We start from the raw sequence: 53,218 nt of genomic DNA on the forward strand, positions 1-53,218 counted from the left end.
GATGAAGGCCTTCGTGTACCCCGAAGAGGCCGCCAAGGGCGAGATGTACAACGTCGTCGACATCCCGGACAACCTGCAGGAGTCCGCCGCCGAGTGGCGCGGCAAGCTCCTCGAGGCCGTGGCCGAGAACGACGACGCCATGATGGAGCTGTACCTGGAGGGCACCGAGCCCACCCAGGAGCAGCTGCACGACGCGATCCGCCGCATCACCCTGGCGTCGAAGGGTGGCGCCGACTCCGTCACCGTCACCCCCGTGTTCTGCGGCACCGCGTTCAAGAACAAGGGCGTCCAGCCCCTGCTCGACGCGGTCGTGCGCTACCTGCCCTCCCCCCTGGACGTCGAGGCCATCGAGGGCCACGACGTCAAGGACCCGGAGCTGGTCATCAAGCGCAAGCCCTCGGACGACGAGCCGTTCTCCGGCCTGGCGTTCAAGATCGCGAGCGACCCGCACCTCGGCAAGCTCACCTTCGTCCGGATCTACTCCGGTCGCCTGGAGGCCGGCACCGCGGTGCTGAACTCCGTCAAGGGCAAGAAGGAGCGCATCGGCAAGATCTACCGTATGCACGCGAACAAGCGTGAGGAGATCCAGTCGGTGGGCGCGGGCGACATCATCGCCGTCATGGGCCTGAAGCAGACCACCACCGGTGAGACGCTGTCCGACGACAAGAACCCGGTCATCCTGGAGTCCATGGACTTCCCGGCGCCGGTCATCCAGGTCGCCATCGAGCCCAAGTCCAAGGGTGACCAGGAGAAGCTGGGTGTCGCCATCCAGCGGCTCTCGGAGGAGGACCCCTCCTTCCAGGTGCACTCCGACGAGGAGACCGGCCAGACCATCATCGGTGGTATGGGCGAGCTTCACCTCGAGGTGCTCGTCGACCGCATGAAGCGCGAGTTCCGCGTCGAGGCGAACGTCGGCAAGCCCCAGGTCGCGTACCGCGAGACGATCCGCAAGGCCGTCGAGCGGATCGACTTCACGCACAAGAAGCAGACTGGTGGTACCGGCCAGTTCGCGAAGGTGCAGATCGCCCTTGAGCCCATCGAGGGTGGCGACGCCTCCTACGAGTTCGTCAACAAGGTCACCGGTGGCCGCATCCCCCGTGAGTACATTCCCTCGGTGGACGCGGGTGCTCAGGAAGCCATGCAGTTCGGCATCCTGGCCGGTTACGAGATGGTCGGCGTCCGCGTCACCCTTCTCGACGGTGGTTACCACGAGGTCGACTCCTCGGAGCTCGCCTTCAAGATCGCCGGTTCGCAGGCGTTCAAGGAGGGTGCCCGCAAGGCCTCTCCCGTGCTCCTGGAGCCGATGATGGCCGTCGAGGTCACCACGCCCGAGGACTACATGGGCGATGTCATCGGCGACCTCAACTCCCGCCGTGGCCAGATCCAGGCCATGGAGGAGCGCAGCGGCGCTCGCGTCGTGAAGGGCCTCGTGCCCCTCTCGGAGATGTTCGGCTACGTCGGAGACCTCCGCAGCAAGACCTCGGGTCGCGCAAGCTACTCGATGCAGTTCGACTCCTACGCCGAGGTTCCGCGGAACGTCGCCGAGGAGATCATCGCGAAGGCCAAGGGCGAGTAACTCTCCCGAGCTCACGCTTTAGGCTTGTCACCGGAGCCCGGTAGGGCACTCTCCGCGGAGCGTCAGCGACGCGGAGCGTGCCCCCGGCACCGGCACCCCAGCAAAGATCACCTGGCGCCGATGAAGCAAGGCGTACAGAACCACTCAGGAGGACCCCAGTGGCGAAGGCAAAGTTCGAGCGGACTAAGCCCCACGTCAACATCGGCACCATCGGTCACATCGACCACGGTAAGACGACCCTCACGGCCGCCATTACCAAGGTGCTGCACGACGCGTACCCCGACCTGAACGAGGCCTCGGCCTTCGACCAGATCGACAAGGCTCCCGAGGAGCGCCAGCGCGGTATCACCATCTCCATCGCGCACGTCGAGTACCAGACGGAGTCGCGTCACTACGCGCACGTCGACTGCCCGGGTCACGCGGACTACATCAAGAACATGATCACGGGTGCCGCGCAGATGGACGGCGCCATCCTCGTGGTCGCCGCCACCGACGGCCCGATGCCGCAGACCAAGGAGCACGTGCTCCTGGCCCGCCAGGTCGGCGTCCCCTACATCGTCGTCGCCCTGAACAAGGCCGACATGGTGGACGACGAGGAGATCCTGGAGCTCGTCGAGCTCGAGGTCCGTGAGCTCCTCTCCGAGTACGAGTTCCCGGGCGACGACGTTCCGGTCGTCAAGGTCTCGGCGCTCAAGGCGCTCGAGGGTGACAAGGAGTGGGGTGAGTCCGTCCTCAACCTGATGAAGGCCGTCGACGAGTCCATCCCGCAGCCCGAGCGTGACGTCGAGAAGCCGTTCCTCATGCCGATCGAGGACGTCTTCACGATCACCGGTCGCGGTACGGTCGTCACCGGCCGCATCGAGCGTGGTGTCCTGAAGGTCAACGAGACCGTCGACATCGTCGGTATCAAGACCGAGAAGACCACCACCACGGTCACCGGCATCGAGATGTTCCGCAAGCTCCTCGACGAGGGCCAGGCTGGTGAGAACGTCGGTCTGCTCCTCCGTGGCATCAAGCGCGAGGACGTCGAGCGCGGCCAGGTCATCATCAAGCCCGGCTCGGTCACCCCGCACACCGAGTTCCAGGCGCAGTCCTACATCCTGTCGAAGGACGAGGGTGGCCGTCACACCCCCTTCTTCAACAACTACCGCCCGCAGTTCTACTTCCGTACCACGGACGTGACGGGCGTTGTGACCCTTCCCGAGGGCACCGAGATGGTCATGCCGGGTGACAACACCCTCATGGACGTCGCGCTGATCCAGCCGGTCGCCATGGAAGAGGGCCTGAAGTTCGCCATCCGTGAGGGTGGCCGGACCGTGGGCGCCGGCCAGGTCACCAAGATCATCAAGTAGTTCTCTGCTTGGTCCTTGGACCTGGTGGCTCACCGAGCCGCACGAAGGGCCCCGCACCTCGAAAGAGGCGCGGGGCCCTTCGCCATGTCCGGACGGGCGGAAGTGCGGCGGCGGGGCCCGTACATGGATGTAGGGCCCCGGTACCTCATGGGGGTGAGGTACGGGGGCCCTACGGTTGAGGGGGACGGCGGGGCCGTCAGGTGGCGCCGTCCCGGGTGGGGCGTCGGTCAGACGCCCGCGATGGACTGGATCCAGGAGCGGTAGGCGGTGACATTCGTGTACGCCGTCGTGGTCTGGCGGTCGCTGGTGGAGGCCACGCCGACCTGGATGCCGTTGGCCGTCATCGGGCCGCCGGAGTCGCCGCCCGCGGTGATGCCGTTACCGCGGCGGGCGCAGATCGCCGAGCCGCCGAAGTAGTCGGTGCAACCGCCGGTGACCGTCACGTTGGCGACCTTCAGGTAGCGCGACTGGCAGTTGGCCTCCGAGCCGCACTGCGAGGTGGCGCCCCAGCCCCAGACCTGGACGCTCTGGCCGGTGCTCACCGAACCGGGGTTGCCGAGCCGCGAGTAGGTCGTCTGCACGGAGCGGTCCAGGCGGACCAGGGAGAGGTCCGAGCTGTGGTTGTAGGTCTGGACGCCGTTGGCCACCACGCCGCCGCTCTGCTGGTCGAGGCTGCCGATGCGGAACGACAGACCGCCGCCGGAGACGCAGTGCTTGGCGGTGAGGATCCAGGTCGGCGCGATGATCGTGGCCGAACAGGTCTCGCGGCCGTTGGAGAACAGCCGGGCCGCCCACGGGGCGTTCTGGGCGAGGCCGCCGCCGATGATCTGGGTGCTCGGGGGCGGGGAGTCCTGGAGCGGCGGCGCGGGTGCGGCCGTCGCGGACGGTGCGAAGAGCGAGAGGACGCAGGCCGCTGCTGCGGCGACAGCGGGCATGAGCCGGGATATGCGCATGATGCCTCGTTTCGCGCGACACGCCGGGTAAGCGTGTCTGTGGGGGATGGTGGGCAACAGGGTGCCGGAGCGCGCCGAGGGCGGGGTACTAACGTTTGGCCATAACGCCGCGTTATGGACCGGTTGTTGACTGTGCGTCAGACGATAGACCAGGGCCGCCGGACCCAGGGTGCCGCGTCCGGGCCGAGGCCGACGGCGGTCGGGCGGGCGTGCGGCCCGCCCAGGTGGAGGGCGGTGCCGTCCAGGGCGACGGGTCCCCGCGACCGTACGGCGGTGCCCTCGGCGGTACGCAGGAGGACGCGGCCCTCCGCGGACCCGCCGAGCGGCACCGGGTCGCCGGAGGAGGAGGCGGCGGCCACCGGCCCGTAGCCGCCGAACCGGGGGGCGTCCGCCCGGTTCACCGCGGTGAGCGGGGACATCGCGGCCGCCCGGTAGTACAGCTCCACGGACCCGCCCGGCGCGGGGAGGACGGCGGGCGCGTGGGTAGGGGAGGCGGTGAGCGGGGGGTGGGTGGTGACGGGCTCGTCGGGGGCGTTCTGGGGCCGGGGGATCAGGCGGGGGCGGGGGCGGCCGGGTCGCTCCGGAGGCGAGTGGACTTCCGCGCCCGGGAGGGGGGCGGCCTTCGGGGCCGTCCGGGGGGTTCGGGCTCCGCCGGATGCGCGCCCGCGTTTGAACAGCCACTCGCGCGGGGTAGGATCACCGACTCGATTGGCCAGGCCCGCGCCCCGTATGGCACACTGACCAGGTTGCTCGGTTGAGTGTCAATGCTGCGCGCCTCCCGCCGGGAGGACCGGAAGCGAGTCCCACAGTACTCGTCGGCCCTGTACAGGCCGGACGTACGGGAATCTTCCGGGAAGCAAGGCAGGGCGCCGGCCAGGCACCCGGTGGGTGTTCCGCCCCCGGTTCCGCGGTCCTCGGGCCCGCACCCCCTTGGTTGGGACCTCCTTCGGGAGATCTGCGTAGAGGGGATGCGACACGCCCGACCGCGTGGGTCGGAGGGGGGAGTCCAGAGAACCCCCGGGTTCCAGAGCGTTAAACAGAGAGACAGGACTACTAGTAGCCATGGCGGGACAGAAGATCCGCATCCGGCTCAAGGCCTACGACCACGAGGTCATCGACTCCTCGGCGAAGAAGATCGTCGAGACGGTGACCCGCACTGGTGCGTCGGTCGCGGGCCCGGTGCCGCTGCCCACTGAGAAGAACGTGTACTGCGTCATCAAGTCGCCGCACAAGTACAAGGACTCTCGCGAGCACTTCGAGATGCGCACCCACAAGCGCCTCATCGACATCCTCGACCCCACCCCGAAGACGGTTGACTCGCTGATGCGCCTCGACCTCCCGGCGGGCGTCGACATCGAGATCAAGCTCTGAAGGGACGGGCCGAGATGAGCAAGAACATCAAGGGCGTCCTGGGCGAGAAGCTCGGCATGACCCAGGTCTGGGACGAGAACAACCGGGTCGTCCCGGTCACCGTCGTCAAGGCCGGGCCGTGCGTCGTGACGCAGGTTCGCACCAACGACAGCGACGGCTACGAAGCGGTCCAGATCGCCTTCGGCGAGATCGACCCGCGCAAGGTGAACAAGCCCCTCAAGGGTCACTTCGCCAAGGCCGACGTCACCCCGCGCCGCCACCTGGTGGAGCTCCGCACCCCCGGCGCGGCCGAGTACACGCTGGGCCAGGAGATCACCGCCGAGGTGTTCGAGTCCGGCGTCAAGGTCGACGTCACGGGCAAGAGCAAGGGCAAGGGCTTCGCCGGTGTCATGAAGCGTCACAACTTCAAGGGCGGCAAGGCGTCCCACGGTGCCCACCGTGTGCACCGCATGCCGGGCTCCATCGGCGGCTGCGCCACCCCCGGCCGTGTCTTCAAGGGCATGCGCATGGCGGGTCGCATGGGCAACGAGCGCGTCACCACCCAGAACCTGACCATCCACGCGGTTGACGCGGAGAAGGGTCTGCTCCTCATCAAGGGCGCGGTCCCCGGTCCGAACGGCGGCCTCGTCCTGGTCCGTACCGCGGCCAAGGGGGCTTGAGGTAATGAGCACCATTGACATCCTTTCGCCGGCGGGCGACAAGGCCGGTACCGTCGAGCTCCCCGCGGAGATCTTCGACGCGAAGACCAGCGTTCCGCTGATCCACCAGGTCGTCGTCGCCCAGCTCGCGGCTGCCCGTCAGGGTACGCACAAGACCAAGACCCGCGGCGAAGTCCGCGGCGGTGGCAAGAAGCCCTACCGCCAGAAGGGCACCGGCCGCGCCCGTCAGGGCTCGACCCGCGCCCCGCAGTTCGCCGGCGGTGGCGTCGTCCACGGCCCGCAGCCGCGTGACTACTCGCAGCGGACCCCGAAGAAGATGAAGGCCGCCGCCCTGCGCGGTGCCCTCTCCGACCGGGCCCGTCACTCCCGTATCCACGTCGTCTCCGGCGTGGTCGGGAGCGAGATCTCCACCAAGGCCGCCAAGACGCTGTTCGGCAAGATCTCCGAGCGCCCCAACGTGCTCCTGGTCGCCGAGCGCTCCGACGAGGCCGCGTGGCTGTCCGCGCGCAACCTGCCCCAGGTGCACATCCTGGAGCCGGGCCAGCTCAACACGTACGACGTGATCGTCTCTGACGACGTGGTCTTCACCCAGGCCGCCCTCGAGTCCTTCGTGTCTGGCCCCCAGACCGCTGAGACCGAAGGGAGCGACGCCTGATGAGTGAGGCGACCGTTACCAGCAAGACGTACTCGGACCCGCGTGACGTTCTCGTCAGGCCCGTGGTCTCCGAGAAGAGCTACGCGCTGCTCGACGAGAACAAGTACACGTTCATCGTCGCGCCGGGCTCCAACAAGACCCAGATCAAGCAGGCCGTGGAAGCGGTCTTCTCGGTCAAGGTCACCGGGGTCAACACGATCAACCGCCAGGGCAAGCGCAAGCGCACCCGCACCGGTTTCGGCAAGCGTGCCGACACCAAGCGCGCCATCGTGACCCTCGCTGAGGGCGACCGCATCGACATCTTCGGCGGCCCGACCTCCTAGTGAGGCCGAGTCGTCCGGAATCGGACGAGGACTGAGAAATGGGTATCCGCAAGTACAAGCCGACGACCCCGGGCCGTCGTGGCTCCAGCGTCGCCGACTTTGTCGAGATCACGCGGTCCACGCCGGAGAAGTCGCTGGTCCGCCCCCTGCACAACAAGGGCGGCCGTAACAACGCCGGTCGTGTGACCGTTCGCCACCAGGGTGGTGGCCACAAGCGCGCCTACCGCGTGATCGACTTCCGTCGTCACGACAAGGACGGCGTGCCGGCCAAGGTCGCGCACATCGAGTACGACCCGAACCGCACCGCGCGCATCGCGCTGCTGCACTACGCGGACGGCGAGAAGCGTTACATCGTCGCTCCCCGTGGCCTGTCGCAGGGCGACCGTGTCGAGAACGGTCCGGCCGCCGACATCAAGCCCGGCAACAACCTGGCGCTGCGCAACATCCCGGTCGGTACGACCATCCACGCCATCGAGCTGCGGCCCGGCGGCGGCGCGAAGTTCGCCCGTTCCGCGGGTGCCTCCGTGCAGCTGCTGGCGAAGGAGGGCACCATGGCCCACCTTCGTATGCCGTCGGGTGAGATCCGCCTGGTCGACGCGCGCTGCCGCGCGACGATCGGCGAGGTCGGCAACGCCGAGCAGTCGAACATCAACTGGGGCAAGGCCGGCCGCATGCGCTGGAAGGGCGTCCGCCCGACCGTCCGCGGTGTCGCGATGAACCCGGTTGACCACCCGCACGGTGGTGGTGAGGGCAAGACCTCCGGTGGTCGCCACCCGGTCTCGCCGTGGGGTCAGAAGGAGGGTCGTACTCGTTCTCCCAAGAAGGCGAGCAACAAGTACATCGTCCGCCGCCGCAAGACGAACAAGAAGCGCTAGGAGCGGGTTTAGATGCCGCGCAGTCTCAAGAAGGGGCCCTTCGTCGACGGACACCTCATCAAGAAGGTGGACGTACAGAACGAGGCAGGCACCAAGAACGTCATCAAGACCTGGTCCCGTCGCTCGATGATCGTCCCGGCCATGCTGGGTCACACCATCGCGGTGCACAACGGCAAGATCCACGTCCCGGTGTTCGTCACCGAGTCGATGGTCGGCCACAAGCTCGGCGAGTTCTCGCCGACTCGCACCTTCCGCGGCCACGTCAAGGACGACCGGAAGTCGAAGCGCCGCTAAGCGCGGGGTGGAAACGACTATGACTTACACCGAAGGGACAACCATGGAAGCCAGGGCCCAGGCGCGGTACATCCGCGTCACGCCCATGAAGGCCCGCCGCGTGGTGGACCTCATCCGTGGCATGGACGCCACGGAGGCTCAGGCGGTCCTGCGTTTCGCCCCGCAGGCCGCGAGCGTGCCGGTTGGCAAGGTGCTGGACAGCGCCATCGCCAACGCCGCACACAACTACGACCACACCGACGCCTCCTCGCTGGTCATCAGCGAGGCGTACGTGGACGAGGGCCCGACCCTGAAGCGGTTCCGTCCGCGTGCCCAGGGCCGTGCCTACCGGATCCGTAAGCGGACCAGCCACATCACCGTGGTCGTCAGCAGCAAGGAAGGAACCCGGTAATGGGCCAGAAGGTAAACCCGCACGGGTTCCGGCTCGGCATCACCACGGACTTCAAGTCCCGGTGGTACGCCGACAAGCTGTACAAGGACTACGTCAAGGAAGACGTCGCCATTCGTCGCATGATGACGAAGGGCATGGAGCGGGCCGGCATCTCGAAGGTCGAGATCGAGCGCACCCGTGACCGCGTCCGCGTGGACATCCACACCGCTCGTCCGGGCATCGTCATCGGCCGCCGCGGCGCCGAGGCCGACCGCATCCGCGGCGAGCTGGAGAAGCTGACCGGCAAGCAGGTCCAGCTGAACATCCTCGAGGTCAAGAACCCCGAGGTGGACGCTCAGCTGGTGGCCCAGGCCGTCGCCGAGCAGCTCTCCTCCCGCGTCTCCTTCCGTCGGGCCATGCGCAAGAGCATGCAGTCCTCGATGAAGGCCGGCGCCAAGGGCATCAAGATCCAGTGCGGTGGCCGCCTCGGCGGCGCCGAGATGTCCCGCTCGGAGTTCTACCGCGAGGGCCGTGTGCCCCTGCACACGCTCCGCGCGAACGTCGACTACGGCTTCTTCGAGGCCAAGACGACCTTCGGCCGCATCGGCGTGAAGGTCTGGATCTACAAGGGCGACGTCAAGAACATCGCCGAGGTTCGCGCCGAGAACGCCGCGGCCCGCGCCGGCAACCGTCCGGCCCGGGGCGGCGCTGACCGCCCGGCCGGCCGTGGTGGCCGCGGTGGCGAGCGTGGCGGTCGCGGTCGTAAGCCGCAGCAGTCGGCTCCGGCAGCCGAGGCCCCCAAGGCCGACGCCACCGCCGCTGCTCCGGCTGCTGAGAGCACCGGAACGGAGGCCTGACCGAAATGCTGATCCCCCGTAGGGTCAAGCACCGCAAGCAGCACCACCCGAAGCGCAGCGGTATGTCCAAGGGTGGCACGCAGGTTGCGTTCGGCGAGTACGGCATCCAGGCGCTGACCCCGGCGTACGTGACGAACCGTCAGATCGAGTCCGCTCGTATCGCGATGACCCGTCACATCAAGCGTGGCGGCAAGGTCTGGATCAACATCTACCCGGACCGTCCCCTGACGAAGAAGCCCGCCGAGACCCGCATGGGTTCCGGTAAGGGTTCTCCCGAGTGGTGGATCGCGAACGTCAAGCCCGGTCGGGTGATGTTCGAGCTGTCCTACCCGAACGAGAAGATTGCTCGTGAGGCGCTCACCCGCGCTGCTCACAAGCTTCCGATGAAGTGCCGGATCGTGCGGCGCGAGGCAGGTGAGTCGTGATGTCGGCCGGTACCAAGGCGTCCGAGCTGCGCGAGCTGGGTGACGAGGAGCTGCTCAACAAGCTCCGCGAAGCCAAGGAAGAGCTGTTCAACCTCCGCTTCCAGGCGGCGACGGGCCAGCTCGAGAACCACGGCCGGCTCAAGTCCGTCCGTAAGGACATCGCCCGGATCTACACCCTGATGCGCGAGCGCGAGCTGGGCATCGAGACGGTGGAGAGTGCCTGATGAGCGAGAAGACTGTGACTGAGACCAGCAAGACCGACCGCGGCTTCCGCAAGACCCGTGAGGGTCTGGTCGTCAGCGACAAGATGGACAAGACCGTCGTCGTCGCCGTCGAGGACCGCGTCAAGCACGCGCTGTACGGCAAGGTCATCCGCCGTACCAACAAGCTCAAGGCCCACGACGAGCAGAACTCGGCCGGCGTCGGCGACCGCGTCCTCCTGATGGAGACGCGTCCGCTGTCCGCCACCAAGCGCTGGCGCATCGTCGAGATCCTCGAGAAGGCCAAGTAATTCCTGAGGGGTTTCCCTCAGGTCAGTTCCGCCAGGCTCGGTGAGGTGCCTCTCCCCCGGGAGAGGCACCCGCCGGGAACCGGCAGACGATCAGGAGATAGACGTGATCCAGCAGGAGTCGCGACTGCGCGTCGCCGATAACACGGGTGCGAAGGAAATTCTCACCATTCGTGTTCTCGGTGGCTCGGGTCGCCGCTACGCGGGTATCGGTGACGTCATCGTCGCCACCGTCAAGGACGCGATCCCCGGTGGCAACGTGAAGAAGGGTGACGTCGTCAAGGCCGTCATCGTTCGCACCGTCAAGGAGCGTCGTCGTCAGGATGGCTCGTACATCCGCTTCGACGAGAACGCCGCCGTCATTCTGAAGAACGACGGCGACCCCCGCGGCACCCGCATCTTCGGCCCGGTGGGCCGGGAGCTGCGCGAGAAGAAGTTCATGAAGATCATCTCGCTCGCTCCGGAGGTGCTGTAAGCATGAAGATCAAGAAGGGCGACCTGGTCCAGGTCATCACCGGTAAGGACAAGGGCAAGCAGGGCAAGGTCATCGTGGCCTACCCCGCTCAGGACCGCGTCCTCGTCGAGGGTGTCAACCGGGTCAAGAAGCACACCAAGGCCGGTCAGACGGCTCGCGGCTCGCAGACCGGTGGCATCGTGACCACCGAGGCCCCGATCCACGTCAGCAACGTCCAGCTGGTCGTGGAGAAGGACGGCAACAAGGTCGTCACCCGCGTCGGCTACCGCTTTGACGACGAGGGCAAGAAGATCCGCGTTGCCAAGCGGACCGGTGAGGACATCTGATGACTGCCACCACTGCGCCGCGTCTCAAGACGCGCTACCGCGAGGAAATCGCCGGCAAGCTGCGTGAGGAGTTCTCCTACGAGAACGTCATGCAGGTTCCCGGTCTGGTCAAGATCGTGGTCAACATGGGTGTGGGCGACGCCGCCCGCGACTCCAAGCTGATCGACGGGGCCGTTCGCGACCTCACCACGATCACCGGCCAGAAGCCGGCCGTCACCAAGGCCCGCAAGTCCATCGCGCAGTTCAAGCTGCGCGAGGGCCAGCCGATCGGCTGCCACGTCACCCTCCGCGGTGACCGGATGTGGGAGTTCCTGGACCGTACGCTGTCGCTCGCGCTGCCGCGTATCCGTGACTTCCGTGGCCTGTCGCCGAAGCAGTTCGACGGCCGTGGCAACTACACCTTCGGTCTCACGGAGCAGGTCATGTTCCACGAGATCGACCAGGACAAGATCGACCGGGTCCGGGGCATGGACATCACCGTGGTCACCACGGCGACCAACGACGACGAGGGTCGTGCCCTGCTTCGTCACCTCGGCTTCCCGTTCAAGGAGAACTGACCGTGGCGAAGAAGGCTCTGATCGCTAAGGCCGCCCGTAAGCCGAAGTTCGGCGTCCGCGGGTACACCCGCTGCCAGCGCTGCGGCCGGCCCCACTCCGTCTACCGCAAGTTCGGCCTGTGCCGCGTGTGCCTTCGTGAGATGGCTCACCGTGGCGAGCTGCCGGGCGTGACCAAGAGCTCCTGGTAACTCTCCTTCGCCCACTGGGCGTTGGAAGTACCCGGAAGCTCTCGGTAAGCATCTGGTCGGCAGGAGCCCCGCCTTTCATGCCGTAGGCTTGAAGGGTTGGGCGCCTGCCGCCCAAGACCGACTTACTACGCCGTAGGTCCCCGCACCGCACCCGTCCCGCCAGTGAGTGGGGAGAGGGATGGCGCATACAGGAAACCCCGGCGAGAGAGGCCGAAGGCCAATTCATGACCATGACTGATCCCATCGCAGACATGCTCACGCGTCTGCGTAACGCGAACTCGGCGTACCACGACTCCGTCGTGATGCCGCACAGCAAGATCAAGTCGCACATCGCGGAGATCCTCCAGCAGGAGGGCTTCATCACCGGCTGGAAGGTCGAGGACGCCGAGGTCGGCAAGAACCTCGTCCTGGAGCTGAAGTTCGGCCCGAACCGCGAGCGTTCGATCGCCGGCATCAAGCGCATCTCCAAGCCGGGTCTGCGTGTGTACGCAAAGTCCACCAGCCTGCCGAAGGTTCTCGGCGGCCTGGGCGTGGCGATCATCTCCACGTCCCACGGTCTCCTGACCGGCCAGCAGGCAGGCAAGAAGGGCGTAGGTGGGGAAGTCCTCGCCTACGTCTGGTAGTCGGGAAAGGAAGGAAAGCTCATGTCGCGAATCGGCAAGCTCCCCATCCAGGTTCCCGCCGGTGTGGACGTCACCATCGATGGCCGTACGGTCGCGGTGAAGGGCCCCAAGGGTTCCCTCTCCCACACCGTCGCCGCGCCGATCGAGGTCTCCAAGGGTGAGGACGGCGTTCTCAACGTCTCCCGCCCGAACGACGAGCGTCAGAACAAGGCCCTCCACGGCCTGTCCCGCACGCTGGTGGCGAACATGATCACCGGCGTGACCGCGGGTTACTCCAAGGCGCTCGAAATCAGCGGTGTCGGTTACCGCGTCCAGGCGAAGGGCTCCAACCTGGAGTTCGCCCTGGGCTACAGCCACCCGATCCTCATCGAGGCGCCGGAAGGCATCACCTTCAAGGTCGAGTCGCCCACGAAGCTCAGCGTCGAGGGCATCGACAAGCAGAAGGTCGGCGAAGTGGCGGCCAACATCCGCAAGCTGCGGAAGCCCGACCCGTACAAGGCCAAGGGCGTCAAGTACGCGGGCGAGGTCATCCGCCGCAAGGTCGGAAAGGCTGGTAAGTAGCCATGGCATACGGTGTGAAGATCGCCAAGGGCGACGCGTACAAGCGCGCCGCGCGCAAGCGGCGCCACATCCGCGTCCGCAAGCACCTGTCGGGTTCGCCGGAGCGCCCCCGTCTGGTCGTGACGCGGTCCAACCGCCACATCGTGGCCCAGGTCATCGACGACATCGCGGGCCACACGCTCGCCTCGGCGTCGACCCTGGACACCTCGATCCGTGGTGGCGAGGGCGACAAGAGCGCCCAGGCCCAGCAGGTCGGCGCCCTGGTCGCCGAGCGTGCCAAGGCCGCAGGCGTCGAGGCCGTCGTGTTTGACCGCGGTGGTAACCAGTACGCCGGGCGGATTGCCGCTCTGGCTGACGCCGCCCGTGAAGCCGGGCTGAAGTTCTAAGCCCCGGTTCCTACGCACAGCGGACGTAACAGAGAGAGGTAATTCCCATGGCTGGACCCCAGCGCCGCGGAAGCGGTGCCGGTGGCGGCGAGCGGCGGGACCGGAAGGGCCGTGACGGTGGCGCCAGCGCCGCCGAGAAGACCGCGTACGTCGAGCGCGTCGTCGCGATCAACCGCGTCGCCAAGGTTGTGAAGGGTGGTCGTCGCTTCAGCTTTACCGCGCTGGTCGTGGTGGGCGACGGTGACGGCACGGTCGGTGTCGGATACGGCAAGGCCAAGGAAGTTCCCGCGGCCATCGCCAAGGGTGTCGAAGAGGCCAAGAAGAACTTCTTCAAGGTCCCCCGCATCCAGGGCACCATCCCTCACCCGATCCAGGGCGAGAAGGCTGCGGGCGTCGTCCTGCTGAAGCCCGCTTCCCCCGGTACCGGTGTTATCGCCGGTGGCCCGGTGCGCGCCGTTCTGGAGTGCGCCGGCGTTCACGACATCCTGTCGAAGTCGCTCGGCTCCGACAACGCGATCAACATCGTGCACGCGACCGTGGAGGCCCTCAAGGGCCTGCAGCGTCCCGAGGAGATCGCGGCCCGCCGCGGTCTGCCCCTCGAGGACGTCGCCCCCGCGGCCCTGCTGCGTGCACGTGCGGGAGCGGGTGCGTAATGGCTCGCCTCAAGATCACGCAGACGAAGTCGTACATCGGCAGCAAGCAGAACCACCGCGACACCCTGCGTTCGCTCGGGCTCAAGCGCCTGAACGACTCGGTTGTCAAGGAGGACCGTCCCGAGTTCCGCGGCATGGTGCACACCGTCCGCCACCTCGTGACGGTTGAGGAGGTTGACTGACATGGCGGAGAACAGCCCGCTGAAGGCCCACAACCTCCGGCCTGCCCCGGGCGCCAAGACCGCCAAGACCCGTGTGGGTCGTGGTGAGGCGTCCAAGGGTAAGACCGCAGGCCGTGGTACCAAGGGCACGAAGGCCCGTTACCAGGTTCCGGAGCGCTTCGAGGGTGGCCAGATGCCCCTCCACATGCGTCTCCCGAAGCTCAAGGGCTTCAAGAACCCGTTCCGCACGGAGTACCAGGTCGTGAACCTGGACAAGCTCGCGACGCTCTACCCCGAGGGTGGAGAGGTCACGGTGGCCGACCTGGTCGCCAAGGGCGCCGTGCGCGACAACCACCTCGTCAAGGTCCTCGGACAGGGCGAGATCTCCGTGGCGCTGCAGGTTTCGGTTGACGCCGTCTCCGGCTCCGCCAAGGAGAAGATCACCGCCGCCGGCGGTACGGTCACCGAGCTCGTCTGAGCTCGCGGACGGACCTGAGCCCGGTCGGCCGCCTCTTCGGAGGCGGTCGGCCGGGCTTTTCCGTGTCCGGGGCTTTTCGAGGCGATGTACGGGAACCGTAAAGCCTCGGGAAAGGTTGAACGGGTGTGCCTTGTACCGGGGATGGGGAAGCCCGTGGACGGCGACGTCCGGATTGGTGTGGCTTCGCCGTTCTTTCCCGGCGTGGGGCGGGCGACGGGCGCTGCGCCGGGGGGCAGCGTGTGTTTCCTGCTCAGCGCTGGGCCGGGTAGGGTAGCGCCGTTCATCTTTTGTGGCCTCCTTACGATGTAGGGCTGCCTTGTATCCGAACCCATCCAGACCCGTCGCCTCTGACGCATAGCGCGGGGGTCGCAGGAGGCACCGTGTTCACCGCGTTCGCCCGAGCGTTCAAGACGCCCGACCTGCGCAAGAAGCTGCTCTTCACGCTCGGCATCATCGTGATCTACCGGTTCGGGGCGCACATCCCGGCCCCCGGAGTCGACTACGCGAAGGTGCAGCAGTGCATCGACCAGGCCGACTCGGGTGGCCTCCTCGGCCTGATGCAGATGTTCAGCGGTGGCGCCCTGCTGCAGATCACCATCTTCGCGCTCGGCATCATGCCGTACATCACGGCGAGCATCATTCTCCAGCTGCTGACCGTGGTGATCCCGCGCCTTGAGGCCCTGAAGAAGGAGGGGCAGTCCGGCACGGCGAAGATCACGCAGTACACGCGTTATCTGACGGTCGCGCTGGCCGTCCTCCAGGGCACCGGCCTGGTCGCCACCGCGCGCAGCGGTGCGCTCTTCCAGAACTGCTCCGTGAGCGGCCAGATCGTCCCGGACAAGTCGATCTTCACCACGGTCATCATGGTCATCACGATGACGGCCGGTACGGCCGCCGTGATGTGGCTGGGCGAGCTGATCACCGACCGCGGTATCGGCAACGGCATGTCGATCCTCATGTTCATCTCGATCGCCGCCACGTTCCCCGGCGCCCTGTGGGCCATCAAGGAGAGCGGCAAGCTGGCGGACGGCTGGATCGAGTTCGGCACCGTGATCCTCATCGGCTTCGTGATGGTGGGCCTCGTCGTCTTCGTCGAGCAGGCCCAGCGCCGCATCCCGGTGCAGTACGCGAAGCGCATGATCGGGCGCCGTTCCTACGGGGGGACGTCGACGTACATCCCGCTCAAGGTGAATCAGGCGGGTGTGATCCCGGTCATCTTCGCCTCGTCGCTGCTCTACATCCCGGCGCTGATCGTCCAGTTCTCCAACTCCCAGGCGGGCTGGGCGACCTGGATCCAGGACAACTTCGTGACGGGTGACCACCCGTACTACATCGCGACGTACTTCGTACTCATCGTGTTCTTCGCCTTCTTCTACGTGGCCATCTCGTTCAACCCCGACGAGGTCGCCGACAACATGAAGAAGTATGGTGGCTTCATCCCGGGCATCCGGGCAGGTCGACCTACTGCCGAGTACCTGAGCTACGTGCTCAACAGGATCACTTGGCCGGGCTCGCTGTACCTGGGCCTGATCGCTCTTGTGCCGACGATGGCGTTGGCGGGCTTCGGCGGCGCGAACCAGAACTTCCCGTTCGGCGGGACGAGCATCCTCATCATCGTGGGTGTCGGTCTGGAGACCGTGAAGCAGATCGAGAGTCAGCTCCAGCAGCGCAATTACGAAGGGTTCCTCCGCTGATGCGAATCGTCCTCGTCGGGCCTCCGGGTGCCGGCAAGGGAACGCAGGCTGCGTACCTTGCCGAGAACCTGTCGATTCCGCACATCTCCACGGGCGACCTCTTCCGCGCCAACATCAGCCAGGGCACCGACCTTGGCAAGCAGGCCCGCGCCTTCATGGACGCGGGTCAGCTGGTGCCGGACGAGGTGACCATCGGGATGGCCAAGGACCGCATGTCCCAGCCGGACGCCGTGAACGGGTTCCTGCTGGACGGCTTCCCGCGGAACGTCGGCCAGGCCGAGGCCCTTGACGTGATGCTCAAGGACGAGGGCGTGAAGCTGGACGCGGTTCTCGATCTGGAGGTTCCCGAGGACGAGGTCGTGAAGCGGATCGCGGGCCGCCGCATCTGCCGCAACGACAGCGCGCACGTCTTCCACGCGACGTACAACAAGCCGAGGACCGAGGGTGTCTGCGACACCTGTGGCGGCGAGCTGTACCAGCGGGACGACGACACCGAGGAGACGGTCCGCACCCGGCTGGAGGTCTACCACACGCAGACCGAGCCGATCATCGACTACTACCGGGCCCAGGGCCTGGTGGTGACCATCTCCGCACTCGGCAAGGTCACCGAGGTGACCGCCCGCGCGATGGAGGCGCTGAAGAAGCCCGCCCAGGGCTGAGCGTCCCCCGCACCACCCGTTGTGCCAGTCGGCCGCGGCGCCTCAGGGCGCCGCGGCCGACTGCTTGCGCCCGTATCGTTGAGTACGCCGCAGCCGTCCCCGGGCCGCCGGCACATCGTCCCCCGACACACCGATCCACAGAGAGGCGCCGAGCAATGGTGCAGATCAAGACCCCCGAGCAGATCGCGAAGATGCGCGAGGCGGGCCTGGTGGTCGCCGCCGTGCACGCCGCCACGCGGGAGGCGGCCGTCCCCGGCGCCACCACGCACGATCTGGACCAGGTCGCCCGCAAGGTGATCGCCGACCACGGCGCGAAGTCGAACTTCCTCGGGTACGGCGGGTTCCCCGGGACCATCTGCACCTCGGTCAACGAGGTCGTCGTCCACGGCATCCCGGACGAGAAGACGGTCCTCAAGGACGGCGACATCATCTCGGTCGACGCCGGGGCCATCGTGGACGGCTGGCACGGCGACGCCGCGTACACCGCCTTCGTGGGCACCGGTCACGCCCCGGAGCTGGTCGAGCTGTCCCGGGTGACCGAGGAGTCGATGTGGGCCGGGATCGCGGCGATGAAGGCGAACAACCGGCTCGTCGACGTCTCCCGGGCGATCGAGACCTACATCCGCCGCCAGCCGCGTCCGGCGACCGGGAAGTACGGGATCATCGAGGACTTCGGCGGCCACGGCATCGGCTCCGAGATGCACATGGACCCGCACCTGCTGAACTACGTCTCCCGCAAGCGCGGCAAGGGCATCAAGCTGGTGCCGGGCGTCTGCCTGGCGATCGAGCCGATGGTCTCCCTGGGCACCGCCCGCACCGAGACCCTGGCCGACGACTGGACGGTCATCACGACGGACGGCACCTGGTCCTCGCACTGGGAGCACTCCATCGCCCTGACCGAGCAGGGGCCCCTCGTGCTGACCGCCCCGGACTGCGGCCGGGCGAAGCTCGCGGCGTACGGCATCGAGGCGGCGCCGGACCCCCTGGGGTGACGCACACCGCTCCGGGGCCGGTGCAACCCGTTCGGCAGGTCTAAGGATCATCCGCAGTGGGCAAACTTGACGGATTCGTCTTTTGAGTTCCCCTGACGTAGACTGACTCGTCGGCTCTGGTGCATCCGTGTGTCCGCAGGCAGGACAGAGGATCGCGAGAGTCGATCAAGGTAGCCGATTCGAAAGGCGAAGCGTGGCCAAGAAGCAAGGTGCCATCGAGATTGAGGGCACCGTGATCGAGTCCCTCCCGAACGCAATGTTCAAGGTGGAGCTCCAGAACGGTCACAAGGTCCTGGCGCACATCAGCGGCAAGATGCGGATGCACTACATCCGTATTCTCCCGGATGACCGGGTCGTGGTGGAGCTCTCTCCGTACGACCTGACGCGTGGCCGGATCGTCTACCGCTACAAGTAGATCTTGCCTTCACCCCGTTTCGGCGGGTGCTGGCACCTGACCCGGAGAACCTGACATCCCATGAAGGTCAAGCCGAGCGTCAAGAAGATCTGCGACAAGTGCAAGGTGATCCGCCGCCACGGCCGGGTCATGGTCATCTGCGACAACCTGCGCCACAAGCAGCGCCAGGGCTGACGCACGACCGCCTGCATCTCGCAGTTCGCGCGACGCATGTAACACGTACATACGCAGAGCCCGTCCAAGCCACGGCTGACGACACCTCCGGCGGGGGCCGGGGACCCGGACGTACCACCGCTCCTGGTGAGCGGTCGGCGGTCGGGAGCGGCACTGCGGAAGACCCCCGACATAACAACTGGAGCCATTGAATGGCACGCGTTTCAGGTGTTGACATCCCGCGCGAAAAGCGCGTGGAGGTTGCCCTCACCTACGTCTTCGGTATCGGGCGCACCCGGTCCAAGGAGATCCTCGCCTCCACCGGCGTGAACCCGGACTCCCGCGTCCGCGACCTTGCCGAGGAAGACCTCGTCAAGATCCGCGAGTACGTGGACGCCAACCTCCGCACCGAGGGTGACCTCCGCCGTGAGGTCCAGGGCGACATTCGCCGCAAGATCGAGATCGGCTGCTACCAGGGCATCCGCCACCGTCGTGGCCTGCCCGTCCACGGTCAGCGCACCAGCACGAACGCGCGTACCCGCAAGGGCCCGCGTCGCGCCATCGCCGGTAAGAAGAAGCCGGGCAAGAAGTAGTCCTCAGCGGACGCACTGCGCCCTCCGGGGTCTCCGGACCGGCGCAGCAACCAGCGGTCTTCGCTGTAGGACCGACCACCTCCCGTAGGAGTTAGAAGATGCCCCCCAAGGGACGTCAGGGCGCTGTCAAGAAGGTGCGCCGCAAGGAAAAGAAGAACGTCGCTCACGGCCACGCGCACATCAAGAGCACGTTCAACAACACGATCGTCTCGATCACGGACCCCTCGGGCAACGTGATCTCCTGGGCCTCCGCCGGCCACGTCGGCTTCAAGGGCTCGCGCAAGTCCACCCCCTTCGCCGCGCAGATGGCCGCCGAGTCGGCCGCCCGCCGCGCGCAGGAGCACGGCATGCGCAAGGTCGACGTCTTCGTCAAGGGTCCCGGCTCCGGCCGTGAGACCGCGATCCGCTCGCTCCAGGCCACCGGCCTGGAGGTCGGTTCGATCCAGGACGTCACCCCGACGCCGCACAACGGCTGCCGTCCGCCGAAGCGTCGCCGCGTCTGACCCGTCACGGCCGGTGACGGCCGTGCGTCAGGAGCGTTCAGGTCCGGGCGGTACGCCTCATTCGGGGCGTACCGCCCGTACCCTTGTTGTATCTGTCGGGCATCAAATAGTGGGTGCCCACGACTGAAGGATCACCGCATGCTTATCGCTCAGCGTCCGTCGCTGACCGAAGAGGTCGTCGACGAGTTCCGTTCCCGGTTCGTGATCGAGCCGCTGGAGCCGGGCTTCGGCTACACCCTCGGCAACTCCCTCCGCCGTACCCTCCTCTCCTCGATCCCCGGTGCCGCTGTCACCAGCATCCGGATCGACGGGGTCCTGCACGAGTTCACCACCGTGCCGGGCGTCAAGGAGGACGTCACCGACCTCATCCTCAACATCAAGCAGCTGGTCGTCTCCTCGGAGCACGACGAGCCGGTCGTGATGTACCTGCGCAAGCAGGGCCCGGGTCTGGTCACCGCCGCCGACATCGCGCCCCCGGCCGGTGTCGAGGTGCACAACCCCGACCTGGTCCTCGCCACGCTCAACGGCAAGGGCAAGCTGGAGATGGAGCTGACCGTCGAGCGCGGCCGCGGCTACGTCTCCGCCGTCCAGAACAAGCAGGTCGGCCAGGAGATCGGCCGTATCCCGGTCGACTCCATCTACTCGCCGGTGCTCAAGGTCACGTACAAGGTCGAGGCGACCCGTGTCGAGCAGCGCACCGACTTCGACAAGCTGATCGTCGACGTCGAGACCAAGCAGGCCATGCGTCCCCGTGACGCCATGGCGTCGGCCGGAAAGACCCTGGTCGAGCTGTTCGGTCTGGCGCGCGAGCTCAACATCGACGCCGAGGGCATCGACATGGGCCCGTCCCCGACGGACGCCGCTCTCGCCGCCGATCTGGCGCTGCCGATCGAGGAGCTGGAGCTGACGGTCCGCTCCTACAACTGCCTCAAGCGCGAGGGCATCCACTCGGTGGGCGAGCTGGTGGCCCGCTCCGAGGCGGACCTGCTCGACATCCGCAACTTCGGCGCGAAGTCCATCGACGAGGTCAAGGCGAAGCTGGCCGGTATGAGCCTGGCGCTGAAGGACTCGCCTCCCGGCTTCGACCCGACCGCCGCCGCCGACGCCTTCGGCGCCGACGACGACGCGGACGCCGGTTTCGTGGAGACCGAGCAGTACTGAGCACCACCCGTACGACTTCCGTGAGGCGTCCGCTTCACGGGAACTGACACCGGTACCTGACACGGCCGGTGCAGCACACAAGGAGAAACACCATGCCGCGTCCCACCAAGGGAGCCCGTTTCGGCGGTAGCGCCGCTCACGAGAAGCTGCTTCTCGCGAACCTGGCGAAGTCGCTGTTCGAGCACGGCCGCATCACGACGACCGAGGCCAAGGCCCGCCGCCTGCGCCCCGTCGCCGAGCGCCTCGTCACCAAGGCGAAGAAGGGCGACATCCACAACCGTCGCCTGGTGCTCCAGTCGATCACGGACAAGAGCGTCGTCCACACGCTCTTCACCGAGATCGCCCCCCGGTACGAGAACCGCCCCGGCGGTTACACCCGTATCACCAAGATCGGCAACCGTCGTGGCGACAACGCCCCGATGGCCGTCATCGAGCTGGTCGAGGCGCTGACCGTGGCCCAGCAGGCCACCGGTGAGGCCGAGGCCGCGACGAAGCGCGCGGTCAAGGAAGACGCCGCCAAGAAGGACGAGGCCAAGGCCGAGTCCTCCGAGGAGACCGTCGAGGACGCCAAGCCGGCCGAGAAGGCCGATGCGGAGTCCAAGGACGCCTGAGCGTTCTGACACGGATCACGGGACGGGCCCGCATCACCCTTCGGGGCGGTGCGGGCCCGTTTCGCTGAGCAGGGGTGGACGAGGGAGATGTGCGGGTGAGTGACGAGGCGGAGCCCGGTTCCGTACGGGTACGGCTGGACCTGGCCTACGACGGCGGGAACTTCTCCGGCTGGGCGAAGCAGACCGGGCGGCGCACGGTGCAGGGCGAGATCGAGGACGCGCTGCGGACCGTGACCCGGTCGGCGGTGACCTACGCCCTGACGGTGGCGGGCCGCACGGACGCGGGGGTGCACGCGCGCGGTCAGGTGGCCCATGTGGACCTGCCCGAGGCGGTGTGGGCCGAGCACCAGGAGAAGCTGCTGCGACGCCTGGCGGGACGGCTGCCGCAGGACGTACGGATCTGGCGCGCGGCTCCCGCCCCGGCCGGGTTCAACGCCCGTTTCTCCGCGCTGTGGCGGCGCTACGCCTACCGGGTCGGGGACCGGCCGGGCGGGGTGGACCCGCTGACGCGCGGTCATGTGCTGTGGCACGACCGGCCGTTGGACGTGGACGCGATGAACGAGGCGGCCGCGCTCATGGTCGGCGAGCACGACTTCGCCGCGTACTGCAAGAAGCGTGAGGGGGCGACGACCATCCGGACGCTCCAGAAACTGAGCTGGGTGCGGGACGAGGAGTCCGGGGTGCTCACCGCGACCGTGCAGGCGGACGCGTTCTGCCACAACATGGTCCGGGCGCTGATCGGGGCGGCGCTGTTCGTGGGCGACGGGCGGCGGCCGCCGGGCTGGCCCGCCGAGGTGCTCGCGGCGCAGGTGCGCGACCCCGGGGTGCACGTGGTGCGGCCGCACGGGCTGACGCTGGAGGAAGTCGCCTACCCGGCCGACGCGTTGCTGGCCGCGCGGGCCCAGGAGGCCCGTAACGTACGGACGTTGCCGGGGGCGGGCTGCTGCTGAGCGGGCCCGCCGGGCGCCGGACTCCCGGGCAGGGCGGGGGAGTCCGGCGCCCGGCGGTGAGCCGGGTCAGGGGTGTTCCCGCCGGGCGGCGGGAGGCCGGTCAGTGCCCGGCGACGACGCCGGACAGCTCGTTGGTGCCCTCCGGGAGGGTGGCGGAGGCGGTCTTCTCGCCGGTCTCCAGGTCGATGGCGTGCAGGGCCTTCTTCCCGGGCTCGGAGACGTAGGCGGTGTGGTCGCGGACGAAGAGGGTCGGCCGGGGCTGCTGCCAGTCCAGCGGTTCCTGCCAGCTGCCGACCGCGGGGATCTTCTTCTCGACCGTGCCGGTCTTCGGGTCGATGACGTGGATGGCGCCGTCGGTGCCGAGGACGAGGGCCTCGCCGTGCGGGCCGCGGGCCAGGGAGCGGAAGGAGTAGCTGGCGTCCAGCTCCACCAGGCGCAGCTTCTTGGTCTCGGTGTCGATGAGGGAGACGCGCTTCGGCCGCTCCAGCTCGGCGTCCGGGTCGCTCTTGTAGTCGCCCAGGAGGACGGGCGAGGCGTCGGTTCCGGCCTGGTTGCCGATGCGGCCGTAGTCGTCGGGGGAGTCGACCTTGGTGAACGTGCCGTCCTGGTAGATCAGGACGCCGTCCTCGCAGCCGACGGCCACGGCCTCGTCGCGGGCGGCGGCCTCGCCGTGGACGCCGGGGCAGTTCTCGTTGCGGGCGATCTCCTTGTTGTTCTCGTCCAGCACCAGTGCGCCGGTGCGCTTCTCCTCGGTGCCGAGGGTGGAGAGCAGCCGTCCGTCGGCCAGTTCGATGGCGACGCCGTGGTGGGCCTCGGCGGAGGAGTAGGTCCGTCCCTGCGGCTTCGTGCCGCCGCTGAGGTCGGCGGGGTCCAGGACGGCGACCTCTCCGGTGCCGTCGGTGAAGAGCACCGTCTTCCCGGCGTGGCGGACGACATGGCCGGGCTTGGCGCCGGGGTACTCGATGTCCGTGAGCCTCTGGCTGGTGGCGTTCAGGACCCGGAAGCCGGAGTCGGTGGAGACGAAGACGTGGTCCTTGTCGCCCGCCGGGTTGACGCGGTTGAAGCCGGGCATCTTGATGGTCCTGACCGGCTTGAGGGTCTTGCTGTCGAGGATGTACAGGCCGCCGTCGAAGGTGGCGACCAGCGGGTCCTTGAGCTGGGCGGCGGGTGCGGCGGCCCGGGTGGCGTCGGCGTCGGCGGAGTCCGAGGACGAGCCGCCCCCTCCGCAGGCGGTCAGCACGGTGGTCACCGCGAGGGCCAGTGCGGTGCCGGTGAGGAGTCTGCCGCGTATCGAGGTGTTCATGAGGGTGTTCCTTTCGTGCCGCACGGTCGGCGGCGTGAGCGGTGGTACGGCGGCCTGGGGGCGCGGCCGGTCAGGTGCCGGTGAGTCCTTCGGCCATGGCGGTGGTGTTGGCGCGCATCATGCGCAGGTAGGTGTCGGCGCCCTCGCCGTCGGCGGTCAGGGACTCGGAGTAGAGCTCGACGACCCGGACCTGCCCGCCCATCTCGGCGCGCAGGACCTCGGCGAGCCGGGTGGGCTGGGAGGAGTCGGCGAAGACGGTGCGGACACCGGCCTTCTCCATCGCCCGGGTGAGGGAGCGCAGGTCGGAGGAGCTGGGTGAGGCCAGGGTGGTGCCGCTGGGGATGACCGCGCCGATCACCCGGAAGCCGAAGCGGTCGGCGAGGTAGCCGAAGACGTGGTGGTTGGTGACCAGGGAGCGTCCCTCCGGGGGGACGCGGCCGAGGGTTCGGCCCATCCAGGCGGAGAGCCGGGTCAGTTCGGCCGTGTACCGGTCCGCGTTGGCCCGGACCGCTTGCGCGTCCACCCCGTCGACGTGCTCGACGACCTGGTCGGCGATCAGATTGGCGGCCTTGCGCATCCGGTCGGGGTCGGTCCAGAAGTGCGGGTCGGGCGTGCCCGCGCCGCTCCGTGGGCCGCCGTCCCCCGGTGCGTGGAAGGAGAGCGGGTCGGCGGCCTCGCCCGCCGCGAAGGTGGCGGTGCCGGACTCGCGGGCGGCGTCCACATGCCGCTGGACGTTCTCCTCCAGCCCCAGGCCGTTGTGGACGATCAGGTCGGCCTGTTCCAGTTCGGCCGCCTGGACCGCGGAGAGGCCGAAGGAGTGCGGGTCGGCGTTGGGCTTCATCAGGACGGTGACGTCGGCCTCGTCGCCGACGATCTCCCGGGTGACGTCGCCGAGGATGTTGGTGGTGACGACGACGGCGGGCCGCTCGTCCCGCGCGGAGCAGGCGGTGGCGGTCGCGGTCGCGGCCAGGGCGAGCAGGACGGCCGCCAAGGCGCGCGGCCGCCGTGTGCTTCCGCCCGTGCGTCCCGCCGTCCTCGCGCGGCTCATCGGCCGGTCTCCGCCATGAGTACGGGCTTCGCGTCCAGGTCGAAGGTGCGCGCGGTCCGCAGTCCGTCGTTGTAGTCGATCTCGAACACCCGCTTGCCGTCCGGGTCGTTGACATAGGCGCGGCTGCGGTCCACCTCGATCACGGGGGCGCTCCCGCCGTCGGCCGTGCGGCCGCCGCCGGTCAGGAGCGGCCGGGTGCGCCGGGTGGGCTCGCCGGTGGCGATGTCGTAGCCGTGCAGCGCGCCGTCGCTCTCCAGCACGAGCAGCGGGGAGCCCTCGCCCGCGGTGTTGGCGGCGACCACGGGTCCGGTCTCCACCCGCTTCCACGTCTTGTCGGTGACGTCGAGGACCCAGACGGCCCTGTCGCCCGCCGGAGCGGTCAGGGTGTCGCTGCCGGGGCGGTGCCGGAAGGCGGTGGCGCGTTCCTCCTCCGGTACGTCCCGGCCGTACGGGATCTCCTCGGCGGTGAACGAGCCGCCCTCGGCCCGGACGAGGAGGGCCCCGTCCGCGCAGCCGATGACCACGCCGCGCCGGGTGACGGCGTCCCCCCGCGGGGTACGGCACGTGGCCCGCGGTTCGGCGACGCGCTGTCCCTCGCGGTCCAGGACGACGAGCCGGCCGGTCCCGCCCTCGTCCGTGAAGGCCAGCAGGTGCTCCTCGTGGGGGACGGCGACGCCGGTGTAGGCGCCGGGCAGGGTCCGCGGCGAGGGGAGCGCGCCCTTCTCCAGCTTGGCCCGGTCGAGCAGGGAGACGCGGCCGTTCGTACCGGTGGCGGCGCTCACGGCGGCATCGCTGCGCACCTGGGCCGCCGTGTCCGTGGGCAGCCGCCCCACGTCGCGTACGGCCGCGCTGTAGTAGTGGATGTGGTCGCCGTGGTCCACCATCCAGGAGCCGCCGTCCAGGACGTGGGTGGAGTCGGGGGTGGAGAGGAAGCCGAACCTGCCGTCCGTCTCCAGCCGGTCGGCCCCCTTCACCGGGTCCGTCCGGTGGGTCTTCCCGGTGATCAGGTCGAGCACGCGGGTGTCGCCGGTGCCGGGGTCGTTGAGCAGGAGCCGGGACTGCTGCTCGGCCGCCTCCCGCGCGCCCTCGACGTAGCCGTGCGGGGTGGCGGAGGCGTCGCCCGCCGCGGGGCGGGCGTCGGTGTTCCGGTCGGGGGCGCAGCTCACGGCGAGCAGCGCGGTGAGTATCAGCGCGGCCGCGGCCGGTGGTGTGACGTTTCTGCGGACGGTCATGACGAGCGCCTCAGGCTTCTTTCGGTCGCATGGGGGAGTGGGGGTGGGAGGGCCCGGAGGTCCGGGTGCGGCGATGCCGCAGGCCGGAGAGGCCGTGGGAGAGGAAGAACAGGGCGACGGCGAGGGCCGCGACGGTCGCTCCGGCGGCGGTGCTCAGGTGCCAGGACAGCAGGAGGCCGCCGAAGGTGGCCGTGGCGCCGGTCAGGGCCGCCAACGCCATCACTCCGCGTACGCCACGGGCCCAGGGCAGGGCGGCCGCCGGGGGTGCGATGAGCAGCCCGAGCACCAGCAGGGTGCCGACGATGTGGAACGAGGCGACGATCGCGAGCCCGAGCAGGGCGAGCAGCAGGGCGTGGGCCAGGCGTGGTCGCAGGCCCAGGGTCTGGGCCTTGCGCGGGTCGAACGCCAGGGCCAGGAAGGCCCGGTGGCCGAGGACCGACACCCCCAGCGCCACGAGCGCCGCCACCGCGAGGACGAGCAGGTCCTGCTGCCGGACGGCGAGGACGTCGCCGAAGAGGAACCCGGTCAGGTCGACCGCGAAGGACTGGGAGCGCGAGACGATGATCACGCCGAGCGAGAGCATCCCGACGAACAGCAGCCCGATGCCGGTGTCCTGGGAGAGCCGCGCCGTCCGGCCGAGGGCGGTGACCCCGACGGTCATGACGGCGGCGCTGGCCACCGCGCCGAGCATCAGGTTCCCGCCGAGCAGGGCGGAGAGCGCGACGCCCGGCAGCAGTCCGTGGGACATGGCGTCACCGAGGAAGGCCATCCCGCGCAGCACGACCCAGGTGCCCGCCAGGGCGCAGATCGCGGAGACGAGCATCCCGCCCCACAGGGCTCTTTGTACGAAAGCCACCTCGAACGGGGCCGTCAGCCATTCCATGCCGTGGACCGTACAATGAAAATCATGTTCATAAAACCTCGCCTGCTGTCCGGCCGCTCCCCGGGGCAGGGTGGCGGCATCCGTCTGACCGGCCTGTGCGCCGGATACCCCGGGCGTCCGGTGCTCCATGAAGTCAGCGTTCATGTACCGGATTTGGCGATGACCGCGCTGGTCGGGCCGAACGGCAGCGGCAAGTCGACGCTGCTGGGCGTGCTCGCCGGTGTGATTCGCCCGACATCCGGCGCGATCGAACGGCACGGCGACGAACGGCCCGCTTTCGTGCCGCAGCGCGGCGCCGTCGGCGACACCCTGCCGCTCACCGTCCGGCAGACCGTGGAGATGGGGCGCTGGGGCGAGCGCGGCCCGTGGCGGCGGCTCGGCCGCCGGGATCACGCGGTCGTGGACGCGGTGCTCGGCCGGCTCGGCATCGACGGCCTCGCCGCACGGCAGCTCGGGGAGCTCTCCGGCGGGCAGCGGCAGCGCGCGCTCATCGCCCAGGGGCTGGCCCAGGAGTCGGGGTTCCTGCTGCTCGACGAGCCGACCACGGGGCTGGACCCGCGGGCGCGGGAGCGCATCGGCGCGCTGCTGCGGGACCTCGTCGCCGACGGGGTGACCGTCGTCCAGGCCACCCACGACCTGGAGGCCGCCCGTGCGGCGGACGCGTGCCTCCTGCTCCGGGACGGCCGCCTCGCCGCACAGGGCGACCCGGACGAGGTCCTCGACGCCGCGCCGGGCCTCCTGTGGGGAGCGTCCTGAGAGCGCCGGTTCCGTAAACGCCGCGCCCACGGCCGGTGTTCGGGCCCGCGGCCGGTCAGGCCGCCGCGATCCCGGGGCTTATGGCCCGCAAGTCCGGGACGGTCAGCCGCCGTTCGGGTCGGCGGCGGCCTGGGATGCCTGGGTCAGGCCCCGGCGGTGGATCTGGTGGAAGGTGAAGTTCGTCAGGTCGTCGCCGACCGCGAACACGTCCTTGTCCGCGGTGGTGACCCGCCTGCCGTCGAGGAAGCCGCCGACGGTGAAGTAGGCGTAGCGGCCGTAGGAGTTGGTGGTGCGGCGGCAGACCGTGCCGCCCCGGCAGAACGTGGTGACGCCCTCGCCGCTGAGCGAGGCGAGGCCGCCCGAGGCCTGGTCGACGGTCCTCTTCGCGCGGGCCTCGGTGGCGAAGACGGCGACGCCGACCGTGACGGCCACCCCGTCCCTGCGGTAGGTGGCGCGGATGAGCTGTTCGCAGCCGTTGTCCGTGAGGACCGCCCCGAGGGCGCCCTGGGTGCCCGACGCGCAGTCCGTGGTGCGGTTCGTCGCGCCCTTGAGGTGGACGCGGTCACCGGTGGTGAGCTTCCCGCCCGGGAAGAAGCCATCGGCGGTGATCGGCGCCCTGTCCTTGGCGGCGCTGGATATGTAGTCCTTCGGGTCCGGCGGGAGCGGCGGCGCCACCGGGGAGAAGGACGGCTCGGGCTCCGCGGTGTCCTCGGGGAGGTCGGCGGGGGAGGGCAGCCGGCTCGCACCCCGGTCCGCGCCGCTCCCGCCGCCGTCCGTGGTGACCACCGCCGTCGTCACGATCGCGCCGATCGCCACGGTGGCGAGCACGGCGCCGCCGGCCGTCATCAGTCTCCTGCGGCGGGTGCGCGCCTCGGACCGCTCCGCCAGCGCCGCCCAGTCCGGAGTCCCGCCGCCCCCGGGCCCCCCGGAGGGCCCCCCTTGGCCAAAGCTCATGCGCGCAGTTTAGGGCGTCGGTAATCCGGTTGGGCCGGGCGTTCGCCGACCGTGACAATGCTCCGTATGGGACATCTCGAAGCGGGCCACCTGGAGTACTACCTTCCGGACGGGCGGGTGCTGCTCGGCGACGCCTCGTTCCGGGTGGCCGACGGCGCCGTCGTCGCCCTCGTCGGGGCGAACGGGGCGGGTAAGACGACGCTGCTGCGGCTGCTGGCGGGGGAGCTCCAGCCGCACGGCGGCACGGTCTCGGTGAGCGGCGGGCTCGGGGTGATGCCGCAGTTCGTGGGCTCGGTCCGGGACGGGCGGACCGTACGGGACCTGCTGGTGTCCGTGGCCCAGCCGCGGATCCGGGAGGCGGCGCGGGCCGTCGACGCGGCGGAGGAGAAGATTCTCACCGTCGACGACGAGGCCGCGCAGATGGCGTACGCGCAGGCGCTGAGCGACTGGGCCGAGGCGCGCGGCTACGAGGCCGAGACGGTCTGGGACATGTGCACCACGGCCGCGCTGGGCGTCCCGTACGAGAAGGCCCAGTGGCGCGAGGTGCGCACGCTCAGCGGCGGCGAGCAGAAGCGGCTGGTCCTGGAGGCGCTGCTGCGCGGCCCCGACGAGGTGCTGCTGCTGGACGAGCCGGACAACTACCTGGACGTGCCGGGCAAGCGGTGGCTGGAGGAGCGGCTGAAGGAGACCCGTAAGACGGTCCTGTTCGTCTCCCACGACCGGGAGCTGCTGTCCCGGGCGGCGGAGAAGATCGTCAGCGTCGAGCCGAGCGCGGCGGGCAGCGACGTCTGGGTGCACGGCGGCGGTTTCGCCACCTACCACGAGGCGCGCAAGGAGCGGTTCGCGCGGTTCGAGGAGCTGCTGCGGCGCTGGCAGGAGGAGCACGCCCGGCTGAAGGCGCTCGTCCTGCGGATGCGGCAGCAGGCGGCGAACAGCCCCGACATGGCCAACCGCTACCACGCGATGCAGACCCGCTTCAAGAAGTTCGAGGAGGCGGGCCCGCCGCCGGAGCCGCCGCGCGAGCAGGACATCCGGATGCGGCTGCGCGGCGGCCGGACCGGGGTGCGGGCGATCACCTGCGCGGGCCTGGAGCTGACCGGGCTGATGAAACCGTTCGACCTGGAGATCTACTACGGGGAGCGGGTCGCCGTCCTCGGCTCCAACGGGTCCGGCAAGTCGCACTTCCTGCGGCTGCTCGCGGGGGAGCCGGTGGCGCACACGGGGGAGTGGAAGCTGGGGGCGCGGGTGGTGCCCGGCCACTTCGCCCAGACCCACGCGCACCCGGAGCTGCTGGGGAAGACCCTGGTGGAGATCCTCTGGTCCGAGCACGCCAGGGACCGGGGCGGCGCGATGGGCGTCCTGCGCCGCTACGAGCTGGAGCGCCAGGGCGACCAGGCCTTCGAGCGGCTCTCCGGCGGGCAGCAGGCGCGGTTCCAGATCCTGCTGCTGGAGCTGGCCGGCACCACAGCGCTGCTGCTGGACGAGCCGACGGACAACCTGGACCTGGAGTCGGCGGAGGCCTTGCAGGACGGCCTGGAGGTGTACGACGGCACGGTGGTGGCCGTCACGCACGACCGGTGGTTCGCGAAGTCCTTCGACCGCTATCTGGTCTTCGGCTCGGACGGGGTGGTCCGGGAGACGGCCGAGCCGGTGTGGGACGAGCGGCGGGTCGAGCGGGACCGCTGAGGGCTGCCCCGCGGGGTGTCTTGCTGATCGTGCCGGGTCGCGCCGGTGCGGCCCGGAGACGGGGAGAACGGGGGGCGTTTTGACCCGTCCGGGGCACGCCGGGTAACCTCGTCGTTTGTTATGCGCAGGGCTGCGTCCTTCTCACACGAAGAGCCTTGCGTACGTTCTCTGGAGCAGTTACCAGTGGCTCGCATACGGGCGGTGTCCCGGCAGTGCGGGCCCCAGCTGCATGATCGCTTCAGAGGTGTCGTGTGTCTGGACCCATCCACTGAAGAAGCGAAGGCTACGAAGTGCGTACGTACAGCCCCAAGCCCGGCGATGTCACTCGCCAGTGGCACATCATCGACGCTCAGGACATCGTCCTCGGCCGTCTCGCCACCACGGCTGCGAACCTCCTCCGGGGTAAGCACAAGGCGATCTACGCCCCCCACATGGACATGGGCGACTTCGTCATCATCATCAACGCCGACAAGGTGCACCTGTCCGGCAACAAGAAGACCCAGAAGATGGCCTACCGCCACTCGGGCTTCCCGGGCGGTCTCCGTTCGGTGCGCTACGACGAGCTGCTCTCGAAGAACCCCGAGAAGGCCGTCGAGAAGGCCATCAAGGGCATGATCCCCAAGAACAGCCTGGGCCGTCAGATGCTCTCGAAGCTCAAGGTCTACGCGGGCGACCAGCACCCGCACGCTGCCCAGCAGCCGGTCCCGTTCGAGATCACCCAGGTCGCGCAGTAGTTCCGGCCACCCCCTAAGACGTACAGAAAGATCTGAGGAGAATCGTGGCCGAGACCACAGTTGAGACCACCGTCGACGACGCGGCGGGCACCGAGGGCGAGGAGACCTTCGCCGAGGTGACCACCTTCGAGTCGGAGGTTCCCGTCGAGGGCGAGTACACCAGCGAGTCCCTCGCGGGCCGCTTCGGTGACCCGCAGCCCGCGGCCGGCCTGGGCCGCCGCAAGAACGCCATCGCCCGTGTCCGGATCGTTCCGGGCTCCGGCAAGTGGAAGATCAACGGTCGCACCCTTGAGGACTACTTCCCCAACAAGGTGCACCAGCAGGAAGTCAACGAGCCCTTCAAGGTGCTGGAGCTGGACGGTCGCTACGACGTCATCGCCCGCATCTCGGGTGGCGGCGTCTCCGGTCAGGCCGGTGCCCTGCGCCTCGGCGTGGCCCGTGCACTGAACGAGGCGGACGTGGACAACAACCGCGCCACGCTGAAGAAGGCCGGATTCCTCTCCCGCGACGACCGTGCGGTCGAGCGCAAGAAGGCCGGTCTCAAGAAGGCCCGTAAGGCCCCGCAGTACAGCAAGCGCTAAACATCGCGCTCGCAGGACTGTCACGTTCGCCCCGGCGGCACGCTTCGTGCTGCCGGGGCGTTCGTTTATCGGCGTCGGCGGGCGTATAACGGCATGAGACGTTCATCGGTCCGCACGGGACGGCAGGCCGGTGGGCGCCGCCGCGCACTTCTCTCAGCCTTCCCAGGTCGGCCGTGTCATGCCATCCGACCTGTCTTTAGCCTTTTCGCGGCATTTCTTTGCTTTGCTGTGGTTTGTGGTTTCGGAGCACTTCGGAGGACACCAGTGGGACGACTCTTCGGTACGGACGGCGTACGCGGTGTCGCCAACGCCGATCTGACAGCCGAGCTGGCGCTCGGGCTCTCGGTCGCGGCGGCGCACGTACTCGCCGAGGCGGGAACCTTCGCGGGCCATCGCCCGACCGCGGTGGTCGGACGCGACCCGCGGGCCTCCGGAGAGTTCCTGGAGGCCGCCGTCGTGGCGGGCCTGGCCAGCGCCGGGGTCGACGTGCTGCGCGTCGGCGTGCTGCCGACGCCCGCGGTCGCCCACCTCACCGCGGTGCTCGACGCCGACCTCGGCGTGATGCTCTCCGCCAGCCACAACGCGATGCCCGACAACGGCATCAAGTTCTTCGCGCGCGGCGGCCACAAGCTCGCCGACGAGCTGGAGGACCGGATCGAGACGGTCTACGAGCAGCACCGCACCGGTGAGCCGTGGAACCGCCCGACCGGCGCGGGCGTGGGCCGGGTCACCGACTACGCGGAGGGTTTCGACCGGTACGTCGCCCACCTCGTCGGCGTCCTGCCCAACCGGCTCGACGGTCTGAAGGTCGTCCTGGACGAGGCGCACGGCGCCGCCGCCCGGGTCTCGCCCGCCGCGTTCACCCGGGCCGGCGCCCAGGTCGTCACCATCGGGGCCGACCCGGACGGCCTGAACATCAACGACGGGTGCGGCTCGACCCACCTGGACCTGCTGCGCGCCGCGGTCGTCGAGCACGGCGCCGACCTCGGCATCGCCCACGACGGCGACGCCGACCGCTGCCTCGCCGTGGACGCGGCGGGCGAGGAGGTCGACGGCGACCAGATCCTCGCCGTACTGGCCCTCGCCATGCGGGAGGCCGGGCAGCTGCGCAAGGACACCGTCGTCGGCACCGTGATGTCGAACCTCGGCTTCAAGCTCGCCATGGAGCGCGAGGGCATCCAGCTCGTCCAGACGGCGGTCGGCGACCGTTACGTCCTGGAGTCGATGAAGGCCGAGGGCTTCGCGCTGGGCGGCGAGCAGTCCGGGCACGTCATCGTCCTGGACCACGCCACCACCGGCGACGGCACGCTGACCGGCCTGCTGCTGGCGGCCCGCCTCGCCGCGACCGGCCGCGGCCTCGCCGACCTGGCCGGGGTCATGCAGCGCCTGCCGCAGGTCCTCGTCAACGTCCGGGACGTCGACAAGTCCCGGGTGGACAGCTCCGCCGAGCTGGCCGCCGCGGTGACCGACGCGGAGCGCGAGCTGGGCTCGACCGGCCGCGTCCTGCTGCGCCCTTCGGGCACGGAGCCGCTGGTGCGGGTCATGGTCGAGGCCGCCGACATCGAGCAGGCGCGCGCGGTGGCGGGCCGCCTGGCGGACGTGGTGAAGTCGGCGCTGGGCTGAGCGCCGGGACCGCTCCCGCGCGGGTGCGCCGGGCGTGCTCGGCAGCGCGCGGGAGCGTCAGGAACGTACCGAGGCCCCCGGTGTGACCACCGGGGGCTTCCGCGCGCGCCGGGCCCGCCACAGGGCCTTCTCCAGCAGCAGGGTCAGGGTGCCCGCGAGGACGATCCCGCCGAGGTTGGCCAGGAGTTGCTGGCCGGAGCCGACGGTCTGCTGGTAGTCGGAGTAGCTGAAGGCGACGGCCGCGTTGGCGGCGGCCGGGACCGTCGTCACGGAGATCGCCACTCCGATCAGCGCCCCCGACTTGGCCGAGGTCAGCGAGAGCGTTCCGGCGATGCCCGCCAGGAACGCCACGATGAACGACATCCAGTCCGGCTGCCAGATGAACCCGGTGATGGGCCGCTCCGCCTCGATCATCGACTGCCGGAACAGCCCGAGGGCGTCCAGCAGCCAGGCGAATCCCGCCGTGACCATCATCGCCAGCGCGAAGCCCCCGATCAGCGCCCACAGGGAGCGCGCCACCAGGCGCGGGGCGCGCTGCACGATCGCCGTGGAGATCCCGGCCAGCGGCCCGAACTCCGGGCCCACCGCCATCGCGCCCACGATCAGCACCGCGTTGTCGAGCATCACACCGCAGGCGGCGAGCATGGTGGCGAGGGCGAGGAAGGAGACGTAGGTGATGGAGAACGTCGACTCCTCGTGCGTCGCCTCCGTCAGCTCCTCCCACAGCACCGCGTCGGCGCTGTCCCCCGGGGCCTCGTGCTCGGCCTTCTCGGCGCGCGCGGAGAGCGTCAGGTCCAGGTGCTCGATGCTGATCGCCCCGGACTCGTCCAGGCCGAGCCGCCGCAGCTCCGCGATCAGCTCGTCACCGGCCTCCCGCGCCACGTCGCACATGACCACGTCCCCGGCCGGGGAGCGGGCGGCCCCCGGCAGGACCACGAGGTGGGCGGTGCCGACGGTGGCGGCCAGCAGGGTGACGACCTCGTCGGTGGTGTCGGCGGGCACGATCAGACGCAGGTGCAGCACGCGGCGGGCCTTCCCCGAGAGTGTCAGAGTTTGCGCAGGGAAAGCCGCTGGACCTTGTGGTCCGGGCCCTTGCGGAGCACCAGGGTGGCACGGCCGCGCGTCGGGGCGACGTTCTCCAGCAGATTCGGCTTGTTGATGGTCCGCCACATGGTGCGCGCGTAGTCCAGCGCCTCCTCCTCGGAGACCTGGGTGTACTTACGGAAGTACGAGGACGGGTCCTGGAACGCGGTGGCGCGCAGCTTGCGGAAGCGGTTGAGGTACCAGGTCTCGATGTCCTCGGCGCGCGCGTCCACGTACACGCTGAAGTCGAAGTAGTCGGCGAGCCCGACCCTGGTCCGGCCGTCGCTGCCGGGCAGGGCCGGCTGGAGGACGTTGAGCCCCTCGACGATGAGGATGTCGGGGCGGCGCACGGTCAGCCGCTCCCCGGGGACGATGTCGTAGATCAGGTGCGAGTAGACGGGCGCGGTCACCTCGTCCTTGCCCGCCTTGATGTCCGCGACGAACCGGGTCAGGGCGCGCCGGTCGTAGGACTCCGGGAACCCCTTGCGCGAGGTCAGCCCGCGCGCCTGGAGTTCCTTCATCGGCAGCAGGAAGCCGTCCGTCGTCACCAGCTCGACGCGCGGGTGCTCCGGCCAGCGGGCCAGCAGCGCCCGGAGGATACGGGCGGTCGTGGACTTGCCGACGGCGACACTGCCCGCGACCCCTATGACGAACGGGGTGCCGCGCTGGGCCCCGTGCCCGTTGCCCGCGTCCCCGAGGAAGGTGTTCAGCGCGCCGCGCAGCCCGGAGGTGGCCTGGACGTACAGGTTGAGCAGCCGGGACAGCGGCAGGTAGACGTCCCGCACCTCGTCCAGGTCGATGACGTCCCCGAGCCCCCGCAGCCGCTCCACCTCCTCGGCGGTCAGCGGCAGCGGCGTCTTGTCCCGCAGGGCGCTCCACTCGTCGCGCGAGAGGTCGACGTACGGGGACGGCGCGGGCTCGGTGCGGCGCTGCGGGGTCCGTGCGGGCGGGGTGATCACCCGTTCATTGTTACGGGAGTCTTAACGGAGTGGGGGGGGTGGGGTCGGTCACGTGGGCGGCGCGTCCGGTGCGGCGGCGGCTGCCGTGACGTCCGTACGGGCCCCGGGAAAAAACTCCGGGCGGGGTGTCGATCCGGCCCGGTCCCGTTCGTCGTCATGGTGTAAGCAGCCCCGAGGGGCTCGGACCACACCGGCGACAGGAGCCGATCATGAAGTACATGCTGCTGATCCACAGCGGAGCCGTCGACGAGCAGGGCGGTGCGCCCCAGTGCACCGTCGAGGACTGGATGGCCTACGACAAGGACGTCCGCGGCGCGGGCATCCACGTCTCGGGCGAGTCCCTGGCCGATCTCGTGACCGCGACCACCGTGCGGGTCTCGCCCGGCGGGGAGCGGACCGTGACGGACGGGCCGTTCGCCGAGACGCGGGAGCTGCTGGGCGGGTTCCTCGTCATCGACGTGCCCGACCTGGACGCCGCGCTGGACTGGGCGGCCCGCTGCCCCGGCGCCCGGGACGGCGGCTCGGTCGTCGTCCGCCCGGTCGCGGACTTCGGGGGCTGAGCGCGGTGGCGGCGGGCGGTGAGGCGTCGGCGGGGGACGCCCGGGTCGCCGTCGAGGCGGTCTTCCGGGAGGAGCGGGGGCTGCTGCTCGCCACCCTCGTGAGGCGGTTCGGCGATCTCGACCTGGCCGAGGAGGTGACGTCCGAGGCGATCGAGGCGGCCCTGCTGCACTGGCCCGCCGAGGGCGTCCCCGCCCGCCCCGGGGCCTGGCTGCTGACGACCGCGCGGCGCAGGGCGGTGGACCGGCTGCGGCGGGACCGGGCGTACGCCGCCCGGCTCGCCGTCCTCCAGGCCGACGCGGAACGGGCCGAGCCCGGTGCCGGATCGGGCAGCCCCGGTGGACTTCCGGACGACCGGCTCCAGCTGTTCTTCACCTGCGCCCACCCCGCCCTCGCCGCCGAGGACCGTACCGCCCTCACCCTGCGCTGTCTGGCCGGGCTCACCACGCCCGAGGTGGCGCGCGCCTTCCTCGTGCCGACGGCGACGATGGCCCAGCGGATCGTGCGGGCGAAGAAGAAGATCCGCGAGGCCCGCATCCCGTTCCGGGTGCCCGGCCCCGACGAACTGCCGGAGCGGCTGCCCGGGGTGCTCCAGGTCCTCTACTCGGTGTTCACCGAGGGCTACGCGGCCAGCTCGGGCCCCCGCCTCCAGCGGCTCGACCTGGCGGAGGAGGCCCTCCGGCTCGCCCGGATCCTGCACCGCCTGCTGCCCGCCGAGCGGGAGGGCGCCGGGCTCCTCGCGCTGCTGCTCCTGGTCCACGCCCGGCGCGGCGCGCGGACCGGCCCGGAGGGCGAGCCGGTGCTCCTGGAGGACCAGGACCGGGGACGGTGGGACCGGCCGATGATCGAGGAGGGCCGCGCCCTGGTGGTGCGGGCGCTGACCGGCGGACCGGCCGGGCCCTACGGGGTGCAGGCCGCGATCGCCGCCCTGCACGACGAGGCGGCGGACGTGGCGTCCACGGACTGGCCCCAGATCGTGGCCCTGTACGACGTGCTGTCCGCCCTCGCCCCGTCCCCCGTGGTGGCGGTGAACCGCGCCGTGGCGGTGGCGATGCGGGACGGGCCGGGGGCCGGACTGGCGCTGCTCGACGCGCTGGCGGGGGAGCCGAGGCTGCGGGCGTACCCGCCGTACGCCGTGGCCCGGGGGGATCTGCTGAGCCGGCTGGGGCGGGCGGAGGAGGCGGCGGTGGCGTACCGGGAGGCGCTGGAGCTGGCGGGCACGGAGCCGGAGCGGGCCGCGTTGCGGCGGAAGCTGGGGGAGGGGCGGGGGTGAGGGGGCGCGTCGGCCGGGGCGTGCGTGGGAGGGGCTGAGGGCTCGGCGGTCGCGGGAGGAGCGGGGACGAGGGGGTGCCGGTCGGCGGTGCGCGAGGGGCTGGGGCTTCGGGGGTGTCCGGGGCGGTCGGCGCGGCCAGGGCGGGCGGTCGGGGCGGCTCGCGCGTGGCCGGAACGCATGCCTTGACCCGAGCATGACATAGCTCCATTCTGTGCCCGTCGCACAGCTCCACCCCCCACCCCGACGGACTCAGGAGACTGCCGCATGCGACCCGACACCACACGGACGTCCCGGCCGAGAACCCGGTCGCCACGGACCCGGCGCAACGCCGTACTCGCCGTCCTGCTCGCCCTCGGCCTCGCGGCCCCCGCGACCGCCGTGGCCACCGCCGAGCCCTCCGCCCCGAACGCGGCCGTCGCCGCCGACGAGCGGGTGCTCCAGTACGAGATCGCCGGGCGCACCACCCCCGCCGCCCGTACCGAGATCATCCGCGCGGGCGTGACCATCGACGAGGTGCACGACCACGGCATCGTCATCAGCGCCAACGCCGCCCAGGCCGCGAAGCTCCGGGCCGCGGGCCGCGTCCTGGCGGCGCTGCCCGCCCCCGACTCCGCCGCGCGCGGGGCGGACGGCCTCGGGGTCCGGGACTTCCCGCCCGCCGACTCCCGGTACCACAACTACGCCGAGATGACGGCGGCGATCGACGCCCGTATCGCCGCCAACCCCTCGATCATGAGCAAGCGCGTCATCGGGAAGACCTACCAGGGCCGGGACATCGTCGCGATCAAGGTCAGCGACAACGTCGGCACGGACGAGGCCGAGCCCGAGGTGCTGTTCACCGCGCACCAGCACGCCCGTGAGCACCTGACCGTCGAGATGGCGCTCTACCTGCTCCGCGAGTTCGCCGCCGGATACGGCAGCGACTCCCGGATCACCCAGGCGGTCAACGGGCGCGAGCTGTGGATCATCCCGGACATGAACCCGGACGGCGGCGAGTACGACATCGCCACCGGCTCGTACCGCAGCTGGCGCAAGAACCGGCAGCCCAACTCCGGCTCCAGCGCGATCGGCACCGACCTGAACCGCAACTGGGCCTTCAAGTGGGGCTGCTGCGGCGGCTCCTCCTCCAGCCCGTCCTCGGACACCTACCGCGGCCGGGCCGCCGAGTCCGCGCCCGAGACGAAGGTCGTGGCGGACTTCGTGCGCGGCCGGGTGGTCGGCGGCAAGCAGCAGATCAGGGCGGCCATCGACTTCCACACGTACAGCGAGCTGGTGCTGTGGCCCTTCGGCTACACGTACGACGACACCGCTCCCGGCATGACCGCCGACGACCGCAACGCGTTCGCGGCCGTCGGCCGGAAGATGGCGGCGAGCAACGGGTACACCGCCGAGCAGTCCAGCGACCTCTACATCACCGACGGCTCGATCGACGACTGGCTGTGGGGCTCGCAGAAGATCTTCGGCTACACCTTCGAGATGTACCCGCGCTCGGCCTCCGGCGGCGGCTTCTACCCGCCCGACGAGGTCATCGAACGGGAGACCTCCCGCAACCGGGACGCGGTGCTGCAACTGATCGAGAACGCGGACTGCATGTACCGGTCGATCGGCAAGGAGGCGCAGTACTGCGCCTGACGGCCCGTGGGACCGGAACGGCGGGCCGCGCCCGGCGGTGTGACATGCCGTCGGACGCGGCCCGCCCCGCGCGGGAGCGGTCTCCGGCCTTATGGTGCCGCTATGTGCGGAATCGTGGGTTATGTCGGTATGCAGTCGGCGCAGGATGTCGTCGTCGCAGGTCTCAAGCGCCTCGAATACCGGGGCTACGACTCGGCGGGCGTCGCCGTGCTCGCGGACGGCGGGCTCACCGCCGCGAAGAAGGCGGGGAAGCTGGTCAATCTGGAGAAGGAGCTGGGGCGGCGGCCGCTGCCCGCGGGACGGACCGGGATCGGGCACACCCGGTGGGCGACGCACGGCGCGCCCACCGACGTGAACGCCCACCCGCACCTGGACAACGCGGGCCGGGTCGCCGTCGTCCACAACGGGATCATCGAGAACTTCGCGGCCCTGCGCCGCGAGCTGACCGGGCGCGGCCACTCCCTGGACTCCGAGACGGACACCGAGGTCGTCGCCCATCTGCTGGCCGAGGCGTACACGGCGGACGGGGGCCTCGCGGACGCCATGCAGCAGGTGTGCCGCAGGCTGGAAGGGGCGTTCACCCTCGTCGCCGTCCACGCGGACCAGCCCGACGTGGTGGTCGGCGCCCGGCGCAACTCACCGCTCGTGGTGGGCGTGGGGGACGGCGAGTGGTTCCTCGCCTCCGACGTGGCCGCGTTCATCGCCCACACCCGCTCCGCGATCGAGCTGGGCCAGGACCAGGTCGTCGAGCTGACCCGCGAGGGCGTCACCGTCACCGGGTTCGACGGCGCGCCCGCCGCGACGCGCGAGTACCACGTCGACTGGGACGCCTCCGCCGCCGAGAAGGGCGGCTACGCCTCCTTCATGCTCAAGGAGATCGCCGACCAGCCCCAGGCCGTCGCCGACACCCTCCTCGGCCGGGTCGACGGCGAGGGAGCGCTCCACCTGGACGAACTGCGCATCACGGACGCCGAACTCCGCGAGCTGGACAAGGTGGTCATCGTCGCCTGCGGCACCGCCTTCCACGCCGGGATGATCGCCAAGTACGCCATCGAGCACTGGACACGGCTGCCCTGCGAGACCGAGCTGGCCAGTGAGTTCCGCTACCGCGACCCGATCCTCGACCAGCGCACCCTCGTCGTCGCCATCTCCCAGTCCGGCGAGACGATGGACACCCTGATGGCGCTGCGGCACGCCCGGGAGCAGGGCGCCAAGGTGCTCGCCATCTGCAACACCAACGGTTCGACGATCCCGCGCGAGTCCGACGCGGTCCTCTACACCCACGCCGGGCCCGAGGTCGCCGTCGCCTCCACCAAGGCCTTCCTCACCCAGCTCGTCGCCTGCTACCTGGTGGCCCTCTACCTCGGCCAGCTGCACGGCACCAAGTGGGCCGACGAGATCCGCACCGTGGTCCGCCAGCTCTCCGCGATCTCCGGCGAGGTCGACCGCGTCCTCGCGACCATGGAGCCGGTCCGTGCACTGGCGCGCTCCCTGGCCCACCACGACACCGTCCTCTTCCTCGGCCGCCACGTCGGCTACCCGGTGGCCCTCGAAGGCGCGCTCAAGCTCAAGGAACTCGCCTACATGCACGCCGAGGGCTTCGCGGCGGGCGAGCTGAAGCACGGGCCCATCGCGCTGATCGAGGAAGGACTGCCGGTCGTCGTCATCGTCCCCTCCCCGCGCGGGCGTTCCGTCCTCCACGACAAGATCGTCTCCAACATCCAGGAGATCCGGGCCCGGGGCGCGCTCACCGTCGTCGTCGCCGAGGAGGGCGACGAGGCCGTCGTCCCGTACGCCGATCACCTCATCACCGTCCCGGCAACGCCTACGCTGCTTCAGCCGCTGGTCGCCACCGTGCCGCTCCAGGTCTTCGCCTGCGAGCTGGCGACGGCCCGTGGCAACGAAGTGGACCAGCCGCGCAACCTGGCGAAGTCCGTGACCGTGGAGTGAGGCCGGGGCGCGACCCCGGGTGATGGGGATGGCGAGGGCGGGTTCGTGATCATTGGGGTCGGGATCGACGTGGCGGAGATCGAGCGGTTCGGCGCGGCGCTGGAGCGTACGCCCCAGCTGGCCGAACGGCTCTTCACCGGCAGCGAGCTGACACTGCCGAGCGGCGAGCGGCGCGGCACCGCCTCGCTCGCCGCCCGGTTCGCCGCGAAGGAGGCCCTCGCCAAGGCGCTCGGCGCGCCCGGCGGGATGCTCTGGAGCGACGCGGAGGTCTGGGTCGAGGAGAGCGGGCAGCCCCGGCTGCGGGTGAGCGGCACCGTCGCCGCCCGCGCCGCCGCACTGGGCGTACGCGACTGGCACGTCTCGCTCAGCCACGACGCGGGCATCGCCTCGGCGGTGGTCATCGCGGAGGGCTGAGCCCCGCCCGGTGCTCCGGTGCCGGGGGTGCCCGAGGGGCCTCCGGGTGCTTTCGGTGCTCCTCGGCGCTCCTCCGCCCCGCCCCGCCCGGTGCGTTGCGGAGCTGGCTTCCGGCCCCGTGATCACGGAGGCTGGGGCCATGCGACGTGCCTACAGCGTGGAGACCGTACGGGCCGCCGAGGCCGCCCTGGCGCAACGCCTGCCGGAGGGCGCCCTGATGCGCCGCGCCGCCGCCGGGCTCGCCGTGGCCTGCGGCGATCTGCTGCGGCGCAACGGCCGGGTGTACGGGTCCCGGGTCCTGCTCCTCGTCGGCAGCGGCGACAACGGGGGCGACGCGCTCTACGCGGGCGCGCGCCTGGCCCGCCGGGGCGCGGGCGTCCGGGCCCTGCTGCTCGCCCCCGACCGGGCCCACCCGGGCGGCCTCGCCGCGCTGGTCGCCGCCGGGGGGCACGTCGTCGACGGGCCGGACGGACTCGGCGTGCTCGACCTCGTCGTGGACGGCATCACCGGCATCGGCGGGCGCGGCGGGCTGCGCGAGGACGCCACCGAACTGCTGCACACGGTGACCCGGGACCGTACCCCGGTGCTCGCCGTCGACCTGCCGAGCGGGGTGGAGGCCGACACCGGGGAGGTGCACGGCGAGGCCGTCCGGGCGGACGCCACGGTCGCCTTCGGCACCTACAAGCCGGGCCTCCTGATCGACCCGGCCGCCGAACACGCGGGCGCCCTGCGGCTGGTGGACATCGGGCTCGGCCCGGAGCTGCCCGAGCCGCCGGACCTGGAGGCGCTCCAGTACGCGGACGTCGCGGCGCTGCTGCCGGTGCCGGGCGGCGAGAGCGACAAGTACCGGCGCGGGGTCGTCGGCGTCGTCGCCGGGTCCGAGCGCTACCCGGGCGCCGCCGTCCTCGCCGTCGCGGGCGCGCTGCGCGGCGGGGCCGGGGCCGTGCGGTACGTCGGGCCGGGCGCGGACGCGGTGATCGCCCGCCACCCGGAGGCGCTGGTGCACGCGGGGCCCCCGTCGCGGGCCGGCCGGGTGCAGGCCTGGGTGGTCGGGCCGGGGCTGGGGGACGGGCGGGACGCGGAGGGGGCCGTGGCCGACGTGCTGGCCGCCGACGTGCCGGTGCTCGTCGACGCGGACGGGCTGCGGCTGCTGGACGCCGAGACCGTACGGACCCGGTCCGCCCCGACCGTGCTGACCCCGCATGCCGGGGAGGCCGCCGCGCTGCTGGGCACGGCCCGCGAGGACGTCGAGGCCGGGCGGCTCGCCGCCGTGCGCGAGCTGGCCGCCCGCTATCGCGCCACCGTGCTCCTCAAGGGCTCCACCACCCTCGTCGCGGAGGCCCGGGACACCCCCGTCCGGGTCAACCCGACCGGCACGGCCTACCTGGCCACGGCGGGCAGCGGCGATGTGCTGTCCGGGCTCACCGGGTCCCTCCTCGCCGCCGGACTCGCCCCGCGCGACGCCGCGTCCGTCGGCGCGTACCTGCACGGGCTCGCCGCCCGGCACGGCTCCGACGGGGCGCCGCTCTCCGCCCAGGACGTCGCCGACGCCATCCCCGCCGCCTGGCGCGACGTGCGGGCGGGGTGAGGCGGGCCGGACCGGACCGGGCGGGGCAGGGTCGGACGAGCCCGACGCCCCCGGCCCGCGTGTGATGAAACGTACATAGGTCCGGGTTGCGGGGTGCGCTGCCGGGGCGGTGGCAAGCGCCTCTGAGACACTGGGCGCGATGAACGAGACAGCGTCCCTGAGAGCCCGTGCCGAGATCGACCTCGCCGCGCTGCGCGCCAACGTGCGCGCTCTGCGCGAGCGGGCGGCCGGTGCGCAGCTCATGGCCGTGGTCAAGTCCGACGCCTACGGGCACGGGGCCGTGCCGTGCGCGCGGGCCGCCCGAGAGGCCGGGGCGACCTGGCTGGGCACCGCGACCCCGCAGGAGGCCCTGGCGCTGCGGGCGGCCGGGATCGACGGCCGGATCATGTGCTGGCTCTGGACACCCGGCGGCCCCTGGCGCGAGGCGGTCGAAGCCGGCATCGACGTCTCCGTCAGCGACCTGTGGGCGCTGCGCGAGGCGGCCGGAGCGGCCGCCGCCACGGGCCGGACCGCCCGGGTCCAGCTCAAGGCCGACACCGGGCTCGGCCGCAGCGGCTGCCAGCCCGCCGACTGGCCCCACCTGGTGGCCGAGGCCCGGGAGGCCGAGCGGAGCGGACTCGTCCGGATCACCGGCCTGTGGTCGCACTTCGCCTGCGCCGACGAGCCGGGCCACCCCTCGATCGCCGCCCAGCTCGGCGTCTTCCGGGACCTGGTCGCCCACGCCGAGAAGGAGGGCGTGGAGCCGGAGGTGCGCCACCTGGCCAACTCCCCGGCCACCCTCACGCTCCCCGAGTCCCACTTCGACCTGGTGCGCACCGGCATCGCCATGTACGGGGTCTCGCCCAGCCCCGAGGTGGGCACGCCCGCCGACTTCGGGCTGCGCCCGGTGATGACGCTCGCCGCGTCCCTGGCCCTGGTCAAGGACGCCCCGGCCGGACACGGCGTCAGCTACGGCCACCATTACGTGACCCCCGCCGAGACGACCCTCGGCCTGGTCCCCCTCGGCTACGCGGACGGCGTCCCGCGCCACGCGTCGGGCCGGGGCCCCGTCCTGATCGGCGGGAAGGTCCGCACGGCGGCGGGCCGGATCGCCATGGACCAGTTCGTCGTCGACCTCGGCGGCGACCGCCCCGAGGCGGGCGCGGACGCGGTGCTGTTCGGCCCGGGAGACCGGGGCGAGCCGAGCGTGCAGGACTGGGCGGAGGCCGCCGGAACCATCGGGTACGAGATCGTCACCCGGATCGGCGTCCGGGTGCCCCGGGTCTACGTGAACGGCGCGGACGGGACGGGCGGGGGAGCGGAACGGGGCGCCGGCGCACGGCCGGCCCGCACACAGGACCACGAGACGGCCGGGGGCGTGAAGCGGTGAGCGAGAGCAGCGCGGGGGACGCGGTGGCGGCGGCGGCGACCGCCGTCACGGCGGGGGGATGGCGCCGGGCGGGGATCGCCGGGGCCGCGATAGGCGTGCTCGCCGCGGGAGCGGCGGCCGGGGTCGCGGTCGAACGGCTCACCGTGGGGCGCGGGATGCGCAAGAAGGCCCGCCTGGCGCTGGACGCGACGGGCCCCTACGGCTCGCTGCGCGGCACCCCGGGCCGGGCCGTCGCCGAGGACGGCACCGAGCTGTACTACGAGACCGACGAGGTGGAGGCGGGTCCCGGCGCCGCGGACCCGGCGGGCGGCGATTCCTCCGGCACCCGGCGCCGCCGCCTCTTCGGGCGTAAGGACCCCGCCCCCGTCACCGTCGTCTTCAGCCACGGCTACTGCCTGGGCCAGGACTCCTGGCACTTCCAGCGGGCGGCGCTGCGCGGCCTGGTGCGCGCCGTCTACTGGGACCAGCGCAGCCACGGCCGCTCCGAGCGCGGCCGGGACCAGGCGGCCGGGCTGCCGGGCGGTATCGACCAGCTGGGCCGCGACCTGAAGGCGGTCATCGACGCGGCGGCCCCCGAGGGCCCGCTGGTGCTGGTCGGGCACTCGATGGGCGGCATGACGGTGATGGCGCTGGCCGACCAGTACCCGGAGCTGATCCGGGACCGGGTCGCCGCCGTCGCACTGATCGGCACCTCCAGCGGCAGGCTCGCCGAGGTGAACTTCGGGCTGCCGGTGGCGGGCGTCAACGCGGTCCGCCGGGTGCTGCCGGGGGTGCTGAAGGCGCTCGGTTCGCAGGCGGAGCTGGTGGAGAAGGGGCGGCGGGCCACGGCCGACCTGTTCGCCGGGCTGATCAAGCGGTACTCCTTCGGCTCCAAGGACGTGGACCCGGCGGTCGCCCGGTTCGCGGAGCGGCTGATCGAGTCCACCCCGATCGACGTGGTCGCCGAGTTCTACCCGGCCTTCACCGAGCACGACAAGAGCGCGGCGCTCCCCGCGTTCAGCGATGTGCCGGTGTTGATCCTGGCCGGGGACAAGGACCTGATCACCCCCAGTTCGCACAGCGAGGCGATCGGGGACGTGCTGCCCGCCGCCGAGCTGGTCATCGTGCCGGACGCCGGTCACCTGGTGATGCTGGAGCACCCCGGGACGGTCACCGACCGCCTGGCCGACCTGCTCGTCCGCAGCGGCACCGTGGCTGCCGCTAACGTTGACGAGCATGGAAGCTCCGCACAACAGCCCCGCCGCTGAGACCGTCCCGGACGCGGGCGCCGGACCCCTCGCCGGCACCGTCCCCGAGGCCGTGACCGTGACGCTCACCGTGACCTCCCCCGAGGAGATGCGGGACCTCGGCCGCCGTCTCGCCGGGGTGCTCGCCCCCGGCGACCTGCTCATGCTCACCGGGGAGCTGGGCGCGGGGAAGACCACCCTGACCCGGGGCCTCGGCGAGGGTCTCGGGGTGCGGGGCGCGGTCACCTCGCCCACCTTCGTGATCGCCCGCGTCCACCCTCCGCTCGGCGCCGGACCGGCCCTCGTCCACGTGGACGCCTACCGCCTGGGCGGCGGGCTCGACGAGATGGAGGACCTGGACCTGGACGTGTCGCTGCCGGATTCGGTGGTGGTCGTGGAGTGGGGCGACGGCAAGGTCGAGGAGCTGTCCGAGGACCGGCTGCGGGTGCTCATCGACCGCGCCACCGGCGACACGGACGACGAGCGGCGTGAGGTCACCCTGGTCGGCATCGGCCCGCGCTGGACGGGTCTGCGCGAGGAGCTGGCGTAACCGACCGCGACGGGACCGGTCGGGACGTGCGTCGGGGCCTGGGCCGGTCGTCGAACCACCGCCTGGCACGCACGCCTGCCCCGGTGGCTTTCCGGCCGTGCGCGGGCGCGGCCCGCGGTGGACCTTTCCGACAGGGCGTCGGTAAATTGTTGCGTGAGAGGCCGTGGTCGTGGTCACATGGGGACGAGACCTGGTTAGGTCTACCTAACCACGACCTCCACCGGAGCCCCAGGAGGCATCCATGCCGACGCCCCAGCGAGCGGAGCAGCCGCGGCAGCAGCCGCCGACGCCCGTCCCTTCCGCCCTGTCGATGAAGGACCTGCTGGCCTCGTGCGCGGCGGCCTCGGCGGTCTCCACCCCGCCCCCGAGCGATCCGGACGCGGCGCACGAGGAATACCCGCCGGACACCCCCGTACGCGGGCACGCCGCGTAACGACGCCCCGCAGCCGCGCCTCAGCGGCTACGGGACGGCGGGGCGGCGGCCGGTGGACGGCCTCCGGCGGCTACGGGACGACGACGACCTTGGCGCCGACCGTCGCGAACGTCCACATCGCGTCGCCGTCCGGACGCTTCATCCGCACGCCGCCGGTCTTCGACCCCGGGTCCGGGGCGACCATCGAGCCGTCCTGCGCGGCGCTGAAGCCGATCGCCACCTCGTCGACGTTCGCGAACCGCACCACGTGCTCGATCGGCACGCCGTCCGAGCCCTGGACCGTGCCCGAGCGCGAGGAGACCCGATAGCTGCCCGGCGGCGGGCTGATGGGGCTCGGCATCACCCGGAACGTGCGGCTCGCCTTGTCGTCCTCGCCGACCAGCCACACCCGGCGGTCCTTCAGGGCGTAGACCACCCGCTCGCCCTGGCCGGACGCGGCCGGGACCGCGAGCGGCTCGGCCGGGGGCCTCGGCTTCGCGGAGGGCTGGGCCGACGCCGACGCGGAGCTCTTCGGACCCGGTGAGGAGGCCACCGAGTCGGGGGCGTTCGCCGAGGCCTGGTAAGCGAGGAAGGCGACCGCGGCGACGGCCGCGGCGGTGAGCCCGGCCACGATTCCCGAGCTGCTCCTTGCCACCGTGAACTCCCCTTTCGGCGGCCGTCCGCCGCATGTCGTACAAGCGTTTACGTCGTACCCCGGATACCCGGTGACGGTAGCAGCCGGGGGGCCGCCGCCCGGGACGCCGTACGGGCGCGGTAACGCCGTCGGCGGAGCCGTAGGCTGTTCGCGTGCTCTTGCTCGCCATGGATACCGCCACACCCGCCGTCACCGTCGCCCTCCACGACGGCACGTCCGTCCTCGCCGCCTCCGGTCAGGTCGACGCCCGGCGCCACGGGGAGCTGCTGCTGCCCGCCGTCGACCGCGTCCTCGCCGAGGCCGGGGCGGAGCTGGGCGCCGTGACGGACATCGTCGTCGGCACCGGCCCCGGCCCGTACACCGGACTGCGGGTCGGCCTGGTCACGGCCGCCACCTTCGGCTCCGCCCTCTCCGTACCGGTCCACGGGCTGTGCACCCTGGACGGCCTCGCCTACGCCGCCGGACAGGAGGGCCTGGAGGGGCCCTTCGCCGTGGCGACGGACGCCCGCCGCAAAGAGGTCTACTGGGCGCGGTACGAGAACCCCCGCACCCGTACGGGCGAACCTTCCGTCGACCGGCCCGCCGACATCGCCGCCGCACTGGCGGGGCTGCCCGTGGCCGGTGCGGGCGCGGTGCTCTACCCGGACGCCTTCCCCGACGCGCGCGCACCCGAGCACGTCGCCGCCGGGGCGCTCGCCGCGCTCGCGGCCGAACGGCTGGCCGCCGGGCGGGAGCTGGACCCGCCGCAGCCGCTCTACCTGCGCAGGCCCGACGCGCAGGTCCCCAAGAATTACAAGGTGGTCACCCCCAAGTGAGCGCCGCCGCCACCGCCGTCCTGCGCGAGATGCGCTGGTGGGACATCGAGCCGGTGCTGGAGCTGGAGAACGCCCTCTTCCCGGAGGACGCCTGGTCGCCCGGCATGTTCTGGTCCGAGCTGGCCCACGCCCGCGGCCCCGGCGCCACCCGCCGCTATGTCGTCGCCGAGGACCCCGGCACCGGGCGGATCGTGGGATACGCCGGGCTCGCCGCGCTCGGCGACCTCTCCGACGTCCAGACCATCGCGGTCAGCCGCGAGGCGTGGGGCACCGGACTCGGCTCCGCGCTCCTCACCGACCTGCTGAAGGCCGCGACCGCCTTCGAGAGCGCCACCGTGCTCCTGGAGGTCCGGGTCGACAACACCCGGGCGCAGAAACTGTACGAGCGCTTCGGCTTCGAGCCGATCGGCTTCCGGCGCGGCTACTACCAGCCGGGGAACGTCGACGCCCTGGTCATGCGCCTCACCCTGCACGAAGACGTTACGGACAACGGGACGGAATGATGGCTGCCGACGAACCCCTCGTACTCGGCATCGAGACCTCGTGCGACGAGACCGGCGTCGGCGTCGTGCGCGGCACGACCCTGCTCGCCGACGCCGTCGCCTCCAGTGTCGACACCCACGCCCGCTTCGGGGGCGTCGTCCCGGAGATCGCCTCGCGCGCCCACCTGGAGGCGATGGTCCCCACCATCGAGCGCGCCCTGAAGCAGGCCGGGATCGCCGCCCGCGACCTCGACGGGATCGCCGTCACCTCGGGCCCCGGGCTCGCGGGCGCGCTGCTCGTCGGCGTCTCGGCCGCCAAGGCGTACGCGTACGCCCTGAACAAGCCGCTCTACGGGGTGAACCATCTCGCCTCGCACATCTGCGTCGACCAGCTGGAGCACGGCCCGCTGCCCGAACCGACCATGGCGCTCCTGGTCAGCGGCGGCCACTCCTCGCTGCTGCTGGCTCCTGACATCACCAGCGACGTCCGGCCGCTCGGGGCGACCATCGACGACGCGGCGGGCGAGGCCTTCGACAAGATCGCCCGGGTCCTGGACCTCGGCTTCCCCGGCGGCCCGGTCATCGACCGCCTCGCCCGGGAGGGCGACCCGGCGGCCATCGCCTTCCCGCGCGGCCTGACCGGCCCCCGCGACGCCCCGTACGACTTCTCCTTCTCCGGCCTCAAGACCTCCGTCGCCCGCTGGATCGAGGCGAAGCGCGCGGCGGGCGAGGAGGTGCCGGTACGGGACGTGGCGGCGTCCTTCCAGGAGGCGGTGGTGGACGTGCTCACGCGAAAGGCGGTGCGGGCCTGCAAGGACGAGGGCGTCGACCACCTGATGATCGGCGGCGGTGTGGCGGCCAACTCCCGGCTGCGCGCCCTGGCCGAGGAGCGCTGCGAACGCGCGGGCATCAGGCTGCGGGTGCCGCGCCCCGGCCTGTGCACCGACAACGGCGCGATGGTCGCGGCGCTCGGCGCGGAGATGGTCGCCCGCAACCGGCGCCCCTCCGACCTGGAGCTCTCGGCGGACTCCTCGCTCCCGGTCACCGAGCCGCACGTGCCGGGAGCCCACCACGACCCCGCGCAAGGCCACGACTCCGCGCACGGCCATGGCCACGCGCACGACCATGTGCACGATCACGACCATGTGCACGAGATCAGCAAGGACAACCTCTACTCATGAGCGGTGACACCACCATCGTCCTGATGTGGGAGGCCCGCGCCGTCGAGGGCCGGGGCGGGGAACTGCTGGAGTGGGCGCGGGCCCGGTCGGCCGAGCTGGCCCGCGAGCCGCACCGCCACGAGCTGCTGCGCGCCCCGCAGGACCGGGTCCTGGTGATGACGTGGTGGGAGGGCGCGTCCTGGGCCGACGACCTCCCCGAGCTGCCGGAGCCCGACGCCGCCCTGATCACCCGGCCCGTGCACCGGTGGCGGTTCGAAGCCGTGGGGTGAGGGGAGCGGGGCGGCGGCGGGCCGGGCGTCACTGGCGCAGGCCCGTGCGCGCGGCCTCCTCGACCCGGGCGATCAGACGGCTGTTGTGGACGGCGTGGGCGAACCCCGGTGTCTGGTGGGTCCCGTGCGCGATGTCCCGCGCCAGGCCCGCGTACACCTCGCCCACGTTGATGGACGCGCCGGTCCAGATGTCGGCGGCGGTCGGTCCGGCACCGGTGGCGACGGGCCGGTCGGGCGCGGCGAAGGGCGCGCTCGACGTGAGCGTGAGGTCCCCGACCTGAACGCCAGCGGGATGGTTCCCGGTCAGCCGCAGCCAGCCCTCCGACCCCCGGACGTCCAGCCGGAAGTGGGCCTCGGGCGCGGGCACCCCGGCCAGGATCTGCACGCCGACCGGAGCACCCGACGCGGTCCCGGCGATGACGTCGAGGTGGTCGGGCACCTCCCGTACGGACAGCTCACCGGTGTCCACCAGCGTGACCCGCGGCCAGAGGAGCTCCGTGCGCGCGTCGATCCCGGCCAGCTCGCCGAGAACCGCCTCGACCACGTCCAGCACATGGCCCGCGGCGATCGGCAGGAAGCCCGCGCCCGAGGCCGCGCGGTCGAAGTACGCGTACGCGCTTGACGATTCCGGGCCGTTGCCGAAGGTGGTCGCCGAGACGCGCGCCGACAGCGGACGGCCTATCCCGCCCTCGGCGATGAGCCGCGCCGCCCGGCGCACAGCGGGGTTGTGCCTGCCCTGGAGGCCGATCGCCGTGTGCAGCGACCCGGCCGCGTCGGCCATCTCCTCCGCCTCCGCGACGGTCGCCCCCAACGGGGACTCGGCGTACACGGCCTTGCCCGCCGCGAGGGCCGCCAGGACGAGGTCGCGGTGGGCCGGGACCTTGACGGCCACGGTGACGAGATCGATCTCCGGGTCACGGATCAGCTCGTAGGGGTCGGCGAACCAGCGCTCGGCGCCGAAGGCCTCGGCGGCGTTCCGGGCGCTCTCCTCGTGCCGCGTCGCCACGGCCGCCAGCCGGAACGCCGGCTGCGCGGCCAGCGCGGGGACGTGTGAGGCCCCCGCCCAACTCGCCCGGGTGTCGGCGCCGATGATGCCGACGCGGATGACATCGCTGTTCATGCTGGGCCTTTCGCTGTTCTCGTCGGTGCTTTTGTCGCTGCTCTCGCCGGTGTTCTCGGCGCTGCTCTTGCCGGTGTTCTCGTCGGTGCTCTTCATGAGGTGGACAGCTCCAGGTGGGGTGGGTGCTCCGGTCAGCGGTGTCCCGGTAGCGGTGTTCATGTCGCCGGTGCTCCGGTCACCGGTCGACGGCGGCCATGTCGGGTTCGGCATGGCGTTCGCCGGAGGCCGGCGGCAGTGCGTTCAGCCGGGCGAGCTGGTCCGGGCCGAGCCGGACGTCGTCGGCGGCGCAGTTCTCCGCCACCCGCTCGGCCCGGGTGGTCCCCGGGATGGGGGCGATGCCCTCGCCCTGGGCGAGCAGCCAGGCGAGGGCGGTCTGCGCGGGAGTCGCCCCGGCCTCGTCCGCGACGGCGCGCACCTCGTCGAGGATGCGCAGGTTGCGCGCGAGGTTGGCGCCGGTGAACCGGGGGTTGGTGCGCCGCCAGTCGGTGGCGTCGAGGCCGTCCAGGCTGCGGACGCCGCCGGTGAGGAAACCGTGCCCCAGCGGCGCGTACGGCACCAGCCCGATGCCGAGGGTCCGCAGGGCGGGCAGCACCTCGGCCTCCACGTCGCGGGTCCACAGCGAGTACTCGGACTGGACCGCGGCCACGGGATGGACCGCGTGCGCCCGGCGGATGGTCGACGCGGAGGCCTCCGACAGTCCGATGTGGAGCACCTTGCCCTCGGCCACCAGGTCGCGCAGCGCCCCGACGGTCTCCTCGATGGGGACCCCGGGATCGACCCGGTGCTGGTAGTACAGGTCGATGCGGTCCGTGCCGAGCCGCCGCAGCGAACCCTCGACAGCGACGCGCACGGCGGCCGGAGTGCTGTCCGGGCCGGGCCGCCCGGTGGGGGAGAGGAGGCCGAACTTGGTGGCGACGACGACGCCGTCCCGGCGGCCCCTGATCGCCCGTCCGACCAGCTCCTCGTTGACGTGGGGGCCGTACACCTCGGCGGTGTCCAGGTGGGTGACGCCGAGGTCCAGGGCGCGGTGGATCGTCCGGACGGACGCGGCGTCGTCCCGGCCCGCTCCCGTGTAGAACGCCGACATTCCCATGGCCCCGAGTCCGATACGGGAGACCTGGACCGGTCCCAATGACGTGACCTGCATGGGGAGTTCCCTTCTGGATCGACGACGGGCCCACTCCGTGACCCGGCCCGGCGCCCGGGGCCTCGCGGCGCACGGCCGCCGGAGAGCGGAGTGAACTTGATGCATCAAGAAGTACACCTTGGAACTTGACGCGTCAATAAGCGGCTCTATGGTGGACCCATGACCGATACCGGAACGGATGCGGGCCAGGCGGTGCGTCGCCCGCCGTCGAGCAGGGCCGGGGCCGCCGGGGGCGGGGATCCCGTGGGCCCGGACGGTGGGACGCGCTGGCTGGACGACGAGGAGCGGGCGGCGTGGCTGGCCAACTCCGCGATCATGATCAGCCTGCCGGCCGCCCTGGACGCGCGGATGCAGCGTGAGTCCGGCATGACCTTCTTCGAGTACATGGTGCTCTCGGTGCTGTCCGAGCAGCCCGAGCACACCTTGCAGATGAGCGACCTGGCCGCGCGGACGTCGGCCTCGCTGTCGAGGCTGTCGCACGTCGTCGGACGGCTGGAGAAGCGCGGACTGCTGTCCAGGGCCCGGCTTCCCGGCTCCGGCAGGCGGACGAGCGCGACGCTCTCGGCGGCCGGGAGCGCGGCGGTCGTGGCGGCGGCGCCGGGGCACGTCGCGGCGGTCCGGGAGTACCTGATCGACGGCCTCGGCCCCGGCGAACTGGCGGCTTTGCGCCGCATCGGGACCGCCGTCGACGCCGCCGTCAACCGCCGGACGCCCGACCCGGGAGGCGCGCCCCGGGCCCCGGCCGCGACCTCGGCGGACACCGGTCCCTGACTCCCGGGACCCGGGTGCGCGGGGTGGAGGGGATCCCCTGGTCTCCCGATGAGTTCCGGACCCGGGGGCGGTCTACCTTCCACGACGTCCCGGCCGCCCGGCCCGGACGCGTGGACGGCTCGACGAGGAGAAGGCCATGCAGAAGATCACCCCCTGTCTCTGGTATGACGGCCAGGCGAAGGAGGCGGCCGAGCACTACGTCGGGATCTTCGGCGGCGAGGCCGGTGACTCCCGCGTCCTGGACATCACGTACTACGGCGAGGAGGCCCCGGGCCGGACCGGGTCGGTGCTGACCGTCGCCTTCCGGCTCGCGGGCCAGGAGTACCTGGGGCTCAACGGCGGACCGCAGTTCCCGTTCACCGAAGCCATCTCGCTCTCCGTGGACTGCGCCGACCAGGCCGAGGTGGACCGGCTGTGGGCCGCGCTCTCCGAGGGCGGCGAGGAGGGCCGGTGCGGCTGGCTCAAGGACAGGTTCGGCGTCTCCTGGCAGATCGTCCCCGAGGAACTGCCGAGGCTGCTGGCCGATCCGGACGCGGCGAAGGCGGAACGGACGATGAAGGCGATGCTGGGCATGGCGAAGCTGGACATCCAGGCGCTGCGCGACGCG

66 protein-coding genes (2 of these 66 cut by a window edge) are annotated in these 53,218 nt (G+C 71.0%); 54 read left to right on the plus strand and 12 right to left on the minus strand.

The features are described from left to right. Both fusA and tuf read left to right on the plus strand, forming a co-directional pair. Nucleotides 1–1,576, plus strand: the 3' portion of a protein-coding gene (gene fusA / locus ACIRRU_RS05945) for an elongation factor G (RefSeq protein ID WP_363200507.1). Its footprint begins 554 nt before the window's first position; the window shows 1,576 of its 2,130 coding nt (coding positions 555–2,130); its start codon lies beyond the left edge, outside the window; it ends in the stop codon at nt 1,574–1,576. A gap of 158 nt (nt 1,577–1,734) precedes the next feature. Further along, nucleotides 1,735–2,928 (plus strand): elongation factor Tu, encoded by a 1,194-nt coding sequence (gene tuf, locus ACIRRU_RS05950; protein WP_010058805.1) that lies wholly within the window; start codon nt 1,735–1,737, stop codon nt 2,926–2,928. Nucleotides 2,929–3,155: 227 nt separating this feature from the next. Here tuf and ACIRRU_RS05955 read toward each other — a convergent pair whose 3' ends face one another. Next, nucleotides 3,156–3,881 (minus strand): S1 family peptidase, encoded by a 726-nt coding sequence (locus tag ACIRRU_RS05955; RefSeq protein WP_403676638.1) that lies wholly within the window; start codon nt 3,879–3,881, stop codon nt 3,156–3,158. A gap of 137 nt (nt 3,882–4,018) precedes the next feature. After that, entirely contained in the window at nt 4,019–4,327 is a 309-nt protein-coding gene (locus ACIRRU_RS05960; protein ID WP_403676641.1) for a hypothetical protein, read from the minus strand. 616 nt (nt 4,328–4,943) lie between these two features. Here ACIRRU_RS05960 and rpsJ point away from each other — a divergent pair. The 31 genes from rpsJ to truA all read left to right on the plus strand — a co-directional run bounded on the left by rpsJ (nt 4,944) and on the right by truA (nt 22,357). Continuing rightward, nucleotides 4,944–5,252 (plus strand): 30S ribosomal protein S10, encoded by a 309-nt coding sequence (gene rpsJ / locus ACIRRU_RS05965; protein WP_003948644.1) that lies wholly within the window; start codon nt 4,944–4,946, stop codon nt 5,250–5,252. 14 nt (nt 5,253–5,266) lie between these two features. Beyond that, entirely contained in the window at nt 5,267–5,911 is a 645-nt protein-coding gene (gene rplC / locus ACIRRU_RS05970) for a 50S ribosomal protein L3 (protein WP_363200510.1), read from the plus strand. A 4-nt stretch (nt 5,912–5,915) separates the two neighbouring features. Next, complete coding sequence (gene rplD, locus ACIRRU_RS05975) at nt 5,916–6,566, plus strand: 50S ribosomal protein L4 (RefSeq protein WP_363200511.1); 651 nt, start codon at nt 5,916–5,918, stop codon at nt 6,564–6,566. Beyond that, complete coding sequence (gene rplW, locus ACIRRU_RS05980) at nt 6,566–6,889, plus strand: 50S ribosomal protein L23 (RefSeq protein ID WP_248871215.1); 324 nt, start codon at nt 6,566–6,568, stop codon at nt 6,887–6,889. The genes rplD and rplW overlap by 1 nt, the downstream gene beginning before the upstream one ends. A gap of 38 nt (nt 6,890–6,927) precedes the next feature. Further along, nucleotides 6,928–7,764 (plus strand): 50S ribosomal protein L2, encoded by an 837-nt coding sequence (gene rplB, locus ACIRRU_RS05985; protein WP_363200512.1) that lies wholly within the window; start codon nt 6,928–6,930, stop codon nt 7,762–7,764. Nucleotides 7,765–7,776: 12 nt separating this feature from the next. Beyond that, complete coding sequence (gene rpsS / locus ACIRRU_RS05990) at nt 7,777–8,058, plus strand: 30S ribosomal protein S19 (protein ID WP_003966956.1); 282 nt, start codon at nt 7,777–7,779, stop codon at nt 8,056–8,058. Nucleotides 8,059–8,101: 43 nt separating this feature from the next. Beyond that, the gene (gene rplV / locus ACIRRU_RS05995) at nt 8,102–8,449 is read left to right on the plus strand and encodes a 50S ribosomal protein L22 (protein ID WP_004571827.1); all 348 of its coding nucleotides are present in this window, start codon (nt 8,102–8,104) and stop codon (nt 8,447–8,449) included. Further along, complete coding sequence (gene rpsC / locus ACIRRU_RS06000; protein ID WP_096625054.1) at nt 8,449–9,285, plus strand: 30S ribosomal protein S3; 837 nt, start codon at nt 8,449–8,451, stop codon at nt 9,283–9,285. The genes rplV and rpsC overlap by 1 nt, the downstream gene beginning before the upstream one ends. 5 nt (nt 9,286–9,290) lie before the next feature. Continuing rightward, nucleotides 9,291–9,710, plus strand: a complete 420-nt coding sequence (gene rplP / locus ACIRRU_RS06005; RefSeq protein WP_003966953.1) for a 50S ribosomal protein L16 — start codon at nt 9,291–9,293, stop codon at nt 9,708–9,710. Further along, entirely contained in the window at nt 9,710–9,934 is a 225-nt protein-coding gene (gene rpmC / locus ACIRRU_RS06010; protein WP_003966952.1) for a 50S ribosomal protein L29, read from the plus strand. The genes rplP and rpmC overlap by 1 nt, the downstream gene beginning before the upstream one ends. Beyond that, entirely contained in the window at nt 9,934–10,221 is a 288-nt protein-coding gene (rpsQ, locus tag ACIRRU_RS06015) for a 30S ribosomal protein S17 (RefSeq protein ID WP_363200513.1), read from the plus strand. The genes rpmC and rpsQ overlap by 1 nt, the downstream gene beginning before the upstream one ends. Before the next feature lie 103 nt (nt 10,222–10,324). Beyond that, nucleotides 10,325–10,693, plus strand: a complete 369-nt coding sequence (gene rplN / locus ACIRRU_RS06020; RefSeq protein ID WP_003966950.1) for a 50S ribosomal protein L14 — start codon at nt 10,325–10,327, stop codon at nt 10,691–10,693. Nucleotides 10,694–10,695: 2 nt separating this feature from the next. Continuing rightward, the gene (gene rplX / locus ACIRRU_RS06025) at nt 10,696–11,019 is read left to right on the plus strand and encodes a 50S ribosomal protein L24 (protein WP_028439250.1); all 324 of its coding nucleotides are present in this window, start codon (nt 10,696–10,698) and stop codon (nt 11,017–11,019) included. Beyond that, nucleotides 11,019–11,576, plus strand: coding sequence for a 50S ribosomal protein L5 (gene rplE, locus ACIRRU_RS06030; protein ID WP_006126888.1), 558 nt, complete (start codon nt 11,019–11,021; stop codon nt 11,574–11,576). The genes rplX and rplE overlap by 1 nt, the downstream gene beginning before the upstream one ends. A gap of 2 nt (nt 11,577–11,578) precedes the next feature. Further along, nucleotides 11,579–11,764 carry a type Z 30S ribosomal protein S14 gene (locus ACIRRU_RS06035; protein WP_003948630.1) on the plus strand — a complete coding sequence of 62 codons (186 nt, stop codon included), beginning with the start codon at nt 11,579–11,581 and terminating at the stop codon, nt 11,762–11,764. Nucleotides 11,765–11,988: 224 nt separating this feature from the next. Then, nucleotides 11,989–12,387: a 30S ribosomal protein S8 gene (gene rpsH, locus ACIRRU_RS06040; RefSeq protein ID WP_363200514.1), complete on the plus strand. Its 399-nt coding sequence runs from the start codon at nt 11,989–11,991 to the stop codon at nt 12,385–12,387. 21 nt (nt 12,388–12,408) lie between these two features. Further along, nucleotides 12,409–12,948 (plus strand): 50S ribosomal protein L6, encoded by a 540-nt coding sequence (gene rplF / locus ACIRRU_RS06045; RefSeq protein ID WP_030798876.1) that lies wholly within the window; start codon nt 12,409–12,411, stop codon nt 12,946–12,948. Nucleotides 12,949–12,950: 2 nt separating this feature from the next. Beyond that, nucleotides 12,951–13,334, plus strand: coding sequence for a 50S ribosomal protein L18 (rplR, locus tag ACIRRU_RS06050; protein ID WP_003966945.1), 384 nt, complete (start codon nt 12,951–12,953; stop codon nt 13,332–13,334). Nucleotides 13,335–13,381: 47 nt separating this feature from the next. After that, the gene (gene rpsE / locus ACIRRU_RS06055; protein ID WP_363200515.1) at nt 13,382–13,987 is read left to right on the plus strand and encodes a 30S ribosomal protein S5; all 606 of its coding nucleotides are present in this window, start codon (nt 13,382–13,384) and stop codon (nt 13,985–13,987) included. Then, entirely contained in the window at nt 13,987–14,169 is a 183-nt protein-coding gene (gene rpmD, locus ACIRRU_RS06060; RefSeq protein WP_003966943.1) for a 50S ribosomal protein L30, read from the plus strand. Before rpsE ends, rpmD begins: the two co-directional genes overlap by 1 nt. Before the next feature lies 1 nt (nt 14,170). After that, nucleotides 14,171–14,626 (plus strand): 50S ribosomal protein L15, encoded by a 456-nt coding sequence (rplO, locus tag ACIRRU_RS06065; protein ID WP_030112809.1) that lies wholly within the window; start codon nt 14,171–14,173, stop codon nt 14,624–14,626. A gap of 380 nt (nt 14,627–15,006) precedes the next feature. After that, nucleotides 15,007–16,320 (plus strand): preprotein translocase subunit SecY, encoded by a 1,314-nt coding sequence (gene secY / locus ACIRRU_RS06070; protein WP_403676652.1) that lies wholly within the window; start codon nt 15,007–15,009, stop codon nt 16,318–16,320. Beyond that, nucleotides 16,320–16,979, plus strand: a complete 660-nt coding sequence (locus ACIRRU_RS06075; RefSeq protein WP_363200517.1) for an adenylate kinase — start codon at nt 16,320–16,322, stop codon at nt 16,977–16,979. Before secY ends, ACIRRU_RS06075 begins: the two co-directional genes overlap by 1 nt. A 155-nt stretch (nt 16,980–17,134) precedes the next feature. Then, entirely contained in the window at nt 17,135–17,971 is an 837-nt protein-coding gene (gene map / locus ACIRRU_RS06080; RefSeq protein ID WP_403676656.1) for a type I methionyl aminopeptidase, read from the plus strand. A 193-nt stretch (nt 17,972–18,164) separates the two neighbouring features. Beyond that, nucleotides 18,165–18,386, plus strand: a complete 222-nt coding sequence (gene infA, locus ACIRRU_RS06085) for a translation initiation factor IF-1 (protein WP_003956442.1) — start codon at nt 18,165–18,167, stop codon at nt 18,384–18,386. 60 nt (nt 18,387–18,446) lie between these two features. After that, entirely contained in the window at nt 18,447–18,560 is a 114-nt protein-coding gene (gene rpmJ, locus ACIRRU_RS06090) for a 50S ribosomal protein L36 (protein WP_003956441.1), read from the plus strand. Between the two features lie 191 nt (nt 18,561–18,751). Beyond that, nucleotides 18,752–19,132, plus strand: coding sequence for a 30S ribosomal protein S13 (gene rpsM, locus ACIRRU_RS06095; RefSeq protein WP_403676659.1), 381 nt, complete (start codon nt 18,752–18,754; stop codon nt 19,130–19,132). Nucleotides 19,133–19,230: 98 nt separating this feature from the next. Beyond that, the gene (rpsK, locus tag ACIRRU_RS06100; protein ID WP_017949643.1) at nt 19,231–19,635 is read left to right on the plus strand and encodes a 30S ribosomal protein S11; all 405 of its coding nucleotides are present in this window, start codon (nt 19,231–19,233) and stop codon (nt 19,633–19,635) included. Nucleotides 19,636–19,773: 138 nt separating this feature from the next. Next, complete coding sequence (locus ACIRRU_RS06105) at nt 19,774–20,796, plus strand: DNA-directed RNA polymerase subunit alpha (protein ID WP_228993327.1); 1,023 nt, start codon at nt 19,774–19,776, stop codon at nt 20,794–20,796. 92 nt (nt 20,797–20,888) lie between these two features. After that, on the plus strand, nt 20,889–21,407 hold the full coding sequence (gene rplQ, locus ACIRRU_RS06110; RefSeq protein ID WP_363200519.1) for a 50S ribosomal protein L17: 519 nt from the start codon (nt 20,889–20,891) through the stop codon (nt 21,405–21,407). A gap of 95 nt (nt 21,408–21,502) precedes the next feature. Then, nucleotides 21,503–22,357, plus strand: coding sequence for a tRNA pseudouridine(38-40) synthase TruA (truA, locus tag ACIRRU_RS06115; protein ID WP_403676663.1), 855 nt, complete (start codon nt 21,503–21,505; stop codon nt 22,355–22,357). Nucleotides 22,358–22,457: 100 nt separating this feature from the next. Here the strand turns inward: truA and aztD are convergent, their stop codons facing one another. The 4 genes from aztD to aztB form a co-directional block, all read right to left on the minus strand. Continuing rightward, the gene (aztD, locus tag ACIRRU_RS06120; RefSeq protein WP_403676666.1) at nt 22,458–23,660 is read right to left on the minus strand and encodes a zinc metallochaperone AztD; all 1,203 of its coding nucleotides are present in this window, start codon (nt 23,658–23,660) and stop codon (nt 22,458–22,460) included. A 70-nt stretch (nt 23,661–23,730) separates the two neighbouring features. Continuing rightward, nucleotides 23,731–24,708 carry a zinc ABC transporter substrate-binding protein AztC gene (aztC, locus tag ACIRRU_RS06125; RefSeq protein WP_403676668.1) on the minus strand — a complete coding sequence of 326 codons (978 nt, stop codon included), beginning with the start codon at nt 24,706–24,708 and terminating at the stop codon, nt 23,731–23,733. Continuing rightward, on the minus strand, nt 24,705–25,940 hold the full coding sequence (locus ACIRRU_RS06130) for a hypothetical protein (RefSeq protein ID WP_403676671.1): 1,236 nt from the start codon (nt 25,938–25,940) through the stop codon (nt 24,705–24,707). Before ACIRRU_RS06130 ends, aztC begins: the two co-directional genes overlap by 4 nt. Before the next feature lie 10 nt (nt 25,941–25,950). Then, nucleotides 25,951–26,823, minus strand: coding sequence for a zinc ABC transporter permease AztB (gene aztB, locus ACIRRU_RS06135; RefSeq protein WP_403676675.1), 873 nt, complete (start codon nt 26,821–26,823; stop codon nt 25,951–25,953). 15 nt (nt 26,824–26,838) lie between these two features. Between aztB and aztA the strand changes: the two genes are divergently transcribed. Then, nucleotides 26,839–27,579, plus strand: coding sequence for a zinc ABC transporter ATP-binding protein AztA (gene aztA, locus ACIRRU_RS06140; protein WP_403676678.1), 741 nt, complete (start codon nt 26,839–26,841; stop codon nt 27,577–27,579). A gap of 102 nt (nt 27,580–27,681) precedes the next feature. Here aztA and ACIRRU_RS06145 read toward each other — a convergent pair whose 3' ends face one another. Next, nucleotides 27,682–28,533, minus strand: coding sequence for a hypothetical protein (locus ACIRRU_RS06145; RefSeq protein WP_403676680.1), 852 nt, complete (start codon nt 28,531–28,533; stop codon nt 27,682–27,684). Nucleotides 28,534–28,599: 66 nt separating this feature from the next. Here ACIRRU_RS06145 and ACIRRU_RS06150 point away from each other — a divergent pair, with 66 nt between their 5' ends. From ACIRRU_RS06150 to glmM, 4 genes are all read left to right on the plus strand, one after another. After that, nucleotides 28,600–30,219 carry an ABC-F family ATP-binding cassette domain-containing protein gene (locus ACIRRU_RS06150; RefSeq protein ID WP_403676683.1) on the plus strand — a complete coding sequence of 540 codons (1,620 nt, stop codon included), beginning with the start codon at nt 28,600–28,602 and terminating at the stop codon, nt 30,217–30,219. A gap of 290 nt (nt 30,220–30,509) precedes the next feature. Then, nucleotides 30,510–30,953 (plus strand): 50S ribosomal protein L13, encoded by a 444-nt coding sequence (gene rplM, locus ACIRRU_RS06155; protein WP_363200529.1) that lies wholly within the window; start codon nt 30,510–30,512, stop codon nt 30,951–30,953. Between the two features lie 44 nt (nt 30,954–30,997). After that, entirely contained in the window at nt 30,998–31,534 is a 537-nt protein-coding gene (rpsI, locus tag ACIRRU_RS06160) for a 30S ribosomal protein S9 (RefSeq protein ID WP_403676687.1), read from the plus strand. A 264-nt stretch (nt 31,535–31,798) separates the two neighbouring features. Next, nucleotides 31,799–33,157 carry a phosphoglucosamine mutase gene (gene glmM / locus ACIRRU_RS06165; RefSeq protein ID WP_363200530.1) on the plus strand — a complete coding sequence of 453 codons (1,359 nt, stop codon included), beginning with the start codon at nt 31,799–31,801 and terminating at the stop codon, nt 33,155–33,157. Nucleotides 33,158–33,214: 57 nt separating this feature from the next. Here glmM and ACIRRU_RS06170 read toward each other — a convergent pair whose 3' ends face one another. After that, nucleotides 33,215–34,180 carry a DUF389 domain-containing protein gene (locus ACIRRU_RS06170; RefSeq protein ID WP_403676690.1) on the minus strand — a complete coding sequence of 322 codons (966 nt, stop codon included), beginning with the start codon at nt 34,178–34,180 and terminating at the stop codon, nt 33,215–33,217. Between the two features lie 23 nt (nt 34,181–34,203). After that, nucleotides 34,204–35,199 carry a type I pantothenate kinase gene (coaA, locus tag ACIRRU_RS06175; RefSeq protein ID WP_363200532.1) on the minus strand — a complete coding sequence of 332 codons (996 nt, stop codon included), beginning with the start codon at nt 35,197–35,199 and terminating at the stop codon, nt 34,204–34,206. A 209-nt stretch (nt 35,200–35,408) separates the two neighbouring features. Between coaA and ACIRRU_RS06180 the strand changes: the two genes are divergently transcribed. The 10 genes from ACIRRU_RS06180 (at nt 35,409) to ACIRRU_RS06225 (ending at nt 46,192) form a co-directional block, all read left to right on the plus strand. Further along, the gene (locus ACIRRU_RS06180; protein WP_403676695.1) at nt 35,409–35,759 is read left to right on the plus strand and encodes a YciI family protein; all 351 of its coding nucleotides are present in this window, start codon (nt 35,409–35,411) and stop codon (nt 35,757–35,759) included. 5 nt (nt 35,760–35,764) lie between these two features. Continuing rightward, nucleotides 35,765–37,030 (plus strand): RNA polymerase sigma factor, encoded by a 1,266-nt coding sequence (locus ACIRRU_RS06185; RefSeq protein ID WP_403676698.1) that lies wholly within the window; start codon nt 35,765–35,767, stop codon nt 37,028–37,030. 264 nt (nt 37,031–37,294) lie between these two features. Further along, nucleotides 37,295–38,662, plus strand: a complete 1,368-nt coding sequence (locus tag ACIRRU_RS06190) for a M14 family metallopeptidase (protein ID WP_403676701.1) — start codon at nt 37,295–37,297, stop codon at nt 38,660–38,662. Between the two features lie 102 nt (nt 38,663–38,764). After that, nucleotides 38,765–40,612 (plus strand): glutamine--fructose-6-phosphate transaminase (isomerizing), encoded by a 1,848-nt coding sequence (gene glmS, locus ACIRRU_RS06195; RefSeq protein ID WP_403676704.1) that lies wholly within the window; start codon nt 38,765–38,767, stop codon nt 40,610–40,612. A 45-nt stretch (nt 40,613–40,657) separates the two neighbouring features. Beyond that, nucleotides 40,658–41,026, plus strand: a complete 369-nt coding sequence (locus tag ACIRRU_RS06200; protein ID WP_363200537.1) for a holo-ACP synthase — start codon at nt 40,658–40,660, stop codon at nt 41,024–41,026. 139 nt (nt 41,027–41,165) lie between these two features. Further along, on the plus strand, nt 41,166–42,614 hold the full coding sequence (locus ACIRRU_RS06205; protein ID WP_403676707.1) for an NAD(P)H-hydrate dehydratase: 1,449 nt from the start codon (nt 41,166–41,168) through the stop codon (nt 42,612–42,614). Nucleotides 42,615–42,753: 139 nt separating this feature from the next. Continuing rightward, nucleotides 42,754–43,983 (plus strand): alanine racemase, encoded by a 1,230-nt coding sequence (gene alr / locus ACIRRU_RS06210; RefSeq protein WP_403676710.1) that lies wholly within the window; start codon nt 42,754–42,756, stop codon nt 43,981–43,983. Continuing rightward, nucleotides 43,980–45,230 carry an alpha/beta hydrolase gene (locus tag ACIRRU_RS06215; RefSeq protein ID WP_363200540.1) on the plus strand — a complete coding sequence of 417 codons (1,251 nt, stop codon included), beginning with the start codon at nt 43,980–43,982 and terminating at the stop codon, nt 45,228–45,230. Before alr ends, ACIRRU_RS06215 begins: the two co-directional genes overlap by 4 nt. Then, nucleotides 45,199–45,759, plus strand: a complete 561-nt coding sequence (gene tsaE, locus ACIRRU_RS06220) for a tRNA (adenosine(37)-N6)-threonylcarbamoyltransferase complex ATPase subunit type 1 TsaE (protein WP_403676714.1) — start codon at nt 45,199–45,201, stop codon at nt 45,757–45,759. The genes ACIRRU_RS06215 and tsaE overlap by 32 nt, the downstream gene beginning before the upstream one ends. Nucleotides 45,760–46,000: 241 nt before the next feature. Further along, entirely contained in the window at nt 46,001–46,192 is a 192-nt protein-coding gene (locus tag ACIRRU_RS06225; RefSeq protein ID WP_403676717.1) for a hypothetical protein, read from the plus strand. 70 nt (nt 46,193–46,262) lie between these two features. On the opposite strand, the gene ACIRRU_RS06230 is transcribed toward ACIRRU_RS06225, so the two are convergent. Then, nucleotides 46,263–46,802: a hypothetical protein gene (locus ACIRRU_RS06230; RefSeq protein ID WP_403677031.1), complete on the minus strand. Its 540-nt coding sequence runs from the start codon at nt 46,800–46,802 to the stop codon at nt 46,263–46,265. Between the two features lie 191 nt (nt 46,803–46,993). Between ACIRRU_RS06230 and tsaB the strand changes: the two genes are divergently transcribed. The 4 genes from tsaB to ACIRRU_RS06250 are packed head-to-tail and all read left to right on the plus strand — an operon-like array spanning nt 46,994 to nt 49,573. Then, entirely contained in the window at nt 46,994–47,641 is a 648-nt protein-coding gene (tsaB, locus tag ACIRRU_RS06235) for a tRNA (adenosine(37)-N6)-threonylcarbamoyltransferase complex dimerization subunit type 1 TsaB (RefSeq protein WP_403677034.1), read from the plus strand. Between the two features lie 29 nt (nt 47,642–47,670). After that, a complete protein-coding gene (gene rimI / locus ACIRRU_RS06240) occupies nt 47,671–48,144 on the plus strand; it encodes a ribosomal protein S18-alanine N-acetyltransferase (protein WP_363200654.1) in 474 nt (157 codons plus the stop codon). Next, nucleotides 48,144–49,304: a tRNA (adenosine(37)-N6)-threonylcarbamoyltransferase complex transferase subunit TsaD gene (gene tsaD, locus ACIRRU_RS06245; protein ID WP_403676720.1), complete on the plus strand. Its 1,161-nt coding sequence runs from the start codon at nt 48,144–48,146 to the stop codon at nt 49,302–49,304. Before rimI ends, tsaD begins: the two co-directional genes overlap by 1 nt. Then, a complete protein-coding gene (locus ACIRRU_RS06250; protein WP_403676723.1) occupies nt 49,301–49,573 on the plus strand; it encodes a hypothetical protein in 273 nt (90 codons plus the stop codon). The genes tsaD and ACIRRU_RS06250 overlap by 4 nt, the downstream gene beginning before the upstream one ends. A 28-nt stretch (nt 49,574–49,601) precedes the next feature. Here ACIRRU_RS06250 and ACIRRU_RS06255 read toward each other — a convergent pair whose 3' ends face one another. Both ACIRRU_RS06255 and ACIRRU_RS06260 read right to left on the minus strand, forming a co-directional pair. Further along, nucleotides 49,602–50,789: a Gfo/Idh/MocA family protein gene (locus ACIRRU_RS06255; RefSeq protein WP_403676725.1), complete on the minus strand. Its 1,188-nt coding sequence runs from the start codon at nt 50,787–50,789 to the stop codon at nt 49,602–49,604. Nucleotides 50,790–50,868: 79 nt separating this feature from the next. After that, nucleotides 50,869–51,840, minus strand: a complete 972-nt coding sequence (locus tag ACIRRU_RS06260; RefSeq protein WP_403676728.1) for an aldo/keto reductase — start codon at nt 51,838–51,840, stop codon at nt 50,869–50,871. A 159-nt stretch (nt 51,841–51,999) separates the two neighbouring features. Here ACIRRU_RS06260 and ACIRRU_RS06265 point away from each other — a divergent pair, with 159 nt between their 5' ends. Further along, a complete protein-coding gene (locus ACIRRU_RS06265) occupies nt 52,000–52,611 on the plus strand; it encodes a MarR family winged helix-turn-helix transcriptional regulator (RefSeq protein WP_403676731.1) in 612 nt (203 codons plus the stop codon). A gap of 136 nt (nt 52,612–52,747) precedes the next feature. After that, nucleotides 52,748–53,218, plus strand: partial view of a VOC family protein gene (locus ACIRRU_RS06270; RefSeq protein WP_403676733.1) — the 5' portion only. It continues 3 nt past the right edge of the window; the window shows 471 of its 474 coding nt (coding positions 1–471); it begins with the start codon at nt 52,748–52,750; its stop codon lies beyond the right edge, outside the window.

Origin of the sequence: Streptomyces sp. NPDC101181 (genome assembly GCF_044767975.1) — a bacterium.
Classification (GTDB): domain Bacteria; phylum Actinomycetota; class Actinomycetes; order Streptomycetales; family Streptomycetaceae; genus Streptomyces.

Excerpts from the sequence above, each read along its gene's own strand:
- map (WP_403676656.1), top strand. The coding sequence starts at position 17,135 with ATGGTGCAGATCAAGACCCCCGAGCAGATCGCGAAGATGCGCGAGGCG.
- rplP (WP_003966953.1), top strand. The coding sequence starts at position 9,291 with ATGCTGATCCCCCGTAGGGTCAAGCACCGCAAGCAGCACCACCCGAAG.
- rplO (WP_030112809.1), top strand. The coding sequence starts at position 14,171 with ATGGCGGAGAACAGCCCGCTGAAGGCCCACAACCTCCGGCCTGCCCCG.
- rplW (WP_248871215.1), top strand. The coding sequence starts at position 6,566 with ATGAGTGAGGCGACCGTTACCAGCAAGACGTACTCGGACCCGCGTGAC.
- tsaD (WP_403676720.1), top strand. The coding sequence starts at position 48,144 with ATGGCTGCCGACGAACCCCTCGTACTCGGCATCGAGACCTCGTGCGAC.
- ACIRRU_RS06130 (WP_403676671.1), bottom strand. The coding sequence starts at position 25,940 with ATGACCGTCCGCAGAAACGTCACACCACCGGCCGCGGCCGCGCTGATA.
- alr (WP_403676710.1), top strand. The coding sequence starts at position 42,754 with ATGAACGAGACAGCGTCCCTGAGAGCCCGTGCCGAGATCGACCTCGCC.
- aztB (WP_403676675.1), bottom strand. The coding sequence starts at position 26,823 with ATGGAATGGCTGACGGCCCCGTTCGAGGTGGCTTTCGTACAAAGAGCC.
- rplX (WP_028439250.1), top strand. The coding sequence starts at position 10,696 with ATGAAGATCAAGAAGGGCGACCTGGTCCAGGTCATCACCGGTAAGGAC.
- rpsK (WP_017949643.1), top strand. The coding sequence starts at position 19,231 with ATGCCCCCCAAGGGACGTCAGGGCGCTGTCAAGAAGGTGCGCCGCAAG.
- ACIRRU_RS06150 (WP_403676683.1), top strand. The coding sequence starts at position 28,600 with ATGGGACATCTCGAAGCGGGCCACCTGGAGTACTACCTTCCGGACGGG.
- ACIRRU_RS06105 (WP_228993327.1), top strand. The coding sequence starts at position 19,774 with ATGCTTATCGCTCAGCGTCCGTCGCTGACCGAAGAGGTCGTCGACGAG.
- ACIRRU_RS06255 (WP_403676725.1), bottom strand. The coding sequence starts at position 50,789 with ATGAAGAGCACCGACGAGAACACCGGCAAGAGCAGCGCCGAGAACACC.
- ACIRRU_RS06265 (WP_403676731.1), top strand. The coding sequence starts at position 52,000 with ATGACCGATACCGGAACGGATGCGGGCCAGGCGGTGCGTCGCCCGCCG.
- rpsJ (WP_003948644.1), top strand. The coding sequence starts at position 4,944 with ATGGCGGGACAGAAGATCCGCATCCGGCTCAAGGCCTACGACCACGAG.
- ACIRRU_RS06225 (WP_403676717.1), top strand. The coding sequence starts at position 46,001 with ATGCCGACGCCCCAGCGAGCGGAGCAGCCGCGGCAGCAGCCGCCGACG.
- rpsH (WP_363200514.1), top strand. The coding sequence starts at position 11,989 with ATGACCATGACTGATCCCATCGCAGACATGCTCACGCGTCTGCGTAAC.
- rpmC (WP_003966952.1), top strand. The coding sequence starts at position 9,710 with ATGTCGGCCGGTACCAAGGCGTCCGAGCTGCGCGAGCTGGGTGACGAG.
- ACIRRU_RS06075 (WP_363200517.1), top strand. The coding sequence starts at position 16,320 with ATGCGAATCGTCCTCGTCGGGCCTCCGGGTGCCGGCAAGGGAACGCAG.
- aztD (WP_403676666.1), bottom strand. The coding sequence starts at position 23,660 with ATGAACACCTCGATACGCGGCAGACTCCTCACCGGCACCGCACTGGCC.
- rplE (WP_006126888.1), top strand. The coding sequence starts at position 11,019 with ATGACTGCCACCACTGCGCCGCGTCTCAAGACGCGCTACCGCGAGGAA.
- rplD (WP_363200511.1), top strand. The coding sequence starts at position 5,916 with ATGAGCACCATTGACATCCTTTCGCCGGCGGGCGACAAGGCCGGTACC.
- rpmD (WP_003966943.1), top strand. The coding sequence starts at position 13,987 with ATGGCTCGCCTCAAGATCACGCAGACGAAGTCGTACATCGGCAGCAAG.
- rpmJ (WP_003956441.1), top strand. The coding sequence starts at position 18,447 with ATGAAGGTCAAGCCGAGCGTCAAGAAGATCTGCGACAAGTGCAAGGTG.
- rpsS (WP_003966956.1), top strand. The coding sequence starts at position 7,777 with ATGCCGCGCAGTCTCAAGAAGGGGCCCTTCGTCGACGGACACCTCATC.
- rpsE (WP_363200515.1), top strand. The coding sequence starts at position 13,382 with ATGGCTGGACCCCAGCGCCGCGGAAGCGGTGCCGGTGGCGGCGAGCGG.
- rplB (WP_363200512.1), top strand. The coding sequence starts at position 6,928 with ATGGGTATCCGCAAGTACAAGCCGACGACCCCGGGCCGTCGTGGCTCC.
- rplC (WP_363200510.1), top strand. The coding sequence starts at position 5,267 with ATGAGCAAGAACATCAAGGGCGTCCTGGGCGAGAAGCTCGGCATGACC.
- ACIRRU_RS05955 (WP_403676638.1), bottom strand. The coding sequence starts at position 3,881 with ATGCGCATATCCCGGCTCATGCCCGCTGTCGCCGCAGCAGCGGCCTGC.
- aztC (WP_403676668.1), bottom strand. The coding sequence starts at position 24,708 with ATGAGCCGCGCGAGGACGGCGGGACGCACGGGCGGAAGCACACGGCGG.
- rpsQ (WP_363200513.1), top strand. The coding sequence starts at position 9,934 with ATGAGCGAGAAGACTGTGACTGAGACCAGCAAGACCGACCGCGGCTTC.
- rplV (WP_004571827.1), top strand. The coding sequence starts at position 8,102 with ATGGAAGCCAGGGCCCAGGCGCGGTACATCCGCGTCACGCCCATGAAG.
- ACIRRU_RS06145 (WP_403676680.1), bottom strand. The coding sequence starts at position 28,533 with ATGAGCTTTGGCCAAGGGGGGCCCTCCGGGGGGCCCGGGGGCGGCGGG.
- ACIRRU_RS06205 (WP_403676707.1), top strand. The coding sequence starts at position 41,166 with ATGCGACGTGCCTACAGCGTGGAGACCGTACGGGCCGCCGAGGCCGCC.
- rimI (WP_363200654.1), top strand. The coding sequence starts at position 47,671 with ATGCGCTGGTGGGACATCGAGCCGGTGCTGGAGCTGGAGAACGCCCTC.
- ACIRRU_RS06260 (WP_403676728.1), bottom strand. The coding sequence starts at position 51,840 with ATGCAGGTCACGTCATTGGGACCGGTCCAGGTCTCCCGTATCGGACTC.
- glmS (WP_403676704.1), top strand. The coding sequence starts at position 38,765 with ATGTGCGGAATCGTGGGTTATGTCGGTATGCAGTCGGCGCAGGATGTC.
- ACIRRU_RS06180 (WP_403676695.1), top strand. The coding sequence starts at position 35,409 with ATGAAGTACATGCTGCTGATCCACAGCGGAGCCGTCGACGAGCAGGGC.
- rplR (WP_003966945.1), top strand. The coding sequence starts at position 12,951 with ATGGCATACGGTGTGAAGATCGCCAAGGGCGACGCGTACAAGCGCGCC.
- ACIRRU_RS06190 (WP_403676701.1), top strand. The coding sequence starts at position 37,295 with ATGCGACCCGACACCACACGGACGTCCCGGCCGAGAACCCGGTCGCCA.
- ACIRRU_RS06250 (WP_403676723.1), top strand. The coding sequence starts at position 49,301 with ATGAGCGGTGACACCACCATCGTCCTGATGTGGGAGGCCCGCGCCGTC.
- tsaE (WP_403676714.1), top strand. The coding sequence starts at position 45,199 with ATGGAAGCTCCGCACAACAGCCCCGCCGCTGAGACCGTCCCGGACGCG.
- rplF (WP_030798876.1), top strand. The coding sequence starts at position 12,409 with ATGTCGCGAATCGGCAAGCTCCCCATCCAGGTTCCCGCCGGTGTGGAC.
- rplQ (WP_363200519.1), top strand. The coding sequence starts at position 20,889 with ATGCCGCGTCCCACCAAGGGAGCCCGTTTCGGCGGTAGCGCCGCTCAC.
- rpsC (WP_096625054.1), top strand. The coding sequence starts at position 8,449 with ATGGGCCAGAAGGTAAACCCGCACGGGTTCCGGCTCGGCATCACCACG.
- tsaB (WP_403677034.1), top strand. The coding sequence starts at position 46,994 with ATGGATACCGCCACACCCGCCGTCACCGTCGCCCTCCACGACGGCACG.
- rpsM (WP_403676659.1), top strand. The coding sequence starts at position 18,752 with ATGGCACGCGTTTCAGGTGTTGACATCCCGCGCGAAAAGCGCGTGGAG.
- aztA (WP_403676678.1), top strand. The coding sequence starts at position 26,839 with ATGAAAATCATGTTCATAAAACCTCGCCTGCTGTCCGGCCGCTCCCCG.